At 68.9% G+C, this 57,671-nt stretch carries 46 protein-coding genes and 4 tRNA genes (1 of these 50 running past the window's edge); 16 read left to right on the forward strand and 34 right to left on the reverse strand.

From position 1 onward, the window contains the following. Positions 1-159 precede the first annotated feature (159 nt). The 19 genes from ACWCPQ_RS27285 to ACWCPQ_RS27375 all read right to left on the reverse strand — a co-directional run bounded on the left by ACWCPQ_RS27285 (position 160) and on the right by ACWCPQ_RS27375 (position 23,079). Positions 160-894, reverse strand: a complete 735-nt coding sequence (locus ACWCPQ_RS27285; protein WP_449903998.1) for an SDR family oxidoreductase — start codon at positions 892-894, stop codon at positions 160-162. Between the two features lie 115 nt (positions 895-1,009). Continuing rightward, positions 1,010-1,903, reverse strand: coding sequence for a LysR family transcriptional regulator (locus tag ACWCPQ_RS27290; RefSeq protein ID WP_449904000.1), 894 nt, complete (start codon positions 1,901-1,903; stop codon positions 1,010-1,012). Between the two features lie 104 nt (positions 1,904-2,007). Then, on the reverse strand, positions 2,008-2,928 hold the full coding sequence (pdxS, locus tag ACWCPQ_RS27295; RefSeq protein WP_449904002.1) for a pyridoxal 5'-phosphate synthase lyase subunit PdxS: 921 nt from the start codon (positions 2,926-2,928) through the stop codon (positions 2,008-2,010). Positions 2,929-3,309: 381 nt separating this feature from the next. Beyond that, a complete protein-coding gene (locus ACWCPQ_RS27300; RefSeq protein ID WP_449904172.1) occupies positions 3,310-4,353 on the reverse strand; it encodes an NUDIX hydrolase in 1,044 nt (347 codons plus the stop codon). Then, positions 4,353-5,477 carry a glycosyltransferase family 4 protein gene (locus ACWCPQ_RS27305; RefSeq protein WP_449904005.1) on the reverse strand — a complete coding sequence of 375 codons (1,125 nt, stop codon included), beginning with the start codon at positions 5,475-5,477 and terminating at the stop codon, positions 4,353-4,355. Before ACWCPQ_RS27305 ends, ACWCPQ_RS27300 begins: the two co-directional genes overlap by 1 nt. Then, on the reverse strand, positions 5,474-6,445 hold the full coding sequence (locus ACWCPQ_RS27310) for a phosphatidylinositol mannoside acyltransferase (RefSeq protein ID WP_449904008.1): 972 nt from the start codon (positions 6,443-6,445) through the stop codon (positions 5,474-5,476). The genes ACWCPQ_RS27305 and ACWCPQ_RS27310 overlap by 4 nt, the downstream gene beginning before the upstream one ends. Continuing rightward, positions 6,442-7,110 carry a phosphatidylinositol phosphate synthase gene (pgsA, locus tag ACWCPQ_RS27315; protein WP_449904012.1) on the reverse strand — a complete coding sequence of 223 codons (669 nt, stop codon included), beginning with the start codon at positions 7,108-7,110 and terminating at the stop codon, positions 6,442-6,444. Before pgsA ends, ACWCPQ_RS27310 begins: the two co-directional genes overlap by 4 nt. 72 nt (positions 7,111-7,182) lie before the next feature. Further along, positions 7,183-7,782, reverse strand: coding sequence for an HIT family protein (locus ACWCPQ_RS27320; RefSeq protein WP_449904015.1), 600 nt, complete (start codon positions 7,780-7,782; stop codon positions 7,183-7,185). A gap of 36 nt (positions 7,783-7,818) precedes the next feature. Continuing rightward, entirely contained in the window at positions 7,819-9,891 is a 2,073-nt protein-coding gene (gene thrS, locus ACWCPQ_RS27325) for a threonine--tRNA ligase (RefSeq protein WP_449904018.1), read from the reverse strand. Between the two features lie 244 nt (positions 9,892-10,135). Beyond that, entirely contained in the window at positions 10,136-10,816 is a 681-nt protein-coding gene (locus ACWCPQ_RS27330) for a (2Fe-2S)-binding protein (protein ID WP_449904021.1), read from the reverse strand. Then, positions 10,789-11,283, reverse strand: a complete 495-nt coding sequence (locus tag ACWCPQ_RS27335) for a TIGR02611 family protein (protein WP_449904024.1) — start codon at positions 11,281-11,283, stop codon at positions 10,789-10,791. Before ACWCPQ_RS27335 ends, ACWCPQ_RS27330 begins: the two co-directional genes overlap by 28 nt. A gap of 83 nt (positions 11,284-11,366) precedes the next feature. Beyond that, positions 11,367-13,676: a SulP family inorganic anion transporter gene (locus ACWCPQ_RS27340; RefSeq protein ID WP_449904027.1), complete on the reverse strand. Its 2,310-nt coding sequence runs from the start codon at positions 13,674-13,676 to the stop codon at positions 11,367-11,369. A gap of 307 nt (positions 13,677-13,983) precedes the next feature. Next, the gene (locus tag ACWCPQ_RS27345; RefSeq protein ID WP_449904030.1) at positions 13,984-16,296 is read right to left on the reverse strand and encodes a SulP family inorganic anion transporter; all 2,313 of its coding nucleotides are present in this window, start codon (positions 16,294-16,296) and stop codon (positions 13,984-13,986) included. A gap of 1,321 nt (positions 16,297-17,617) precedes the next feature. Further along, positions 17,618-18,988 (reverse strand): AMP-binding protein, encoded by a 1,371-nt coding sequence (locus tag ACWCPQ_RS27350; RefSeq protein ID WP_449904033.1) that lies wholly within the window; start codon positions 18,986-18,988, stop codon positions 17,618-17,620. After that, entirely contained in the window at positions 18,981-19,583 is a 603-nt protein-coding gene (locus ACWCPQ_RS27355; protein WP_449904036.1) for an energy-coupling factor transporter transmembrane component T family protein, read from the reverse strand. Before ACWCPQ_RS27355 ends, ACWCPQ_RS27350 begins: the two co-directional genes overlap by 8 nt. Beyond that, positions 19,580-20,260, reverse strand: a complete 681-nt coding sequence (locus tag ACWCPQ_RS27360) for an energy-coupling factor ABC transporter ATP-binding protein (protein WP_449904039.1) — start codon at positions 20,258-20,260, stop codon at positions 19,580-19,582. The genes ACWCPQ_RS27355 and ACWCPQ_RS27360 overlap by 4 nt, the downstream gene beginning before the upstream one ends. Further along, complete coding sequence (locus ACWCPQ_RS27365; protein ID WP_449904042.1) at positions 20,257-21,384, reverse strand: thiolase family protein; 1,128 nt, start codon at positions 21,382-21,384, stop codon at positions 20,257-20,259. The genes ACWCPQ_RS27360 and ACWCPQ_RS27365 overlap by 4 nt, the downstream gene beginning before the upstream one ends. Further along, positions 21,381-22,502, reverse strand: coding sequence for an AMP-binding protein (locus ACWCPQ_RS27370; RefSeq protein WP_449904046.1), 1,122 nt, complete (start codon positions 22,500-22,502; stop codon positions 21,381-21,383). The genes ACWCPQ_RS27365 and ACWCPQ_RS27370 overlap by 4 nt, the downstream gene beginning before the upstream one ends. Further along, entirely contained in the window at positions 22,495-23,079 is a 585-nt protein-coding gene (locus ACWCPQ_RS27375) for a biotin transporter BioY (protein ID WP_449904049.1), read from the reverse strand. The genes ACWCPQ_RS27370 and ACWCPQ_RS27375 overlap by 8 nt, the downstream gene beginning before the upstream one ends. A 231-nt stretch (positions 23,080-23,310) precedes the next feature. Between ACWCPQ_RS27375 and ACWCPQ_RS27380 the strand changes: the two genes are divergently transcribed. Further along, the gene (locus ACWCPQ_RS27380; RefSeq protein ID WP_449904052.1) at positions 23,311-25,662 is read left to right on the forward strand and encodes a molybdopterin-dependent oxidoreductase; all 2,352 of its coding nucleotides are present in this window, start codon (positions 23,311-23,313) and stop codon (positions 25,660-25,662) included. A gap of 100 nt (positions 25,663-25,762) precedes the next feature. Here the strand turns inward: ACWCPQ_RS27380 and ACWCPQ_RS27385 are convergent, their stop codons facing one another. Both ACWCPQ_RS27385 and ACWCPQ_RS27390 read right to left on the reverse strand, forming a co-directional pair. Continuing rightward, entirely contained in the window at positions 25,763-26,845 is a 1,083-nt protein-coding gene (locus tag ACWCPQ_RS27385) for an ADP-ribosyltransferase (protein ID WP_449904055.1), read from the reverse strand. Positions 26,846-27,068: 223 nt separating this feature from the next. After that, the gene (locus tag ACWCPQ_RS27390) at positions 27,069-28,250 is read right to left on the reverse strand and encodes an epoxide hydrolase family protein (protein ID WP_449904058.1); all 1,182 of its coding nucleotides are present in this window, start codon (positions 28,248-28,250) and stop codon (positions 27,069-27,071) included. A 42-nt stretch (positions 28,251-28,292) separates the two neighbouring features. Here ACWCPQ_RS27390 and ACWCPQ_RS27395 point away from each other — a divergent pair, with 42 nt between their 5' ends. Further along, entirely contained in the window at positions 28,293-29,264 is a 972-nt protein-coding gene (locus ACWCPQ_RS27395; protein ID WP_449904061.1) for a helix-turn-helix transcriptional regulator, read from the forward strand. Positions 29,265-29,334: 70 nt separating this feature from the next. Here the strand turns inward: ACWCPQ_RS27395 and ACWCPQ_RS27400 are convergent. Next, positions 29,335-29,406, reverse strand: a tRNA-Val gene (locus tag ACWCPQ_RS27400). 326 nt (positions 29,407-29,732) lie between these two features. Between ACWCPQ_RS27400 and ACWCPQ_RS27405 the strand changes: the two genes are divergently transcribed. The 3 genes from ACWCPQ_RS27405 (at position 29,733) to ACWCPQ_RS27415 (ending at position 29,996) form a co-directional block, all read left to right on the forward strand. Further along, positions 29,733-29,805, forward strand: a tRNA-Gly gene (locus ACWCPQ_RS27405). A gap of 44 nt (positions 29,806-29,849) precedes the next feature. Beyond that, positions 29,850-29,920: transfer RNA gene (locus ACWCPQ_RS27410), tRNA-Cys, on the forward strand. Between the two features lies 1 nt (position 29,921). Next, a tRNA-Val gene (locus ACWCPQ_RS27415) sits at positions 29,922-29,996 on the forward strand. A gap of 66 nt (positions 29,997-30,062) precedes the next feature. On the opposite strand, the gene ACWCPQ_RS27420 is transcribed toward ACWCPQ_RS27415, so the two are convergent. Next, positions 30,063-31,169 carry a baeRF11 domain-containing protein gene (locus ACWCPQ_RS27420; RefSeq protein ID WP_449904064.1) on the reverse strand — a complete coding sequence of 369 codons (1,107 nt, stop codon included), beginning with the start codon at positions 31,167-31,169 and terminating at the stop codon, positions 30,063-30,065. A gap of 463 nt (positions 31,170-31,632) precedes the next feature. Here ACWCPQ_RS27420 and ACWCPQ_RS27425 point away from each other — a divergent pair, with 463 nt between their 5' ends. After that, a complete protein-coding gene (locus tag ACWCPQ_RS27425; RefSeq protein ID WP_449904067.1) occupies positions 31,633-32,928 on the forward strand; it encodes a hypothetical protein in 1,296 nt (431 codons plus the stop codon). An 87-nt stretch (positions 32,929-33,015) separates the two neighbouring features. Here the strand turns inward: ACWCPQ_RS27425 and ACWCPQ_RS27430 are convergent, their stop codons facing one another. From ACWCPQ_RS27430 to ACWCPQ_RS27440, 3 genes are all read right to left on the reverse strand, one after another. Next, positions 33,016-33,930 (reverse strand): hypothetical protein, encoded by a 915-nt coding sequence (locus tag ACWCPQ_RS27430; protein ID WP_449904070.1) that lies wholly within the window; start codon positions 33,928-33,930, stop codon positions 33,016-33,018. Between the two features lie 148 nt (positions 33,931-34,078). Next, positions 34,079-35,032 (reverse strand): LysR family transcriptional regulator, encoded by a 954-nt coding sequence (locus tag ACWCPQ_RS27435; protein ID WP_449904073.1) that lies wholly within the window; start codon positions 35,030-35,032, stop codon positions 34,079-34,081. Between the two features lie 7 nt (positions 35,033-35,039). Further along, a complete protein-coding gene (locus ACWCPQ_RS27440) occupies positions 35,040-37,442 on the reverse strand; it encodes an FAD-dependent oxidoreductase (RefSeq protein ID WP_449904076.1) in 2,403 nt (800 codons plus the stop codon). A 175-nt stretch (positions 37,443-37,617) separates the two neighbouring features. On the opposite strand from ACWCPQ_RS27440, the gene ACWCPQ_RS27445 reads away from it, so the two are divergent. Then, entirely contained in the window at positions 37,618-38,151 is a 534-nt protein-coding gene (locus ACWCPQ_RS27445) for a GNAT family N-acetyltransferase (protein WP_449904079.1), read from the forward strand. 9 nt (positions 38,152-38,160) lie between these two features. Here ACWCPQ_RS27445 and ACWCPQ_RS27450 read toward each other — a convergent pair whose 3' ends face one another. Together ACWCPQ_RS27450 and zapE are read right to left on the reverse strand one after the other, a co-directional pair. Further along, positions 38,161-38,970, reverse strand: coding sequence for a tyrosine-protein phosphatase (locus ACWCPQ_RS27450; protein WP_449904082.1), 810 nt, complete (start codon positions 38,968-38,970; stop codon positions 38,161-38,163). 211 nt (positions 38,971-39,181) lie between these two features. Beyond that, complete coding sequence (gene zapE, locus ACWCPQ_RS27455; protein WP_449904085.1) at positions 39,182-40,198, reverse strand: cell division protein ZapE; 1,017 nt, start codon at positions 40,196-40,198, stop codon at positions 39,182-39,184. Between the two features lie 35 nt (positions 40,199-40,233). On the opposite strand from zapE, the gene ACWCPQ_RS27460 reads away from it, so the two are divergent. The 4 genes from ACWCPQ_RS27460 (at position 40,234) to msrB (ending at position 44,567) form a co-directional block, all read left to right on the forward strand. Next, entirely contained in the window at positions 40,234-40,998 is a 765-nt protein-coding gene (locus ACWCPQ_RS27460) for a pyrimidine reductase family protein (protein WP_449904088.1), read from the forward strand. Between the two features lie 86 nt (positions 40,999-41,084). Further along, positions 41,085-42,635: an alpha/beta hydrolase gene (locus ACWCPQ_RS27465; protein ID WP_449904091.1), complete on the forward strand. Its 1,551-nt coding sequence runs from the start codon at positions 41,085-41,087 to the stop codon at positions 42,633-42,635. Between the two features lie 82 nt (positions 42,636-42,717). Continuing rightward, positions 42,718-44,079: a glycosyltransferase family 87 protein gene (locus ACWCPQ_RS27470; RefSeq protein ID WP_449904093.1), complete on the forward strand. Its 1,362-nt coding sequence runs from the start codon at positions 42,718-42,720 to the stop codon at positions 44,077-44,079. A 35-nt stretch (positions 44,080-44,114) separates the two neighbouring features. Continuing rightward, the gene (gene msrB, locus ACWCPQ_RS27475) at positions 44,115-44,567 is read left to right on the forward strand and encodes a peptide-methionine (R)-S-oxide reductase MsrB (protein ID WP_449904096.1); all 453 of its coding nucleotides are present in this window, start codon (positions 44,115-44,117) and stop codon (positions 44,565-44,567) included. A gap of 85 nt (positions 44,568-44,652) precedes the next feature. Here msrB and hemQ read toward each other — a convergent pair whose 3' ends face one another. The 3 genes from hemQ to hemE all read right to left on the reverse strand — a co-directional run bounded on the left by hemQ (position 44,653) and on the right by hemE (position 48,070). Beyond that, positions 44,653-45,348 carry a hydrogen peroxide-dependent heme synthase gene (gene hemQ, locus ACWCPQ_RS27480; protein ID WP_449904099.1) on the reverse strand — a complete coding sequence of 232 codons (696 nt, stop codon included), beginning with the start codon at positions 45,346-45,348 and terminating at the stop codon, positions 44,653-44,655. Between the two features lie 94 nt (positions 45,349-45,442). Further along, positions 45,443-46,801 (reverse strand): protoporphyrinogen oxidase, encoded by a 1,359-nt coding sequence (locus ACWCPQ_RS27485; RefSeq protein WP_449904102.1) that lies wholly within the window; start codon positions 46,799-46,801, stop codon positions 45,443-45,445. Positions 46,802-47,014: 213 nt separating this feature from the next. Then, entirely contained in the window at positions 47,015-48,070 is a 1,056-nt protein-coding gene (gene hemE / locus ACWCPQ_RS27490; protein ID WP_449904104.1) for a uroporphyrinogen decarboxylase, read from the reverse strand. 306 nt (positions 48,071-48,376) lie between these two features. Here hemE and ACWCPQ_RS27495 point away from each other — a divergent pair, with 306 nt between their 5' ends. Together ACWCPQ_RS27495 and ACWCPQ_RS27500 are read left to right on the forward strand one after the other, a co-directional pair. Beyond that, positions 48,377-48,928, forward strand: a complete 552-nt coding sequence (locus tag ACWCPQ_RS27495) for a DUF3000 domain-containing protein (RefSeq protein ID WP_449904174.1) — start codon at positions 48,377-48,379, stop codon at positions 48,926-48,928. A gap of 38 nt (positions 48,929-48,966) precedes the next feature. Continuing rightward, a complete protein-coding gene (locus ACWCPQ_RS27500) occupies positions 48,967-50,337 on the forward strand; it encodes an HRDC domain-containing protein (protein WP_449904107.1) in 1,371 nt (456 codons plus the stop codon). Between the two features lie 51 nt (positions 50,338-50,388). Here ACWCPQ_RS27500 and dxs read toward each other — a convergent pair whose 3' ends face one another. Continuing rightward, entirely contained in the window at positions 50,389-52,287 is a 1,899-nt protein-coding gene (gene dxs, locus ACWCPQ_RS27505) for a 1-deoxy-D-xylulose-5-phosphate synthase (RefSeq protein WP_449904110.1), read from the reverse strand. A 231-nt stretch (positions 52,288-52,518) separates the two neighbouring features. Here dxs and ACWCPQ_RS27510 point away from each other — a divergent pair, with 231 nt between their 5' ends. Then, on the forward strand, positions 52,519-53,184 hold the full coding sequence (locus ACWCPQ_RS27510) for an SIMPL domain-containing protein (protein WP_449904113.1): 666 nt from the start codon (positions 52,519-52,521) through the stop codon (positions 53,182-53,184). A gap of 36 nt (positions 53,185-53,220) precedes the next feature. Here ACWCPQ_RS27510 and ACWCPQ_RS27515 read toward each other — a convergent pair whose 3' ends face one another. Together ACWCPQ_RS27515 and ACWCPQ_RS27520 are read right to left on the reverse strand one after the other, a co-directional pair. Further along, on the reverse strand, positions 53,221-54,612 hold the full coding sequence (locus tag ACWCPQ_RS27515) for a class I SAM-dependent RNA methyltransferase (protein ID WP_449904116.1): 1,392 nt from the start codon (positions 54,610-54,612) through the stop codon (positions 53,221-53,223). 7 nt (positions 54,613-54,619) lie between these two features. Beyond that, positions 54,620-56,608, reverse strand: a complete 1,989-nt coding sequence (locus ACWCPQ_RS27520; protein ID WP_449904120.1) for an APC family permease — start codon at positions 56,606-56,608, stop codon at positions 54,620-54,622. A gap of 185 nt (positions 56,609-56,793) precedes the next feature. Between ACWCPQ_RS27520 and ACWCPQ_RS27525 the strand changes: the two genes are divergently transcribed. After that, positions 56,794-57,459 carry a potassium channel family protein gene (locus ACWCPQ_RS27525; RefSeq protein WP_449904123.1) on the forward strand — a complete coding sequence of 222 codons (666 nt, stop codon included), beginning with the start codon at positions 56,794-56,796 and terminating at the stop codon, positions 57,457-57,459. A gap of 1 nt (position 57,460) precedes the next feature. After that, positions 57,461-57,671, forward strand: partial view of a potassium channel family protein gene (locus ACWCPQ_RS27530; RefSeq protein WP_449904126.1) — the 5' end (the start) only. It continues 509 nt past the right edge of the window; only the first 211 of its 720 coding nucleotides appear in the window; the start codon lies at positions 57,461-57,463; the stop codon falls past the right edge of the window.

Raw genomic sequence — 57,671 nt, forward strand, 5'->3', positions numbered from 1 at the left:
CGATGTACGCGGTAGTCAGTGGTGTACAGAGGGGTGATCTGCCTATCCGTTGCGCCCTCGAAAGCGCATGAGCCGAGGGCGCGAGTCTCGAGGGCGCAACGGCGGGACTTCCGGGGGCCTCGACCCGCGGCGCCGCAGGCGCCGCAAAATGAACACAGCTCAGACCAGGCGGTGGCCACCGTCGGCGTGCAGGACGGTTCCGGTGATGAACGGGTTGTGCAGGAGGGTGAGAACGGCGGCCGCGATATCGTCGGGCCGTCCGATACGGCCCACCGGTAGTTTCGCGGCCATATCCCGCTGTCGCTGCACCGGATCGCCGCCACCGATGTGTTGCCAGATGGGGGTGTCCACCCAACCCGGGGAGATGACGTTGACGCGGGTCGGCGCGAGTTCGATGGCGAGCGCGTAGGCCAGCGAGGCCACACTTCCGTTGACCGCCGCGACCATCGCCGAGCCCGGTCCCGGCCGGTAGGCGGCGATACCCGAGGTCAGCACGAGCGAGCCGCCGGGAGCGATATCGGCGTATTTGGCGACCAGCGCCGGACCGAAGAGTTTTGTGTCGACGAGGGATCGGGTCACGGCAGGGTCGAAGGACCGGATCGGCGCATACATTCCACGTACATCGGCGGCGGTGACGACCGCGTGGTCGATCCGGCCGAGGTCGGTGAACAGCGCCTCGACTTCGGTTTCCCGGGTGATGTCGACCTGGCGGGTGTGGACTTTTCCGGGGCCTCCGGCGAGGGTGGCCGATGCTGTCGCGAGCCGGGCGGCGGACCGGCCCGCGATGATCACTTCGGCCCCGGCGCCCATGAGGTTCCGGGCGAGCGCGAGCCCCATTCCGGAGCTGCCACCGATGATGACGACCCGTTCGGCCGCTGTCGTTTCTGCTGTCATGGCGCCAGTCGACCACCGGTGCGGCCCCCGGTCCATGTGGTAGTCGCACACCGTCGTTAGGCTCCGGCCAACACCGCTGGCAGTGTCGCTGCGGCTCGGCGGGCGGGGTGCCGATTCAGGAGTCGCGGGGTCCGATGAGCCCATCGGCCGGCAGCGTGTCCAGCACTGTCCGAACCACCGGATGACGACTGTCGCGCGCCCAGGCCGCGATATAGGTGACGATCAGCGGATCACCCGGAAGTGCCCGCCAGACCAGGCCCGGGCGGCGGGCCCGGGCCGAGCTCAGCCCGACCGCGTCGTCTCGGGACGGCAGTACCGACACCATCTGGGCATGCCCGAGCACACTGTCGCTGAGTCGCATCCGCAGGCCCCGGTCGTGTAGTTCGCCGAGCAGCCTGTCGTGGAGGCCGGGAGCCACCTCTCGGGGGAACAGGATCAGTTCGTGGTCTCCGAGATCACCGGCGGCCAGGGCCGGGCGCGCGGCGAGCGGATGGGTGGCGGCCATCAGGATCCCGAGTTCTTCGGCGGCTGCCGGTCGCTGGGCGAAGGCGGCGGGTAGCCGGACCGGGGCACGCAGTAACGCCAGATCGACCGTGCCCGCGACCAGCGCCTGCGCCTGGTCGGCAGTGGTACCGCTGATGAGCACGGTACGTGCGCCGGGAACGGCGGTCTCCGCGAGCTCGCCGAGCCGGGTGGGCAGCCAGGGTGGTGCGCCGTTGACCAGCCCGAGACGCAGACGCGGGGCATCGACGCCACCCGCCCGCCGGGCCGAGCGCACCGCCTCGTCGGCAGCCCGCAACACCTCGCGGCCCGATACCAGCAGTGCCGCCCCCGCCGGAGTCAGCTCGGTCCGGCGGCCACGCCGTACCAGCGGCGTACCGAGCTCACGTTCCAGCACCTTCAGCTGCTGGCTCAGTGTCGGCGTGGTGATGAACAACCGATCGGCCGCGCGACCGAAATGCAGTTCCTCGGCGAGTACCACGAAGTACCGCAACTGCCGCAGTTCCATCCGCGCGGACTATCGGATACATCCGGGTCCGGTACCGCGGCGCGATACCGGACCGGGATCACCGGCTCGCGCCGCCACGATGCCGCCGCAGTTCTGCGGGCGGATCACCAACCGCGTTCGGCGAGCCGGTGCGGCTGCGGGATCTCGTCGACATTGATGCCGACCATCGCCTCACCGAGGCCACGCGACACCTTGGCCAGCACGTCCGGGTCGTCGTAGAAGGTCGTCGCTTTGACGATCGCGTTTGCGCGCTCGGCCGGATTACCGGATTTGAAGATGCCCGAACCGACGAAAACGCCCTCGGCGCCGAGCTGCATCATCATGGCCGCGTCCGCCGGAGTGGCGATACCACCGGCGGTGAACAGCACGACCGGCAGTTTCCCGGTTTCGGCGATCTCCTTGACGAGTTCGTAGGGCGCCTGCAGTTCCTTGGCGGCGACGAAGAGCTCGTCGGCGGGCAGCGAGGCCAGCCGGGTGATCTCCTGCCGGAGTTTGCGCATATGGGTGGTGGCGTTGGACACGTCACCGGTGCCGGCCTCACCCTTGGAACGGATCATGGCCGCGCCCTCGGTGATCCGGCGCAGCGCCTCACCGAGATTGGTGGCACCACAGACGAACGGAACCGTGAAATTCCATTTGTCGATGTGGTTGGCGTAGTCGGCGGGGGTCAGCACCTCGGATTCGTCGATGTAGTCGACGCCGAGGCTCTGCAGCACCTGCGCCTCCACGAAATGCCCGATCCGGGCCTTGGCCATCACCGGGATGGACACCGCTTCGATGATCCCGTCGATCATGTCGGGATCGCTCATCCGGGATACACCGCCCTGGGCGCGGATATCGGCGGGCACCCGCTCGAGCGCCATCACCGCGACCGCACCGGCATCCTCGGCGATCTTGGCCTGCTCGGGGGTGACGACATCCATGATCACCCCGCCCTTGAGCATCTCGGCCATGCCGCGCTTCACGCGGGCGGTACCGGCCTCGCGGGTCGCATCGGGGGTCTGGGTGGTCTCGGGCGTGGTCACGGCAGCTCCTGTGTCTGTTGCCAGGTGTGGATCGTCGATGAACACCACGATTCTAGGTGGGGCGGCAAAGCGACTTCATAGCCAGTTGGAGCCCACTGGACTGACACCCACCTGCGGTTATTACCCGACTTCACGTATCCGGACCGGAAAAGAGCACCGCCGGACCGGTGTGGACACCGGCCCGGCGGGCACTGGAAACCGAATCAGATCGGGTTGACGACCAGCAGCTTCGCCCAGTATTCGGCGGCGCCGGGACCCAGAATCGGCAACAGGTAATCGAACAGGATGTAGGACACGTACTCACCTCCACACACCGAATCGACACATCCTCGGTGTGTCAAACCGTCCGCGACACTATCACGCCAGTGAGCCCGGTCACAGTCACCGGATGGAGCGGACCTCCGGATCACCGGCGGCGTCGGCCGCCTTCGCCGCTTCCGCGAGCAGTTCGTCCAACTGATACGGATAGACCATCTCACCCGCCGCGACCTGCGCCCGGATCTCCGCCGGCCCGCACCACCGATCACCGGTGATGGACCGCTGCTCCACATAGGTCAGATCCGTCGCGACCGGCTCGAACCCCGGTACGCGCAGCGCGAAGAACAGCTCCTCGGAACGGATCAGATCGCCGTTGAACGGGAACACCGCGACCCGCCGCCAGATCGGGCCGCGCAGGGCGGCCGGATCGGCAGTGAGACCGGTCTCCTCGTACAGTTCACGCACCGCGGCCTCGCGCAGGCTCTCCCCCGGCTCCACCCCACCGCCGACGGTGAACCAGAACGACACTTCCGGAACCAGCGGGTCGTGGCCGCGCATGAGCAGGATCCGGCCTTGTTCGTCCAGCAGCGCCACCCGCGCCGACACCCGCGTGGTATCGACCTCCAGACCGGTCGATGCCGCGGGCGTGGCCCGTTCGGCGATTTCGAAATAGGTGGGCACGGGCGCGGTACCGCCCAGGTGCAGCCAGCGCACGGGGCGGCGGGTACGCAGCGCGAGCGTGTCGCGCACGGCGTCGTTGTGGAAACGCCGCGCGATCAGCACCCGGGCCTCGGCATCGGCCAGTTCGGCGACCTGCTGCGTCGGCAGCCGGGCGATATCGACGGCCGACAATGCCGCCGCCAACTGGTTCTCCACCGTCTCCCGGTCCGCGCGACCGGTACGTTCGGCGCGATCGGCGAGCGCGGTGAGCCGCCGGGCGGCCTCGCCGGAATCGCTGTCCGCTCCGGCGCCGGACAGCGACACCGCGACCGCGCGGGCCACCACGGCCCGGCGGGCCAGTGCGGCCTCGAGCGCGTGCCAGGCCAGGTCGGTGCGCACATGCAGCCGGTCCAGCCGGTTGGCGGTGGAGTAGGCCCATACGCCCAGCGCCACCACGAGCGCGGCGATCAGCGCGAGGACGAGAACCGTGGTCGCCGAGAAAGTGATCATCCGGCCACCCGGACCCGCAGATCGCCGACCACCACGGTTTCGTAGACCCGCAGGATCTGCTCGGCCACCACCGGCCAGTCATAGGTACCGACCACCTGGGTCGCGGTGCGGACCAGGTCGGTGCGGCGCGTCTCGTCGGTGAGCACGGTGTCCAGTGCTTCGGCCAGCGCCGTCGAGTCGCCGATGGGGACCAGCAGACCGGCGGCACCGTCGCGCAGCACCCGCCGGAAGGCATCGAGTTCGCTGGCCACCACCGCGGTGCCGGCGGCCATGGCCTCGATCAGGATGATCCCGAAACTTTCCCCGCCCAGGTTCGGCGCCACGTACACATCGGCGCTGCGCATGGCCGAGGCCTTCTCCGCGTCGGAGACCTGTCCCAGGAAGCGCAGGTGCCCGGCCAGCGGACCGGCTTCCCGGCGCAACCGGTCCTCGTCACCGCGCCCGACCACCAGGACCTCCACCTCGGGGTGGCGGGCGGCCAGCGCCGGCAGCGCCCCCAGCAGCACCTGCATACCTTTGCGCGGCTCGTCGTAGCGCCCGAGGAACAGTACGGTGCCGCCCGGCCGCGGATAGCCGGGCAGCCGGGGTGCGCGGGCGAAAGCCTGCACATCCACGCCGTTCGGAATCTCCACCGCATCGGATCCGAGGGCCTCGACCTGCCAGCGGCGGGCCAGCTCCGATACCGCGATCCGGCCGCTGATCTTCTCGTGATAGGGCCGGAGCACGCCTTGAAAGGTCGCCAGCACCAGGGATTTGGTGGTGGAGGTGTGGAAGGTGGCGACGATCGGACCCTCGGCGATCTTCAGGGCCAGCATGGACAGACTGGGCGCGTTGGGTTCGTGGATGTGCAGGACATCGAACTCGTTGCTCTCGATCCACCGGCGGATCCGGGTGTAGGCGGTCGGCCCGAAGGAGAGCCGGGCCACCGAACCGTTGTAGGGGATGGCCACCGCACGGCCGGCCGAGACCACGAAATCGGGGAGTTCGGTCGTTTCCGCGGCGGGCGCCAGCACACTCACCCGGTGCCCGCGCTCCCGGAAGACCTGGGCCAGTTCCACCACATGCGCCTGCACGCCGCCCGGTACGTCGAACGAGTAGGGACAGACCATGCCGATTCTCATGGGGTGCGGTCTCCGCCGCCATCGATCGAATAGGTATCGCGCCGCGCCTGTTCGGCGTGGATCCGGTCCAGCCGGGCCTCGGACAGATCCGTTTCCCACAGCGGCTGCAACATATGCCAATCGGCCGGGTGTTCGGCGATACCGGCGGCGAAACAGTCGGCGAGCGCCTGGGTGGCGGCGACGACTCCGCCGGTGACGTCCAGCGGCTCCTGGGTGCGGACCATCCAGCTTTCGCGGCCCTGGTCGTCGACGGTGAACCAGACATGGACCGGCATCAGCGCGGCACCGGTCTCCACCGCGAGCGCGGCCGCGCCGGCCGGCATCCAGGTGCGTTCGCCGAAGAAGGTGACCGGAACACCGCGCCCGGTGAGATCGCGTTCACCCATCAGGCAGACGATCTTGTTGTCGCGCAGCCGCTGCGCCAGCGCCGTGAACGGCGGCTGCTCACCCCCGGTCAACGGGAAGACCTCGAATCCGAGGCTCTCCCGGTAGGCGACGAACCGCTCGAACAGCGATTCGGGTTTCAACCGCTCGGCCACCGTGGTGAAGGTGCCGTAGTTCTGGACGAGCCAGGTACCGGCCATATCCCAGTTGCCCGAATGCGGCAGGACGAACACCACTCCCCGGCCGCGACTCAACGCGGCGTCCAGATGTTCCCGGCCGATCACCGTGATGCGGCCGGACCGCACCAGTTCGGCGTGATCCATCGTGGGCAGCCGGAACGCTTCGCGCCAGTACCGGGCATAGGAACGCATACTCGCCCGGACCAGCTCGTCGGACACGGCCTCCGCCGGCATTCCGACCACCCGGGCCAGATTGCGCCGCAACTGGAGCGGCCCCCCTTTGCGGGCCGCGAAATCGGCGCCCCGGTCGAACAGGGTGCGCGCCACCCGGTCCGGGAGGGCGCGCACCATCCGCCAGCCTGCGGCGTATCCGCGATCGGTCGCGTTCGCCCGCCAACCCGTCACGAAGGCTGCTCCGTTCCCTTGTTCGCGGCACCGAGGATGTCCCGGGCGCCGGGCGAATTACGCACCGCCAGTACCCGCTGACCCACCGTCACGATGCTCAGTACCGCCAGAATCCACATCGCCACATGCACGGCCCAGGTGAGCCATTCGATACCCCAGTAGCCGCCGATACCTGTCAATCCGGCCCCCACCAGCACGATCACCAGCCGGTCCGGCCGTTCGATCAGGCCACCGTCGGCGGACAGGCCGCTGGCCTCGGCGCGTGCCTTGGCATAGGAGATGACCTGTGAGGTCACCAGTACCACCAGGGTGGCGACGAACAGCGGCCTGCTCTGTTCGTGATAGACCGCCCACCAGGCCAGCGAGCCGAAGATGGCACCATCGGCGACGCGATCGCAGGTGGCATCCAGCACCGCACCGTAGCGCGTCCCACCGCCCCGGGCCCGGGCCATGGCACCGTCCAGCATGTCGAACATGACGAACAGCCAGATGAGCATGGTTCCCCAGAACAGATGACCGGTGGGGAACAAGGTGACCGCGGCGGCGATCGAAGCGGCGGTACCGATCAGGGTGACGGCGTCGGGCGTGAGGCCGGTACCGACCAGCGCCCTACCCAGCGGAGCGGTGGCCTTGGCGAAGGTCGCCCGGCCGAAAATGCTCAGCACCTACCCCTCCTCTGCCTGATATCCGCGTACCGGGTCGGCGCCGGCGAACGAGCAGAAGCGGGTGTCACCCATCTACGCCTCCTCCCAGGCCGACGCGAGCAGCGCCCGGGTCTCGCGCAGCAGCTGCGGCATAATTTTGGCGCCGCCGATCACGGTGATGAAGTTGGCGTCGCCACCCCAGCGCGGCACGATGTGCTGATGCAGGTGGTCGGCCAGCGAACCGCCCGCGACCCCGCCGAGGTTGAGCCCCACATTGAAACCGTGTGGCCGCGACACCTTCTTCATCGTCCGGATGGCGCGCTGCGTGAACTCCATCAGTTCGGCGGATTCGGCAGCGGTGAGATCCTCGAGGTTCGCGACCCGGCGATACGGCACCACCATCATGTGCCCCGGGTTGTACGGGTACAGGTTCAGCACCGCGTACACCTGCTCGCCCCGGGCGACGACCAGGCCTTCCTCATCGGACATGGTGGGGATATCGGTGAACGGATGCCCGGTCGCACCCTTCGGGGCGGTGGTAGCGGCCTCCGCGATATAGGACATCCGATACGGCGTCCACAACCGCTGCAGCCGATCCGGTTCGCCCGCACCGCGATCCACGATCTCGCCGGCCGACCGGTCGGTCGTACCGGATTCCTCGGTCAGACCGTCCGGCACCGTGCGTTCACTCATGTTCCATACCCTTTCCCCACCCGGGCCGACCCGGTATCACTCGGGCGCACCGCCTTCGCCGTTCACCAGGGGGCGAACCGTTTCCGCGGTGGGCGAGGAATTGTCGCGCCGCTGGACCCAGTCCACGACCACGCGCACCGCCTCACCCACCGGCACCCCGTTGACCTGGGTGCCGTCCCGGAACCGGAAACTCACCGCGCCCGCCTCCACATCGCGCGCACCGGCCAGCAACATGAACGGCACCTTCTGTGCGGTGTGGTTGAAGATCTTCTTCTGCATCCGGTCGTCGCTGCGATCGACGTCGGCCCGCACACCGGCCGCGCGCAGCCGGTTCACCACCTCGTCCAGGTGCCCGACGAAAGTGTCGGCGACCGGGATACCGACGACCTGCACCGGCGCCAGCCAGGCCGGGAAAGCACCCGCGTAATGCTCGGTGAGCACCCCGAAGAAGCGTTCGATCGAACCGAACAGGGCTCGGTGGATCATCACCGGGCGCTTCTTGGTGCCGTCGGAGGCGGTGTACTCGAGTTCGAACAGATCCGGTTCGAAGAAATCGAGCTGGATGGTCGACATCTGCCAGTTCCGGCCGAGCGCGTCCCGGGTCTGCACCGAGATCTTCGGGCCGTAGAAGGCGGCGCCGCCCGGATCGGGGACCAGTTCCAGCCCGGATGCCTCCCCCACCTGGCGCAGGGTTTCGGTGGCCTCGTCCCAGAGTGCGTCGGAGCCGACGTACTTGTCCGGGTCCTTGGTGGACAGTTCCAGGTAGAAATCGTCCAGACCGTAGGCTTTCAGCAGGTCGAGCACGAACCGCAGCGTGCCGGTCAGCTCCTCGACCACCTGCTCCTGGGTGCAGTAGAGATGCGCGTCGTCCTGGGTGAAACCGCGGGCGCGGGTCAGCCCGTGCACCACGCCCGACTTCTCGTACCGGTACACCGAACCGAACTCGAACAGCCGCAGCGGCAGTTCCCGGTACGACCGGCCGCGGGACCGGTAGATCAGGTTGTGCATCGGGCAGTTCATCGGTTTGAGGTAGTAGTCCTGCCCCGGTTTGCGCACGGTGCCGTCGGCGTCGAGTTCGGCGTCGAGGTGCATGGGCGGGTACATGCCGTCGGCGTACCACTCGAGATGTTTGGAGGTCTCGAACAGGTGCGCCTTGGTGATGTGCGGAGTGTTGACGAACTCGTAGCCCGCCGCCACATGCTGCTGACGGGAGTAGTCCTCCATCTCCTTGCGGATGATGCCGCCCTTGGGATGGAAGACCGGCAGGCCCGAACCCAGCTCGTCGGGGAAGGAGAACAGGTCGAGTTCCAGGCCGAGTTTGCGGTGATCGCGCTTCTCGGCCTCCGCGAGCATGTGCAGGTACTCGTCCTGCGCTTCGGGGGACTCCCAGGCGGTGCCGTAGATCCGCTGCAGACCTTCCCGGTTCTGGTCACCGCGCCAGTACGCGGCCGAACTCCGGGTCAATTTGAAGGCGGGGATGAATTTGGTGGTGGGGATGTGCGGGCCCCGGCACAGATCGCCCCACACCCGTTCGCCGGTGCGCGGGTCGAGATTGTCGTAGATGGTCAGCTCGTTACCGCCGACCTCCATGATCTCCGGATCGTCGATTCCGGATTTGTCACCGATCAACTCGAGTTTGAACGGTTCCTTCGCCAGTTCGATTCGCGCCTGATCCACCTCGACCACCCGGCGCGAGAACCGCTGCGCGCCCTTGACGATCTTCTTCATCCGGGTTTCCAGCTTGGCCAGATCTTCGGGGGTGAAGGGCCGATCGACCCGGAAATCGTAGTAGAAACCGTCCCTGATCGGCGGGCCGATCCCCAACACCGCCTCGGGGAACTCCTGCTGGACGGCCTGGGCCAGGACGTGCGCGGCCGAATGGCGGATCACACTGCGGCCGTCCTCGGTGTTCGCGGCGACCGATTCGACCTCGGTATCGAGTTCCGGGGTCCAGGAGAGATCGCGCAACTGTCCGGCCGCATCGCGGACGACCACGACGGTATCGGGGCCCTTGGTGGGCAGGCCCGCCTCACGCACCGCGGCACCCGCCGTCGTCCCGGCAGGCACCCGGACGAGGGTGGCTGGGCTGCGGGGGGCTGTGGTGGTCACGGTGGGGCTCTCCTCGGGTTGCGCGGCCGGATCCGTTCCGGCTCGCTCGGGCTTCGGACCGCCCGCCCCATACCGGTTCACTCCGGTTCGGTGACGGCTCGTCCGTCTTCGGTGACCGGGCACAGCCCGGCCGCGACCATGCTATCGGCACGGCCGCACACGCGTGTCGATGGACCGGGCGAGGTCGTGCCCGGCGTCCGCCGGATCGGCCGGTCACCGGCCGACGCGGCGCGGAACCGGCCCGTCACCCCCGCCGCGCGTAGTCCGCGAGCAGTGCTTCGCGCTCCGCGGGGCGGCGTTTCGGGCAGCTCACACACTTCTCGCAGCCCGGCGCCTCGTACACCAGGCAGCAGGAGGCACGGCGGACGAAGGTTCGCCCGGCGACTTCGACGAAACGCGGTTCGGGCAGGGCGGCACCGATCGCGTCGGCGAGCCGGCGGCCGACCGCCGGCCGGGCGGCGTCGACGGCCCAGCTGGCCACCACATCGGTGACCACCGCCCACAGCGCCGGTTCCCGGACCCCCGAAACCACGGTGAGGTGATCGATGACAGCGGTGAGGGTCGCCCGCAGCGCCCTCGCGATGTCGGACTCGGCGATCCTGCCGTCCGGGGCCGGCTCCGCGGCGAGCGGCCCTTCCGGCCCCGCGGCGCCGATCTCGACCCGTTCCACCGACCCGTCGGCGCGCAGTGTCAACGCGAGCCGATCCAGCGTGGGCGCCGGTATCGGACGCTCCCGCGCCAGCGCCCGCACCACCGGTTCCACCAGCGCCGAGGCCGTCATACACCACCACAGCGTCGCGCCCACCCGCATCGAATCGGTACGCCATGACGCGTTGAGGTCCGCGATACGGGCGGCGAGCCACGATTCGTCCGTGAGCGACCGGCCGCATACCGGGGTCACGACATCAAGGGGCTGTGCAACCACTGCCAATCGACTCCGATCAAGTCACCGACGAATCCGAACGTCCCGAGTATCCAGAGGGTGGCCACGACGAGCGCGCAGGTCGCCAGGAAGGCGATCACCTGCACGAGCGGCCCACGCGAGATGTACCACGCCATCCCGCGCCGATATCTGTCCCGCAACCACACCAGCGCACGCCGCGCCACCGCGAACTCGGTGGCGAGAATGCCGATACCGGCGAATACCAGGGCCCATCCGGGCCCGGGGAACGGGATGGTGATCACCCCGACGACGAATACCACGGTGCCGACGACCGCCACCCCGACCCGGTAGATCAGCTCGAGCGTAGGGCGTCGCGCGATCCGGTCCCGATAGGCGCGCCAGAGGCCGGAGCCGGGCCGTCCGGGCTGCTCGGGTTCGGTGGCGGTATCCGCCGCCGCACTGTTTTCGGCTCCGGAACGATCCGTGACGGGATCGGAACGACTTTCCACGGAAACCAGCCTACGAGAGGTCGGTCCGGGGACAGACGAAAGTGACCCGCCCGGTTGTTCGGGACGGGTCACCTCCGGCGAGCTCACCGGGAGCTCTGCGCCGGTTCTCTCTGTAACTCCGCCAGTAACCCGTCGTTGTCCGCGATGGGCGCGATACCGTCTGTCCGCACCTCGATGACCAGGGCGCTGGCGATATCGAAGAACAGGCCGGAGACGGTGAGCCCGCGTTCGGCGACGGCCCGGCGGACCGAGGGATGCCGGCGCAGATTCTCCAGCTGGACCGCGATGTTCACCATGCTCAGCTGTTCGACCGGACCGAATCCCGCGGCTTCGGCGGCGCGGCCGACCACGTGCCCGGCCCGGTACCGCTCCAGGCTGGGCTGCCCGTGGACGAGCCACTGATCGATACCCGGGCCCGCGGACTCGCCGGAATGCAGCGCGCCCATGGCTCCGCAGGACGAGTGGCCGCAGACGACCACCGACCGGACATTGAGCTTCTCCAGCGCGAAGACCAGTGCCGCCTCCACCGAGGCATCACCCTGTTCGGGCACCAGATTGCCGACATTGCGAACGGTGAACAGGTCCCCCGGACCACTGTTGGTGATCACATTCGGCACGATTCGCGAATCCGAGCAGGTCAGGAAGAAGGAATCGGGATCCTGCCCGTCGCGCAGCTCGTCCAGATGCGGGCGGACCAGATGCGCGTGGCTGCGGTGATATGCGGCGATACCGCTGACCAGCGGGTCGGCGCTGTCACCCGATTTGTCCGACGAGCCGTTGCGATCCACCTGCCACGGACCCAGGACACCGTCGAGGGCGACCCGGCCCATACTGCGCGACGGCGGCGCCGCCTCCACATTGGCCATCCGGGCGGCACCGATCTCCACGAAATCGACCGTGCCGCCGTTGCTCTCGTGCTGCCTCGCCCATTCGGTGATGGCGTCGTACGCCGCGTGATCGAGGAAGTCGACCGTCATCTCCACGGTCACCGGCGCCCCCTGCGGAACCTTCGCGAAGGTCGACGACAGCGTGGGCAGCGACAGGAAGGTGCACGATCCGTCGATCTGGATCAGCCAGCGGTCGGTGCCGCCGAGCGGTTCGGCGGTGATCGTCACCCGGACTACCCGCCAGAGCAGCAGCGCGAACGCCAGCGCCAGGCCGATGATCACGCCTTCCAGCAGGTTGAGGAACACCACGGCGGCCAGGGTCACCGCGTAGACGAGCAGATCGCCGGTGCGGTGGGCGAGCCGGATATGCGCCAGCTTGACCAGCTGTACGCCGATGACGATCAGCAGGCCGGCCAGGGCGGCGAGCGGGATCTGCTCGACCAGCGAGACCAGGGCCACCGAGAACACCAGCAGCCAGACACCGTGCAGTACGGCCGAGGCGCGGCTGCGGGCACCGGCCGCGACGTTGGTGGAGCTGCGCACGATGACGCCGGTGACGGGCAGGCCGCCGAGCAGGCCGGACAGGACGTTCGCCGAACCCTGGCCGATCATCTCGCGGTCGAAGTCGGCCCGCGGCCCGGTGTGCATCTTGTCGATCGCGACGGCCGAGAGCAGGCTTTCCACACTGGCGATGAGGGCGAAGGTGAGGATCATCACCGCGACCCCGGCCCAGTCGCTGCGGGGCAGTTCGGGCAGTCCGATCGCATCGAACAGCGAACCGTCGATGGTGACCCGCTTGACGTCGAGCGAGAGCACCAGCGACAGCACGGTGGCCACCACGATCGCGGCCAGCGCGCCGGGGACGACCTTGACCCGTTCGGGCAGGTACTTCCAGCCGAGCATGATGGCGATGACGACGACGCCGAGGAAGACGGCCGGCCCGTGCAACTCGGCCAGCTGGGCGGGCAGTTCGGTGATGTTGGTCCACGCCGTGCTGTTGGATTCGCCACCCAGCAGGACGTGCAACTGTTGCAGTGCGATGGTGATACCGATTCCGGCGAGCATGGCGTGCACCACCACCGGCGCCACTGCCAGGGCCGCCCGCGCGATCCGGCTCAGGCCGAACAGGATCTGCAGGATGCCGGCCGCCACGACGATGAACCCGGTTACCCGCCAGCCGAATTGGGTTATCGATTCGGCGACGATCACGGTGAGACCCGCCGCCGGCCCGCTCACCTGGAGGACGGACCCGCCGAGTGCGCCGGCGACGATACCGCCGATCACCGCGGCGATGAGCCCGGCTGCCACCGGGGCACCGGAGGCGATCGCGATACCGATGGACAGGGGTAGCGCGACGAGGAAGACCACGATCGAGGCAGGTACATCGTGCCGCAGGATCGAGGTCAGCCAGGCCGGGGCGGGTCTGCGTCCGGACCCGGTGGGCTCACGCCCGTCCGGGCCCGAACCAGGTGCTGACTCGGGGGTATTCGTGCTCTGGGTGCCCATCGTTCTCCTTCGCGAACCCGGCCGGAGCCGAGGTCGGTGACGATCAACGTGTCCGCTCGGACACAGACCGCGAACCGGCAACTCGCGGTGAAGTAGGTACTCGGCACGACAACGGACCGAGGTGTAAACCGTTCCTATAGTAAGGGTAATGACTTATCAAAAACTGAGAAGGCACCCCACCACTGGCGATACTGCGCGCAACCGCGTCGCTCAACCTCTCTATGACCCACATCACTGCCGAAACGGCCTGTGGAGCAACAGATCACGAGTCGACCGGCGGCACCGGAAACGATAGCGGTAATCATCCTCACACAGTTCCCATCGATGCCGGTCGGCGCTGCAATTGCGCCAGCAGCCCGTCGGAGTCCTCGATGGATGCGATCCCCTCCTCACTCACCTCGATCAGCCGGGCACTGGCGATATCGAAGAACAGACCGGAGACTGTGAGCCCACGCTCCTCGATCGCGCGCCGGACCGACGGATGACGGCGCAGATTCTCCAGCTGAACGGCGATGTTCACCATGCTCAGCTGCTCGACCGGCCCGAAACCGGCCGATTCCGCCGCGGCGCCCACCACATGTCCGGCCCGGTAGCGGGCCAGGCTCGGCTGCCCGTATTCCAGCCACCGATCGATACCCGGCCCCGCGGACTCACCCGAATGCAGCGCGCCCATCGCCCCGCAGGACGAATGACCGCAGACCACCACCGTGCGGACATTGAGTTTCTCGAGCGCGAAGACCAGCGCGGCATCCACCGAGGCGTCACCGCCCTGCTCGGGCACCAGATTGCCCACATTCCGCACCGTGAACAGATCACCCGGACCGCTGTGGGTGATCACATTCGGCACGATCCGCGAATCCGAGCAGGTCAGGAAGAAGGAATCCGGATCCTGCCCGTCCCGCAGCTCGTCCAGGTGCGACCGCACCAGATGCGCCCGGCTGCGGTGATAGGCGGCGATTCCGCTGGCCAGCGGATCACCGTTGTCACCGGATCCGTTCGATGAACCGTTGCGATCGGCCCGCCACGGCCCGAGGACATCATCCAGCGCGACCCGACCCATTCCCCGCGACGGCGGAGCGTCCTGCACCCTCGCCATCCGGGAAGCGCCGATCTCCACGAAATCGACCGTGCCACCGTTGCTCTCGTGCTGCCGCGCCCAATCGGTGATCGCGTCGTAGGCAGCGTGGTCGAGGAAGTCCACGGTGAGTTCCACCGTCACCGCGACGCCCGGTGGGACCTCGGCGAAGGTGGTGGACAGCTTCGGCAGGGAAAGGAAGGTGCAGGAGCCGTCGATGCGCACGAGCCAGCGGTCGGTGCCACCGATCTGTTCGGCCGTCACCGCGACCCGTACGATCCGCCAGACCAGCAGCGCGAAGGCCAGCGCCAGACCGATCAGCACCCCTTCGAGCAGGTTCAGGAACACCACGGTCGCCAGGGTGACCACGTAGACGAGCAGATCGCCGGTGCGATGCGCGAGCCGGATATGCGCCAGCTTGACCAGCTGCATACCGATGACGATCAACAGGCCGGCCAGCGCCGCGAGCGGAATCTGCTCGACCAGTGACACCAGCGCCACCGAGAACACCAGGACCCACACCCCGTGCAGGATCGCCGAAGCCCGAGTGCGGGCCCCCGCCGCGACATTGGTGGAACTGCGCACGATGACACCGGCGACGGGCAGACCGCCGAGCATGCCGGTCAGGACGTTCGCCGATCCCAGGCCGATCATCTCGCGATCGAGGTCGGTCCGGGGTCCGGTGTGCATCTTGTCGACCGCGACAGCCGACAGCAGACTCTGCACACTGGTGATCAGCGCCACGGTGAGCACCATCATGACGACGGCGGCCCAATTCCCGTGCGGCAGTTCGGGCAACATGATCGCGTCGAACAACGAGCCGTCCAGTGCGACCCGCTGCACATCGAGCGAGAACACCATGGCGGCCCCGGTCGCCACCACGATGGCCACCAGCGCCCCGGGCACCACCTTGACGCGTTCGGGCAGCCGGTTCCAGCCCAGCATGATCGCGATGACGCCCACTCCGAGGAACGCCGCGGGCAGGTTCGCCGACCCGAGCCGAGCCGCCAATCCGGTGATGTTCTCCCAGGCGCCGCTGCTGGATGCACCGCCGAGCAGCACATGCACCTGCTGGAGCGCGATGGTGATCCCGATACCGGCGAGCATGGCGTGCACCACCACCGGCGCCACCGCGAGCGCCGCGCGCGCGACCCTGCTCAGACCGAACAAGATCTGCAGCACACCGGCGGCGGCGACAATGAAACATGTTGCCCGCCAGCCGAATTGATGAATCGATTCGGCGACGACCACGGTCAGCCCGGCCGCGGGACCGCTCACCTGCAGCGCGGAGCCGCCCAGCGCACCGCCGACGATACCGCCGATCACCGCGGCGATGAGCCCGGCCGCCACCGGGGCACCGGAGGCGATCGCGATACCGATGGACAGTGGTAACGCGACCAGGAACACCACGATCGAGGCCGGGACATCGTGGCGCAGGATCGAGGTCGGGTCCAGGGAGGGTAGGCGGAATCCGGACTCGGCCGTGGCTACGGACGAGCCCGATTCGGGCAGTGACACAGAGGAATTCGGGCCAGTGGTTGCCATTGGTCTCCTTCGCCGACTCGGCACGGGCCGAGGTCGGTTGACGATCAACATGTCCAGTCGGGCACAGACCGCGAACCGGCATCTCGCGGTGAAGCAGCTCCTCGGCACGGCAACGAGCCGAGTTTCAAACCATCGCTATGGTATTGGTAAAGGCTTAGCAAAGCTTAAGAATGAATCCGACGGCCGGTGAGCGCGCCACGACGAAGACCGAGCCGCAGCGATCTCACCATCGGAACCACCTCGAACCAACGAGCTCGACCACCAGAATACTGTTGAAAACCCATGCAGGACAGCTGATCGAAGCTCGACGAACAACGAGCGGACGAACCCTTCCGATGCACCGTCACAACCGTGTCCATGACGTCCCCATAGTGAGGGATGCCACAGTCCGGCTCCACATATAGTAAAGAACTACCCAAACTTGACAATAGGGGTAGTGAGACGAAAACGACAATCGCTACCCAATCGATACGTGTCATTGAGACTCGGTGAACCACGTCGCCCCGAGGTCACCCCCATGTGACCGGGCCGTCGCGACACAGTGCCCTTCGCGCCGGACAAACCCGATCCTATCCGAGAAAAACCAGCTCCGAACAGCGGAAACACAATGTTTACGGTGCGTGCGCAACCGGTATCCGAGTCCATCGCACACCGCGGGCCCAGGTCCGGGACGACCACGAGGTCCGGTTCGCCGGACATCTTCGCGACAGCCACCGGCAACCTCCCGGGGGTATCGTCCGCGGCGTGTCGGACCGGGGTATCGATTTCCAGCCGGACAGCGGCGATCCGAAACCGGTGACGCTGACTTCCTTACTGCCGGAAGGAATTTCGCGAGCTGAGATCTCCTGTCGCACCGCGGGCGGCCGGTGGGGCAGCCGTCCGGTGTGCGCCGCTCGGGCGCCGAGTTCGCCCACCTGCACACCGTCGGCGGCGGCCGGAACGCTGCCGAACAACTGACGCTCGGCCACGCAGAGCGCTACATCGAACGGGCGCGTGCGCGAATACGATAGCAGGACAACGAGTTCCGTCGAATCCGTGCATCGGTCGACCGCCGCTGCCCCTGGGGTGCGCGGGGACAGACCTACCTCGGCGTGCTCGGCTTCACGACCGGTGTCGCAGGCATCCTCACCGACCGCCCGGCCGAATGGGGCCAGGATTGATCCACCAGCATGCCCAACGCTGCGATCGTGCGGTTCGATGCGGTACTTCGCCGACGGGAACCCGGCCCACCCTCTTCCCACCGGACCGGAATCGGATCAGGACCGGCCCCGGGGCCTGACCGGGCACCGTGTCCGCCGCGGGCCGCACAACCGGCCGGATATCAGCCGAACAGCGTGGCCAGCGCCGTACGGTCCACCTTGCCCCGGGGCGTGCGCGGGAGCCGCTCCACCACCTGGATCCGGTCGGGCATGCTCGGGCTCGGGAGAAGCGCGCGCAACCGCTTCCGGATCTCCTCGACGCCGGGTCCGTCGTGGGCCACCACCACCGCGGCCACCGGCACCTGGCCCCAGCGCTCGTCCGCGATCCCGATACACGCGGCCTCGGTGACACCCGCAACGGCGGCCAGGGCGGCTTCCACCGCCGCCGGTTCCACATTCAGACCGCCCCGGATCAGCATCTCGCCGTCGCGTCCGAACAGTCGTAGCCTGTTGCCCGACAACGCTCCCCGGTCCCCGACGGAGAACCAGCCGTCGACCGGGCCGTCCATCACGCCCGCCTCGGTCAGATAACCGGTGAAGACCATATCGCTGCGCACCTGGACGCGGCCGTCGCGGATCCGCACCTCGACACCGTCGAACAGTTCCCCGGCCGAGCTCTCGTCGGGATCGCCGAGGCCGCGGTCGAACGAGACGAAACTCAGCTCCGAAGCCCCGTAGAAATGAGTGAGGGTGGCCGCGGGCAGCACCTCCTGCAGGGCCGCGCGTCCCGGCCGTGGCCAGCGCGCCGCCGAGGACAGCACCTCACGCACACCGGCGATCGGACCGGACGCCGAACGCACCACGTCCCAAGCGATGGCGGGCACCGAGTACAGATGAGTCGGGCGGTCGGTCAATGCCGTGGTGACCGGGCGCAGATCGACCGCCGCGCCCCGGGTCAACGCGTGCAGCGCACCGTAGAGGAAATGCGTGTGGTCGAGCACGCCGGGCGTGGACACCCGATCGCCCGCGCCGATATCGAAGGTCGAGTCGGACCGGTCGAGGGTCGCCGCCCAGGACCGCTGATCACGGACGAACAGCTTCGGCTCACCAGTGGTGCCGGAGGTGATCCCGACCAGGAGCTCACTGCCGGGAAGCGCCCGGCCGGCCGCGCCGTCGGATTCCAGATCCGCGGCGATACGGATCGGCCCCGCCCAGCCCAGCCGGCGCAGCAACCGCAGATGCCCCCCGGCGGCGCATACATACGCGGGTCGGGCCAGTCGCAGTACCCGGTCCAGCTGCCGCGGCAGCAGATGCCGATGCAGCAGCACCACCCCGACCCCGGCGTACATCGCCGCCACGACCGTGACCAGCGAGTCGATATCGGAGGTGGGTAGCACCGCGACCCGCTCCACGCCGTCCAGTCCGGCCGCCGTACGACCCACCCGGTCCCAGAACTCGCCGTAGCCGATCTGTTCCCCGGTAGCGACCACGGCCGTGGCCGACGGGTCCGCGGCCGCCTGCCGCTCGATCCGGTCGGCGAGCAGTTCAGTCATCGTCCACTCCGCGGGCGGCCAGCGCGTCACCCATCGCGTCGGCGGTGCGCAGCGCCCGGACCAGTACGGGAGTCGCCAACGCGGTGACCGACCACTGCAACCCCCGGGCCCGCCGTGCGTCGGCGACCTCCCGCACGATCCCGGCGAGCAACGGCACGCAGCGGATGGCCAGCGCCAGCAACAGGCCGATACGCTCCGGGTCGACACCGATATGCCGCAGCGGGCCCAGCGCACGGGTGACAGCGTCCAACATATCGGTGACCCGGGTGGTCAGGGTGACCAGTGCCGCCAGTGCGACCGAGATCAGCAGCAGTCCGCACACCACCGTCGCACGCGCGGGCGAGGTCGTCAGCACCTGCACCACCGCGATGAGCGCCAGCATCCAGACCACCGGCCGCAATTGCGCCAGCGCCACCCGCCACGGGATCCGGGCGAGCACGAACAGGACCGCGGCGAGCACCGCGAGCAGCCCGGTCTGCGCGGGTGTCCGCACGAGAACGGTGGCCGCCACGATGATCACGACGAGCGACAGGAGTTTCACACCGGCGGGAGTGCGGTGCAGCAGCGATCGGCCGGGTAGGTACAGCCCGATCACTCGATCAGCTCCCGATAGGCCGGTACGGCCGCCGCGGGGGTGCCGTCGAAGGCCACCGCGCCGTCGTCGACGACGATCACGCGTTCGAAGCTGTCGAGCAGCCCGAGCTGATGAGTCACCACGATCACCTGCTGGTCCACCGAGTCCAGCGCGGCGGCGACAGCACGGGCATTGCGCAGATCCAGCAGGGTGGTCGGTTCGTCGGCGACGATCACCTCGGGGCGCCGGATCAGCACAGCGCCCAATGCCAGCAGTTGCTTCTGCCCGCCCGACAGCAGATGTGACGGATGTTCGGCATGGGCGGCCAAGCCGAAGCGGTCCAGCGTCGCGGCCACCCGCTCGGCGATCTCGGTCCTGCTCAGACCGGTGCGCCGCAGCGAGAACGCCAGATCCTCGGCGACGGTGGGCATCACGATCTGGGAATCCGGATCGGTGAAGACGAAGCCCACCTTGCGCCGGACCTTCGCGCCCTTGCGCGCCGCATCGATACCGTCCACCGTCACGGTTCCCGAGGTCGGTGCCAGCAGTCCGTTGATCATCCGGGCCAGCGTCGACTTCCCCGACCCGTTGGCGCCGATGATGCCGACCCGGCGTTCGGTGATACGCAGATCCACCTCGTGCAGCACCCGGCGTTCGCCGTACCGGTGGCTCACTCCGTCGAAAACGATCTCGCTCATCCCACCCGCTCCACGAGTACGGCGATTCCCTGCCCGCCACCGATGGCGCAGGCCGCCAGGCCGAGCGCCGGGCCGTCCGGCCGCAGCATCTGGCTCGCCAGCCGGACCAGCAGTACCGCACCCGAAGCACCCCAGGGGTGTCCCATGGCGATCGCACCACCTTCCGGGCAGAGCATCGATTCGTCCAGGCCCAGTTCGTCGGACACCGCCAGCACCACCGATGCGAAAGCCTCGGTGATCTCGACGATTCCGAGATCGGCGACCGAGTATCCGGTACGCCGCAGTACCTTCCGGATCGCGGGCACCGGCCCCAGCCCGGGCAGCGCCGGATCCGACCCGCTCACCGCCGACCCGAGGATCCGCAGCGCCGGCAGTCCGGCCGCCCGCGTCTCGCTCGTCACCGCCAGCACCGCCGCACCGTCGGAGATACCGCACGAGTTACCCGCGGTCGCGGTTCCCGCCGCGCCGAAGCTGGGCCGGAGCCGGGCCAGCCGCTGCGCGGTCATTCCCGGGCGGATGCGCTGGTCGCGGCTCACTCCGGCCACCGGAACGATCTCCGGGCCGAAATCGGTGGCCGCGGCCCGGCTGTGGGATCGCGCCGCGTAGGCGTCCTGGCGTTCCCGGCCGATACCGCGGATACGGGCGAGGTCGTCGGCGGCGGCACCCATATCCGGGTCCGGGAACCCGTCGGGGGCGAAGGGGGCACGGGTGTAGCGCACGGGTTCGCACCCGGGCTCCGGCGGCCAGAACCGCCACGGGGCGGTACTCGCGGATTCGACTCCACCGGCCAGGATCAGTTCGTCCCCGCCGCTGCGTACCCGCAGCGCCGCCTGCATCACCGCGTCGAGCCCGGAACCGCACTGCCGGTCCACGGTGACCCCGGGCACGTGCTCGCCGAGCCCGGCCCGCAGCGCCGCGACCCGGGCCGGGTCACCACCGGGACCGAGGCAGTTGCCGAGCACCACATCGTCGATCTCGTCGTCGACCCCGTTCGCGCGCAACGAGCCCGCCACGGCGGCCAGCACCGGCGCCGCCAGATCGGTCACCGTCGACCCGGCGAACCCGTGACCGGCCGTGCCGATCGGGGTGCGCCGCGCGGCGACGAGAACAGGAACAGCACTCACGCCAGCAACTCTTTCAAGCGGCCGCGGGCCACCTTCCCGGCGGTCGTCGTGGGAAGCTCACCGACCCGGACCCAGCGGCGCGGAACCGCCTCCCTGCTCAGCAGCCCACGAGCCCGGCGCCGCACATCGCCCATCTCGACGCCGTCCAGTTGTACTGCCGCCGTGATCGTTTCACCGAACACCGCGTGCGCGGACCCGATCACCGCGACCGCCACCACGCCGTCGATACCGCCGAGGACCCGTTCCACGTCCTCGGCGACGACCGTGGTTCCCCCGACATTGATCACCGCTTCACCCCGCCCACGCACCTCGAGGGCGCGGTCGTCTCCGAGCACTGCCAGATCGCCGACACAGAACCATTCGGGCGCCCCGAGCACCGTGTAGGGCGACCGGACGTGGAGCAGACCGTCCCGGATCTCGGCATCCACCTCGTCGAACAACCGCAACGGTCCGGGCACGCGGCGGGCCGCGACCAGGGAGACCTCGGAGGAACCGTAGTACTCGACCACACGCAGATGGCCGGCAGCGGCCAGCGCGCCGGGGTCCGGCGCTATCCCCGCCACGATCGCCGTACGCAGTGCGGGTGCGGTACGGACCACCTCCCGCAGGACCGCCGGGACGGCGTGCACGACGGTGGCGTGCCGTGGATCGTCGGTCACGCACGCCCCGCACCAGAGTGCGTGCAGCGCCCCGAACAGATGCATGGTCGCGTGCAGCGGGCCGGTGAGCAGCACCCGGTCGGCGGCCGTGACACCGGTGACCGCGGTGAACGCCGGGAAGCTGTCGTACCAGGAGGCGGCCGTCCGGGCGAGCGGGCGGGGCCGCCCGGTCGACCCCGAGGTGGCGACGAGCAGATAGGCCGAATCCGGTACTGCGGTCCGGGCCGGGCGCGCGGCGGTGTCTTCGACAGCGACCGGAACCCCACGGCGGGCGGCCGCGCAGACGCAGACGAGGGCCTCGGCCGGGGGGAGGGTGGACGCGTCGTATCCGGCCGGGCCCGGTTCGTACCGGTCGATCCAGCGGTCGACGGCGCGATCGAGGCCGGCGTAGGTCAGGATCCGGCCGTCGACATCGAGGGCGGGGGCCCCGCCGGCCCCGCCGAGCGCGCGGCTAGGCACGGATCAGTCCGGGATAGGCGCGGTGCACGCCCTTGGCCACTATGGTCGCGACGACCACCTTGAGCAGATCGCCGGGCAGGAACACACCGTTGGAGGTGATCGCCGGCCACAACCCGATATCGGTGCGCAGCAGCAGACCGACCGTGCCGAAGAAGTAGATCACCACGATGCCCCCAGTCGCATTGACGAGCAGCGCGGGTACCACCGGATATTTCGGCACCATCCGGACCGTGCACAGGCCGATGAACAGCGCCGCCGGGATCCAGCCCACCAGATATCCGGCGCTCGGGCCGGCCAGCGCCGTCAGTCCGGTGCGGCCGCCCGACAGCAGCGGCAACCCGATGATCGTGAGCGCGATGAACACCGCGACAGCGGCCGTCCCCTTTCGCGGTCCCAGGATCGCCCCGGCCAGCACGACGCCCAGGGTCTGCACGGTGATCGGTACACCGCTGAACCCGACCGTGATGGCGCCCGGTAACCCGAGTGCCGCGATCAACGCGGCGAACACCGCGATCTGTGCCATATCGCGCGCGGTGATACCGGCCCGCGGCATCCGCTCGTTTTCGACACCGCTCACCGCGATACCTCCGCCACACCAAGACTTGAACGACGTTCAAGATAGCAATCCCCGAGATCGCGGGCCTCGGCCGCCCCCGGTCCCCCTCGTCCGGCGCCCCCTCGCAGCCACGGGACACCCCTGCGACCGCCGCACGATTCCGGTCCGGACCCACCCCCGTCCACCCCGCACGACCCGGTCGTACGGTGATCGATGACCTGGATCGCCGCAGGACCGCCCGGAGGGACGACGATGACGCAGCCGATACCGACCGCGACGCACTGGGGAAACTTCCGAATCGGCCGCGATGACGGCGGCGGCCTCCGCGTCACCCCCGCCGAGCACGACCCCGATCCCTCGCCCATCGGCCGCTCGCTCACCGCACTGCACGACCCCGACCACCGCATCGGACGGCCCGCCGTCCGGCTCGGCTACTACCGGGACCGCGAGAACAGTGACACCTCGATGCGCGGCCGGGAAGCCTTCGTCGAGGTCGACTGGGACGAAGCGCTCGATATCACCGCCGCTGCGCTGCGGTCGGCCCGGAAGCGGGCGGGGAACCGGGCCATCTACGGCGGCTCCTACGGCTGGGCCAGCGCCGGCCGGTTCCACCACACGCAGGGACAGATCCATCGCTTCCTGCGCATGTTCGGCGGCTACACCGCCTCGGTCGATACCTATTCCTTCGCCGCGGCGGAGGTGACCATCCCCCACGTGCTCGGGATGAACGCCTATTTCGCGGCGCGGCAGTCACCCACGACCGACGAGATCGCCCGGCACTGTGCCCGGATCGTCTTCTTCGGGGGCGCACCGGTACGCAACGCACAGGTCAATCCGGGTGGCTACGGCGCCCACCGCTACCGCGACCATTTCGCGACACTGCGCGCCGCGGGAGTCGACATCATCAATATCGGCCCCGTCCGCGACGACCTCGATCCGGCTCTGGCCGCCCGCTGGATCCCGTGCCGACCGGGCACCGATACCGCGATCATGCTGGCCATGGTGCACACCCTGGTGGTGGAGGATCTGCACGACCGCGCCTATCTCGACCGCTACACCACCGGTTTCGACCGATTCGCCGACTACGTGACGGGCCGCTCGGACGGCGAGCCGAAAACCCCGGAGTGGGCAGCGAAGCTGTCGGAGGTACCCGCGCACGAGATTCGGGAGCTGGCCCGGCTGCTGGCCCGCGAACGCTGCATGATCGGGCTGCCCTACGCCCTGCAACGCGCCGAACACGGCGAGCAGACCTATTGGGCCGCGTGGGCACTGGCCGCCGCACTCGGCCATATCGGCCTGCCCGGCGGCGGGGTGCTGATGGGCACCGGCGTCGGCATGACCAACACCATGCAACGGCGCCATCTGCCCTTCGAGATCGCTGCCCTGGCCCAGCCCGCGAATCCGGTCTCCGACGTGATTCCCGTGGCGCGCCTCACCGAAATGCTGGAGCGACCCGGCGAAACCGTCGACTACAACGGCCGGGTCCTCACCTACCCCGCGATCGACCTCATCTATTGGGCCGGCGGCAATCCGTTCCATCACCACCAGGACCTCAACCGGTTACGTCGTGCGTGGACCCGCCCCCACACCGTGGTCGTCAACGAGATCAGCTGGACCTCGACTGCCCGCCTGGCCGATATCGTGCTGCCCAGCACAGCCGCCCAGGAGCGCGAGGATTTCGCTGCCTCCCGCACCGACCACTGGCTCTCCCCCATGCCACCGGCGCTGCCGCCCTACATGCAGGCGCGCGACGACTACGCCATCTTCGCCGCCCTCGCCGACCGGCTCGGCTTCGGGCACCGATTCACCGAAGGACGCACCGCGCGGCAGTGGGTGGAACACCTGTGGCAGGTCACCGCCGGCAATGCCGCGGCGGCCGGCATCCCGCTGCCCGGCTACGCCGAGTTCCGTTCCGGGCAACCGATCGATCTGTATCCGGTACTTCCGGAGAGCCGCCATGTCCTCGAGCGGTTCCGCGACGATCCGGACCGGCACCCGCTCGCCACCCCGTCGGGCCGGATCGAAATCTTTTCCGATACCGTCGCCGGCTTCGGCTACCCTGACACCCCGGGCCACCCCGCCTGGTCCGCTCCCCGCGAATGGCTCGGTAGTCCACGTGCACACCGTTTTCCGCTGCACCTGCTGTCCCACCAGCCGCGAACCCGCCTGCACAGTCAGCTCGACTACGGCATCACCAGCCGGGAATCCAAGATCCGCGACCGCGAACCCCTGCGCATGCACCCCTCCGACGCCGCCGACCGCGATCTGAGCGACGGCGATATCGTCCGCGTCTTCAACGACCGCGGCGCCCTCTTGGCGGGCCTCCGGCTCACCGACGCGGTCCGGCCCGGAGTCGTGCACATGGCGACCGGCGCCTGGTACGACCCACTGGACCCCGCAGACCCGGATCCACTGGACGTGCACGGCAACCCGAACACCGTGACCAACGACATCGGCACCAGCTCCCTGGCGCAGGGACCGTCGGTCAACAGCTGCCTGGTCCAGATCGAACGCTACGAGGGCGAACTCCCTCCCCTGCGGATCCGCCGGCCTCCGGAGACGGTTACCGCCGAGCTGCTCGGGCCCCGCCCGGACCACCGGTGACCCGGCCCGGGGCGGTCGAATCCACGAACAGAGCGGGCGGGCGCCGCAACCGGACTTCGCGACCGCTTCCGACGGCCGCATCCACCGAGGCGTTCGGCGATCACCTGGGAGACACCTGCGCGTCGAAGATGACCTCGTCCAGATCGCCCCGTACCTCATGGATTCGGAATTCGGTATCGCGGGCGAGAATCAGCTCCCGCTGATCGGGTATCAGCGCCCGCTCCCCCATCCACAGCCCGTGGCTGCCGGCCGGAATATCTTGCTCGATCACATGTGGATACGGCGGGCGGCCCGGTATCCGGGCCGGCGTCGCCCCCAGCGAGTAGGACCCGTAGCCTCGGTCCAGCTGTGTCGCGCCGACCACCAGTTCTCGCAGCTCACCTATCGTTGCGTAACGGCCTTCTATCCGCCTTCCCTCCGTATCGACCAGGTGATCGAACGTATGCAGGCCACGTTGTGCGTGTATCGAATCGGGAAGCGGAGTGGCGAGCCCCCGGTCCAACGTCTCCATGGCCTGCATCGCCCGCTGGAGATCGGGTGGTCCCCCGAGATTGTTGGCTGCGCGTTGATACAGGAAGTCCTTGCGCCATATCTCGTCCGGCCCGCCGTAGACTTCGCCCGGTGCGCGCGACTCCACCCGCGCCACTATTCGCGAGATCAACTCGCGCTGCTCTACCGTGATGTCCGGACGCGTGCTGATCGATACCAGCCGACGCACAGTCGGAACCGGATTCTCCCCCACGAGCTCTCGAAGCGCCTCGAATTCTCTTCTTGCTCGGGCGAGTCCGTCGAACCACGAGTTCGGATCGGCGTCGCGCAGCCTGTTGTACGGCGCAGAGTACTCGGTGTAGTAGAACACAGCCCGGAAGGTGTCCTGGTCGAGACCGTCTCGAAGCGGACCGAGAACCCGCTCTCCGTAGGCAGTCCCGGAATCATCGGTCGGAAAATGTATGAATCCGTTGCGAGTCGGCAGAGCGAGGTCCCCGTCCGGTATCGCGGCGAGGCGCGCCGTCGGTAGCGGATCACCGGTGCCCCAACGGATCTTCGGGCGGGCACGGACCAGCTCTTCGGTCGCCCTGCGTAATTCGTCGCCGAAACCTTCGGCTCGTCGGCGGTCGGCAACGAGCCGGAAATCCCGTGCGAGGCGAGCGGCTATCGCGCGAAATTCCGCTCCGAGTCTCATCGTTGTGGTAGTCGCACGGCCGAGTTCGGCAACGGACGGCAAGCGCGCGGCCCACCCCGGGTCGGCGACCACTCACCTGGATCGAGATCGGACGACCCACCAGACACCGGAACAGTGTAGGGCGGATCACGAACGCTCGCCCGGAAAAGCAGCGGCCCCCGGCCTCCCGCCGAAGACTCGGAAGGCAGCCCCGTCCCGCCGGATCGACCCGCTTACCGGCGCCTCAGCTCCGTGTCCGTGACTTGATCAGCGAGAAGAACGCGCGGATATCGGCGACATGTTGTTCCGGCACCTCCATCGCCAGGAAATGATTGCCGGTGTTGCCCTGCGGCCAGTGCACGATGTCGTTGTCGCGTCTCGCCAGTCGCAACATGAGGGTGGAACCGCCGCTGTAGACGCCGGTGGGCACCAGTTTCTGGCCGGTGGGCCAGACGAACCCTTCGGTGCCGAGCCCGTTGTACATAGGCCAGGACGAGCTGCCCGCGGATCCGGTGAACCAGTACAGGCTGATATTGGTCAGCAGCTGGTCGCGATCGATGACATCCTCGGCCCGGTCGGCCAGCGGCGTGAACTCGTCGAACTTGTGGATCAGCCAGGCCAGTAGGCCGACGGGCGAATCGGTCCAGGCATGGGCGAAGGTCTGCGGGGCGACGCGCAGCAGGGCGTGATGGTCGACGACGCCGGTCGTCCAGGTCTGCATCAGCTCCCATTCGGCGCGTTCCTCGGCATTCATGGTCGGCACGTCCGAAGCGCTCGGCATGCCGATACCGCCGTCGATATGGACACCGATAACCCGGTCCGGCGCGGCGATCGCGGTTTCCGGCGCGATATAGGCGCCGAGGTCACCGCCCTGCACCCCGTAGCGCTCGTACCCCAGTCGCGCCATCAGTTCGACCCACATGCCGGCCACCTTCGCGGTGGTCATCCCGACTTCGCGAGGCGCGCCGGAAAAGGCGAATCCGGGCACCGAAGGGATGACCACGTCGAAAGCGAGCGCGGGATCGAGACCATGGGCGCGGGGATCGGTGAGCGGCCCGATTGTTCGGCTGAACTCGACGAACGAATTGGGCCAGCCGTGCGTGAGCAGCAGCGGCGTCGCGTCCGGTTCCGGGGACCGGACGTGCAGGAAATGCACATCGGACCCGTCGATCTCGGTCATGAACTGGGGAAACTCGTTGAGCGCGGCTTCCTGGGCGCGCCAGTCGAACCCGGTGCGCCAATACTCGGCGAGCTCACGCAGATAATCCACGCGGACACCGCGGTCCCTGCCGTCGCCGGGGAGTTGTGCCGACCATCTGGTGTGGGCGAGGCGGCCGTTGAGGTCATCTATATCGGCCTGCGGGATGTCGATGCGGAAAGGTCGGATGGCGTTCTGGTTCGTCACGACCGCGACGATATTGCCCATGTAGGACAAGCTAAGTCCTAGATGTTCGGGAGAATAAAAATCGTGAACGACACCCCGGCCCGCTTGCTGAAGCTTCTCTCACTGCTGCAGACACCCCGGGAATGGCCGGGCAGCGAACTGGCAGAACGGCTCGGAGTCACCGACCGGACCGTCCGCCGCGATATCGATCGGCTCCGGGAACTGGGCTATCCGGTGGAAGCCTCGATGGGTGCGGCGGGCGGTTATCGGCTCATCGCGGGCACGGCCATGCCGCCACTACTCGTCGACGACGAAGAGGCCGTCGCGATAGCGGTGGGTCTGCGCGCCGCGGCGAGTTCGGCGATCGCGGGAATCGAAGAAGCGTCGGTTCGGGCGCTCACCAAACTGGAACAGGTGCTGCCCGCTCCGCTGCGCCGCCGGGTGCGCGTGCTCGGCGCGGCCACCGTGCCGGCCGCCGGTGCCGGACCGGTCGTCGACCCCGAGGTCCTGACTGCGCTCGCGGCCACAGTGACCAACCGGGAGTGCGTACGCTTCGTGTATCACGGCGGAAACGGCGCCGAGACCCGGCGGTTCGTGGAACCGGTCGGCCTGGTGAACGAGCGCCGCCGGTGGTATCTGGTCGCCCATGATCGGGAACGCGACGGCTGGCGCGTTTTCCGGGTCGACCGCGTCGAGCACCCCCTCGGCACCGCGGTCCGCTTCACCCCGCGCCCGCTGCCCGCCGCCACACCCGCCGAATACGTGGCCGGACGCCGAACCGATTGGGGGACACCGGTGTACCGCGTCTCGGTGACGATCGAGGCACCCACCGCAGTGATCGCGGGCCGACTCGGCGAGGGGCCCGGCGAACTGACCGCACGCGATACCGACACCTGCCGTTTGACGGGGGTCCGCGATGACTCACCGGATTGGCTGGCACAGCGACTGGTCGGGCTCGGGGTCGATTTCCGGGTGCACGATTCACCGGAACTATCGGCGCGGCTCCTGGCCCTCGCGGCCCGTGCGAGCGCCGGGGCCGGCAGCCCGCACCGATGATCCCGAGGCGTCCGCACCTACCACCTGAATACGAAAATCCCCCCGACCTGCGAAGATCAGGGGATTTCGGTGGTCCCAGCTGGGATCGAACCAGCGACCTTCCGCGTGTGAGGCGGACGCTCTCCCGCTGAGCTATGAGACCGGGATCAACCGTTCGGGGAGCTTTTCGAAGCCCTCCGAACGAGTAGGAACTTTAACACGCACCACCCGTTCGCCACCAAATCACCCGGTTGTCATTCCTCTACGAGACCCTCTACGAGACCTTTCTCCCGACCGACCCATCCCTTACGGAGGGCCCGAGCGGACTCGCAGACGATTCACGCGGCCGCCGACCGGCCCGGCACGCCCACAAAATGACATGCCTGTGATTTACCGGCCTCTACCAGGCGATTTGTAGGTTCCGCCGAACGTGGGCTAATGTTCTGTCTCGCACCACGGAGGACCGAACGGCCGCCGGGGATGCGAAATGCGGATGTAGCGCAGCTGGTAGCGCATCACCTTGCCAAGGTGAGGGTCGCGGGTTCGAATCCCGTCATCCGCTCGAGAGGTAGGGCCAGGCGCAATGAATGCCTTCCCCCTTTGCGCGGTGGAGTGGCCGAGTGGTGAGGCAACGGCCTGCAAAGCCGTGCACACGGGTTCGATTCCCGTCTCCACCTCGCGCGATTAGCTCAGCGGGAGAGCGCTTCCCTGACACGGAAGAGGTCACTGGTTCAATCCCAGTATCGCGCACCAGTTCAGAACAGCTCGAGAGGCACTCTCCGATCATTCGGAAAGTGCCTCTTCTGCGTTTCCCGGTGACTACGCCGCGTAGCGGAGAATCCCGGCGATCTGCATATCTTCGGGCAGATCACCGGTGCGGACCGCCAACACCCGGCCGCCGGTGCGCAGGACCCGGCGGCTGATCTCGTCCAGGATGCCGGGTGCGTCGGTCGTGTCCGGATCGCCGAATGTGACCGCGCCGTCGTCGGATACGGTGCCCGGGACCGAAGCGTCGATATCGACGAGCAAGGTGTCGACGGCCCCCGCGACGGCGGCCCGGGCGAGGTCGGAGATATCGGTGGCAGCCCGTCCCTCGCTGCGCCGCCGGTCGAGCAGTTCGACGAGTTCGGCCAGTTGCGCCGCGTAGTGGCGGTCCAGGATCGCACGTGAACTCTCGGCCAGCTCTTGATCCGAGGCATGCTCGGGATTGCCGGAAATACTCTCGTCGAGCAGGTTGTCGTAGCTGTTCACCGAACGGAAGAGGGAATCGGTCGGTTCGGTGGCGGCGAGGATCAGCGGGACAGTGCGGCCGGACAGGAAGTCGCGGAGTTCGGTATCGATGGCGCGGGCGTATTGGCGGACCCGCATCTTGCGGCCCTCCTCACCCTGCACCCGGCGTTTCGGGGCCCGATCACCGAGGCTGGCCTTCCCGGCGTGATCGGCCGCGCTGGTCGGCAGGCCGGGGACCCGCACCGTGTACGCGGGTTTGTCGGCGGTGACCTCCACCAGCCGGACACTGCCTTCGGCCAGTGCCAGCACGAACGCCGACTGCGGGAAGGTCACCGCGCGGAGCAGGCGCTTGAGGTAGAAGCGATCCCCCACCGTTTCGGAGGCGTTCAGTTCGTTGGGCAGCCGGTAGGTGCGGATCCGCGTCGGGGTGGCCAGCACGACGAGGGTGCGCGACTGATAGCGCCAGAACTCGGCATCGTCGATGTGGACGTCGAACTCCTCTTCCAGGGCGGCGCGGGCCCGGGGATCGGTGACCTGGTCGAGGGCGCGCCGGACCTGGTCCCAGAACGCGATCCGGTTACGGTCCGGGTTGGCCGAATCGGATTCGGTCGGGGTGTAGATCGAGACGCACCAGTCGTCGGTCAGGGCCGCGAGCGCTTCGATTTCGCCGCGGGTCGGGATATCGGTGTGCAGCACGAAATCCTCCACATCTGTCGGTCGGATCAGCGCGCCGATATCGGGTGGAACCGTGTCCGAACTCTCGGCGGCCGGTCGTGGCGGGCTCGTCTCCGGAGGTGCTTCGCGAACGTCGGCCGGTGGATCGATACTGCTTCGGCAATTACTCGGCAAATATCATTAGATCACAGGTCCGCGCGCTCCGATCCGGTCCAGCCGGTTCCACGGCGCACCGGCAGGGCGGGACCGGATCGATCGATGAACGGCCCCGGAACCGGAACAGTGACCGAGCCCCGGACGGCACGGGAGAAGGACGGCCGACACTCGGCGACCGGCCGGAGCGAGCGCCCGGGCGGGCCGGCCGGACAGCCCGGCACACCCGGCCACGGCTCCGGCGGCCACCGGGATTGTCGGCGGACGCGGTTAAGCTGGCCCGCACGAACTCGAGCCGGCCGGTACGCCGGAATCCCGACAGGGGGTGTGTGTGCAGACGGAACCAGCCCGCGGCATATGGCCGGACGATCCGGCAGCCACGGATACCGGGGATTCCTTCCCCGACGATCTGCGCGATCACCTGTCCTTCGAATTCGAGGAATGCGTCGACGAATTGGCCGGATTGATCGACGACTACGCCGTCGATCGTGAACGGGCCGGTACGATCCTGCGACTGCGGCTCGGGATCTCCGGGGATCGTCCCGAAACGCTGACCCGGATCGGTGCGCGGCTGGACTTCTCCCGCGACCGTGCGCGCCAACTGCACACGAAGGCCGTCGGTGAACTGCTCCGGCACACCGTGCGCGCCGGACGGCTTCCGGTTCCGGAGTACGCCCGGCGATACCCTGTCGACGCCCGGGATTCGGTACTGACGCGGGCGCTGCTGGCCGAAACCTACGCCACCGACACCGATATCGCCGTGAACGATCTGTGCTACCTGAAATTGCGTCTGGCCGGGCATACCGCCGCCGACGCGAAACGGGTCGCCGGATTCGTCACCCAGCGCATCGTGGGCTGGCGTAAGAAGACCAACCATCTGCTGTCCCGGCTGCGTGCCGACGGGGCGCCCGCCGGACCGCCCACGCCGTGGACCGAGCGGATCGACTGGCCCACCGGATCCCGTTCGCCCGCGCCACTGCCCACCACCCCGGCCCGCACCTTCGATCTGGACGACGACGGTCGTGGCCGTTTCTATCTGCACAAGGCCGGCCGCGATATCGGCTTCGATTCCGGACTGGAAGCCCGCCTGCTGCGTCTGTTGGATGCCGACGACCGGATACACACTTTTCAGGAGTACCCCGACGCGGTCGGGTACTCGGTCGACGGTGAGGACCGGCTGCACTTCCCGACCGTGGCCGCCGAACTGACCGACGGCCGCCGGGTCCTGATCGACGAACAGCCACTGGGATTCGTCGGTTTCCACGGGAACCGGGCGAAATCGGCGGCCGCGCGCGCCTGGGCGCACGACAACGGCTGGGGCTGGCTGCTGTGGACCGGAAGCACCCTGGGCGAAGCCGAACTCGGCGCGCGCCCGGTGCCCGGCGAGATCGAGGGACGGCTCACCGAACTGCTGGCGGCGGGGCCGGTCCGGCTCCCGGCGCTGCGACAGCTGCGGGCCGATACGGGATCGGAATTCCTCGACCTGCTCACCCTGGCGCTCCGGCACGAATGGCGCTGGGACCGTGCCCCTTTCCGCCTCACCGCGAGTCCTCGGGAATCGGCAGCGGCCGGCGCACCGGCGACTGCGAGCACCACCGCCCGCGCCGCGGCCACCGAGACCGGGTAACCGCGCTCCGGCATCGCGCCCGGCGACCCGCGCCGCCGCACTCCCGTCCCCGCAGCCCGTACCGGTTCCGGCTCTGCGCCGGAGCTTTCAGGGTTTGACCAGCATGGTCGCCGCGATGAACGTCGCCAGTAACAGCATCACGAACACGACGATCAACTGCCAGTTGTCGATGGTCTTGTGCAGGCGCCGGATCGTATCCTCCAGCGCACGGTGCACCCGCTCCTGATCGGCGATCCGGCGCTCCACCGCCGCCACCGCTTCGGCCTGCTCCCGGGCCCGCTGCGCAGTGCGCTCCATCCGGGCGACGGTTCGGGCGAGCTGCTGTTTCTTCGCCCGCGTCGCCTGGCGTGCCACGGCCAGCGTGGTGCGCTGTGTCATCAGTTCCAGGCGTTGCTGTTCGAGCATCTGTGCCTGGGTCCGGGTGTGCTTCTCCCAGTCGGTCACAGCCGCCCAGCCTTTCCTCACATGGTCGCGGTATCCGAACGCGACCTCACCTGCCACCCACTGCCGGAGGAATTCCCGTAACTCGTAAGGCTGTTCGCCCGGTGCGACCAGGCCGGTGGGACCGGTTTCCAGCATGCCGCTGACCGCACGGTACTCACACGAGACGGGAGCGAGGTCGGCGATACCGAGGGCGGGCAGCTGAGACACCCAGAAACCGGGAGCGCACAACCACAGCACGCCCGCGTAGCCCAGCGCGCGCAACCGGTCCGTGTGTTCCTGCGCGAGTTCCTGAGTCAGTGGGCCGGTGCGCACCTCGATCGCGAACTGCTCGGCGCCGCGCCGCCACCAGACATCGACGGTGATCGGGCCGCAGCGCCGATCCACCACCGCTTCGTCCGCGCCGAAGGCGAGCAGCCTGCTCGCCAGCCAGTACTTGAGCCGCTGGGCATCCCATTGCGCCTCCACACAACGAGCACAGCCGCAACCGTAACCCGATGTGGCCTTCTCCGCCGTATCCGTACCCACCGGACCGTCGGATATACCCAGGTCGGACAACATCGTCCGGCGTCCACACCGTATTTCAGTCCGCCGCTTCGTCTGCATGCGACCACCCATCTAACCCGTCCCACCATGTCGGCCCGACACCACGCCGACATATCCAGGGTGCTCCACAGATGCCGGTCACCGCCAGGTTTCTGCCCAGCAGTTACCCAGATGGGACCCGCGCAATCTTCGCACCCGCGGGTGTCCCGGTCACCGGATCGGACATCGCCAGGACCGTACGCACCAGGGTGCGCAACCACGCGTGCGCGGGATCGGGGGTGTTGCGCGGATGCCAGGCCAGCGAGATCGTCACTTCCGGCAGCGGTAACGGGATCTCGAACGAGCACAGCCCCAGCGCGGGCAGCGCGGTGGCCGCGACGACAGCCGGGGCCGGACACACGACCGCGCCGGAACGCACCGCCAGCAACGCTGTTGTCAGATCGGGGACAGTGGCAACGACACGGCGGGTGCGACCGTGCAGGGCGAGCCGATCGTCGATGGGCCCGCGGGCGATACCACGCGCCGAGATACTGATATGGGCGGCGGCGGCATACGCCGCGACGGTGGCTCGTTCGGTGACCAGTGGATGCCCGGGAGCGGCCACACCGATCAGACGGTCCCCGCGCACCCGCTCCACCCGGGTCTGCGGATCGGCCTGGGCGATCACCCCGACCTGCACATCGATCCGGCCGTCGCGCAGCGCGCTCACCGAAGCGGCCGTATCCCCGGGTACGAAACGCAGCGTCACCCCGGGTGCCTGGGCCCGGACCTCGGTGAGCAGCCGGGCGGCGAGTTCCGGTAGCACCGCGTCGTCGACGTGCAGCGCGAACCCGCGTACCAGGGCGGTCGGGTCGACGGTATCGGGTTTCACCAACAGCGCCCGGCCCTGTTCGACGAGTGCGCTGACCTCGAATCGCAATTCCAGCGCCCGCGGCGTCGGCACCAGCTGGCGCCCCGCCCGTACCAGCAGTGGATCGCCGTACACCCGGCGCAACCGGCCCAGGGTACGGCTCATCGCCGGCGGCGAGGTGTTGAGCCGCTCGGCCGCCTGGGTGACGCTGTTCGTCTCCAGGAGAGCGTGCAACGCCACCAGCAGATTCAGATCCAGATCCGGCACGGCCGGATCAGGTTCGCGAGGACGCGCCGGTGGTGGACTGCGTTTCGGGTTCGGCGGGCGCCGACCGTGCTTCGGTGGTCGCCGGTTCCGCGGACCCGGAGGGACCGGTCTCGGGCCCGGCAGTCTCCGATTCGGCGGTGTCGGTCACCGCCTGGGCGGCCTCGATTTCGGGGGCGGCCGCGGGCTCGTGCTCCGGTGCCGCTTCGACCGGCTCCGCGGCCCCGGCGGCCGCGGGCGCGGTATCCGATCCGGACAGCCCGGCCGACGGTTCGGCCGTCGGCGGTTCGGCGGCTGCCGCTTCCGCGCCCGGTGGCGCATCCCCCGGCGGTACCGGATCGGCGGACTGCGGTTCGGGCACCGGGTAGGCCGCCGCCGCGGCCTGGGCCGCACGCATATCGAGCCGGACCGTCGGGCTGTTGGACCGCGCGGCGATTCCCGCCGCCCGCTTCTCGGCCGCCGCGCGGCGGGCCGCGTCCGCGGCCCGCGCGGCTTCCGCCGGCGACTGCGGCGCGACAGCCGGTGGCGCGGTGTCCGCCGGGTGGCCGTTGGGAGCGAGCGGTGGCGTGTTCTGCGGGCGCGGCGAATTCGGCGGCTGCGGCGCGTTCACCGGCCACCGGGTGTTCACCGGCTCGCGCGCGTTCGTCGGCCGGGGCTCGTTCAACGGTGGCGGTGTTCCGGGCGCCGACTGCGTCCCTGGATTCTCGACCGGACGGCTCGGGTGGCTGCCGGGCACTTCGAGGATCCGTGTCCGCTCCTCGGACCCGGGCAGTGCCGATTCCGGCAGCTGCACGGTCGGGGAATCGGATGCGACCGGCTGTCCGCCCGACGTTCCGGACCGGGCGGCGCCGGTGTGGATCGGCTCCGTGGCACCGGTCTGCGGTGGCGGCGACGGCACCGCAGGAGCGCTGTGCGGCGTAGCGCCGGGGTCTTTCGCGACCGGTCCCCGTTTCCGGCGCGACACCGCCTTGTAGTCACCGGGCCGGGCCGGGCGCATCCACTGCGCGATGCGGGCGCCGAACGGCAGGGTGACTCCGAGATCGCCCAGCAATTCGTCGATATCGCGAAGGGCGTACGGAGTGACCGAGGCGCCGTGCGCGTGGTGACCGCCGGTGTGCTCCTGCATCCAGCGCAGCCGGGCTTCGATCCGCTCGCTCATGGTCTCCGTGGGCGGCAGCGGCAGGCTCCGGCTGAGCAGGGCCGAGGTCCAGTGCGCGCCCACTTCCGCGCCCACCGCGCTCAGCAGCGACGAGTTGTAACCGGCGAAGGTCAGATGCGGCACCTGCAACGGCAGGATCTGCCGGTACAGCCGGAAATTGCCGTTGTCGTCGGTGAGCTGACGCTGCACGTACGGGGTCAGGAAGGGCACCCGCTGCTGGAAACCGGTGGCGCAGACGACGATATCCGCGCGGACCAGCCGGCCGTCGGACAGTTCGGCGTACGGTCCGGCCTGGCCACCACCCAGCGCGGCCACATCCGTTTCGCCGCAGACGGTGATCCGGCCGGCCGCCACCTGTTCGGCGAAACCGTCCGCGGCCAGCCCGAACGCGGCCTCGTGAGCTTGTTCGAAACGCACCGGTGGGACCAGTCCCAGTTCCGCGGCACCGGAGCGCCGCGCCACGAGCGCTTCGACGAGATCGAGATTGCTCTCCCGGAAGGAACGGCCCGGACCGTGCAGCAGCCGTTCGAACCGGCCGGGCTCGGGACTCCGGAAATGGGCCGCACCGGTCCGGGTGAGCAACACCCGCTCGGCATCCAGTCCGGGGGCCAGACGGCGCGGCATCTTCCACAGCAGCCGGCGGGCCACCACCGTGGTCTCGGCGGCGACCCGGCTGATCTCGGTGGCGAGATCACAGGCCGCTGCGCCGTAGCCGACCACCACGACCGACCGGTCGCGCACCGCGTCCACATCCAGGAACTGGGTGCTGTGACCCAATTGGCCACCGGCACGCCCGAATTCGGTCGCACCGGCGAAATCGGGCACCGCGGGTTCGCTGAACACACCGTTGGCGATGACGAGGTGATCGCAGGACGTGCGATGCACACCGTCGATATCGCGGATCTCGAGCAGCCAGCCACCGTCGACCGGGTCGGCCGCGACCACTTCGGTGCGCAACCGGAGCCGATCGGTCAGGCCGAAGGCCCGCACGTAGCTGGCCAGATACTCCTGCATCCGCGCTCCGTCGAGCACCCGCGGATAGTCGGCGGGCATGGGATGGTCGGAGAAGTGGTATGTGTTCTTGCTGCTCTGCGCGCGTAAGCCCGGGTAACGGCGAGTCTCGCTCCACACGCCGCCGATATCGGGGGCTCGGTCGAAAACCTCGACCGCGAACCCATCCTCACTCAGGACCTTCGCGCAGACCAGACCCGCGATACCCGCACCGACGATTGCGATGCGGTTCCCGCTCCTCATGGGCGAGAGATTACGTCGGATGTGTCCGGCAGCAAAGCTGAAGGCTCCATTACGCCTGTCTTCGCAGGTCGCGAACGAACGGGTGCCGACCCGGAGGAGCGCTCCGGCGCCGGCTGGGGACCCGCCGGACCTGCGGACATGCCGGTGCCCGAACAGGCTGTGGTCTCATTGGGTTATGACCACTGTCACCGTGGACCGGGCCGGACTGTGGGACGCCGAAGCGCTCAGTGATGTCGCCGCCGCGACGTTTCCGCTGGCCTGCCCGCCGGGTTCGGATATGGACGATATCGCGGTGTTCCTGGCGGAGGTCCTGTCCGGTGAGCGGTTCGGCGAATACCTGTCCGATCCGGCGCGCACGGTCCTCAAGGCGGTCGCCGACGACGAGATCGTCGGCTACGCCATCCTGCACAGCGGCCCGCCTGCCGACCCCGCGGTCGCGGCGGCGGTAGCACTGGATCCCGTGCTGGAGATCAGCAAGATGTATGTGCTGCCGGGCCATCACGGCACCGGTGTGTCCAGCGCGCTCATGCACGCGGCGCTGGATCAGGCTCGCGGTGCCGGCTATACCGGTATCTGGCTCGGCGTGAACCAGCAGAACCTGCGGGCCCAGCGCTTCTACGCCAAATACGGTTTCCGGCAGGTGGGTACGCGAACGTTCACCGTCGGACGCCAGGTGCACAACGACTACCTGCTGCGCCTCGAATTCTGACGGGCGGCCTCAGCCCAGCATGCGCTGCTTCAACGTATCGACCTCCGCGGGGCTCAGGCCCAGGCCCTCGCCCACATAACGGTCGAAACTGCCGTAGCTGCGCGTCACCTGGTCGAAGGCCGAATCGAGCCATTCCTGCCGCACTCCACCCATCGGATCACCGGCCGCCGCGGCACGGTAGTGGTTGGACAGCAGGTAGTCCTCGGTGACGGTGGCCCGGTCCACCCCGAGCACGGTGAGCAGAACCGCGGCGGTCCAGCCGGTCCGGTCCTTACCCGCGGTGCAGTGGAACAGCACCGCCCCGGGCTCGGCGCCGGTGCCGGACCCGGCGATATCGCGCAGCACTCCGGCCACCGCCTGATTCGCTCCCGGGGCGGTGATGAACGCCCGGTACAGATCGTTGCCGCCGGCCAGGGTCGACACGAGTTCGGGCAGCGGGGCCGCGCCGATCATGTCGTACCAGTTGGCGCGGGCGCCGGCGGGTATCCGGTCCGGTCCCAGCGCACGCTCGTAGACGGTGCGCAGATCGTCGACCCGGCGGACTCCGAGCCGGGTCAGTTCGGCCAGATCCGCGGGGGTGAGGTTGTTCAGCTGATCGGTACGGAAGGCAACTCCGGTACGCACGGTGCGGCCGTCGGCGGTGCGATATCCGCCGAGGTCCCGGGCATTGGGCGCCCCGGCCAGTCGCAGGGAGCGATCTGCGGCGAGCACATCACCGGCCGCCGGCGGCGCCGCGACACTCGCCGATACGGCCGGACCGAACGCCACCAGGGCGCCCATCAGAACAGCGGCCGGTACCCGCGCCGAACGATGAACCATGGCGGAACTCCCATCGTGCTCGCCGGCACCCCCGCGCGGTGTGCCCGACTCAGCAAACCAATCCCGGAGTCCCGGGTCAACCCGAAAACGGCGCGTCGCCGCATGCCCGGGGCGGCGTGGCCCGGCGGTGGCGAGGTCCCGGCTACCACCGGGCTGCGCCGGATCCGGCCGCCGCCGGGCAGTACCGGATCCCGGCCGTACCGGGCAGCGCTCAGGCCGCGACCTCGAACCGCGACAGTGCCAGCAACCGGGAGATCGCGCGCAGGTACTTCTTGCGGTACCCGCCGTCCAGCATCTCCTGGGAGAAGATCTCGTCGAGTTTCGCTCCGGCGACAGTCACCGGGGTGCCCGCGTCGTAGAGCCGGTCGGCCAGTACGACCAGGCGCAGCGCCACCGCCTGATCGTTCACCGGATGCACTCCCGAGACGAACACCGCGGACACACCGTCGATCAGCGCACCGAACTTGGAGGGATGCAGCGTGCTCAGATGACGCAGCAGGGCGTCGAACTCGTCGAGTGTCGCACCGGGTGTCACCGCGGCCCGCTCGGTCAATTGCGCTTCGCTGCTGGGTTCCGGCGCGGGCGGGAGATCCCGGTGGCGGTAGTCCGGCCCGTCGACCCGCACGGTATCGAAGATGGACCCGAGCTTCTTGATCTCACGCAGGAAGTCCTGTGCGGCGAACCGGCCCTCCCCCAGCTGGCCGGGCAGGGTGTTGGAAGTGGCCGCCACCGATACTCCGCTCGCGGAGAGCTCGGTGAGCAACCGGGAGACCAGCATGGTGTCGCCCGGATCGTCGAGTTCGAATTCGTCGATGCACAGCACGCTGTTCGCCGACAACCGCTCCACCGCGTTGGCGAACCCCAGCGCACCGACCAGATTGGTGAGTTCGCCGAAGGTCCCGAAAGATCTGGGCGCGGGAGCGCTGTGGAAGATCGAGGCCAGCAGGTGGGTCTTACCGACACCGAAACCACCGTCGAGGTACAGGCCCGCGCCCTGGACCTGTTTCTTCTTCCCGAACAACGATTTCTTGTTCGCGGCCTTGTTGATGGCGGTGACCTTTTCCGCGAAGGCGCGGGCCGAGGCGACCGCCGCGGCCTGGCTGGGCTCGTTCGGGTCCGGGATGTAGGTGTCGAAACCGACCTCGTCGAACATGGGCGGCGGTACCATCTGGGCGACCAGCTGGTCGGCGGGGACCTCCGGACGGCGGTCGACGAGGCGCATCGGCATGGACGTAGCCTAATGACGTGGTATGAGCTGTCGGTATGCAGCGTATCCCCGATGCGATCCAGCTCACAGACCTCGACAACGACGCGCTCGCCGATCTGTACGCCTACCCGGGCGAACAGGAACAGAGTTGGCTGCGGGTCAATTTCGTCTCCAGTATCGACGGCGCGGTAACCGGCGCCGGCGGCGTCTCGGGTGCCCTGGGCACACCGGCGGACAAACGGGTGTTCCACCTGCTACGCGACCTGTGCGACGTGGTACTCGTCGGCGCCGGCACAGTACGCGCCGAGAACTACGGCGGCGCGCAGACCGACCCCGGACTGCGTCGGGAACTCTTCGCCCGCGGCATCGGCGGTCACGCCGACGGCACCCCGCCTCCCATCGCGATCGTGACCGCTTCCGCCGCGCTGGACCCCGGCCACCGCGTACTCACCACGGCGGGCACCCCGACTCTGATCCTCACCACGGCCGCGGCTCCCGCCGAGCGGGTCCGCGCCCTCACCGACGCGGGCGCGGAGGTGATCGTGATCGGTGACGAGGTCATCGATCCACCGGCGGTCCCGGCGGCGCTGGCCGCGCGCGGGTTGCACCGGATGCTGTGCGAGGGTGGCCCGCAACTGTTCGGATCCCTGGCGGCCGACGGCGCCGTCGACGAACTCTGCCTGACCACCGCACCCCTGCTCGTCGGCGGTCCGGCCCGGCGGATCTCGGTGTCCCATCGGGAATTCGGCCTGCGTATGACCCCAGCGCATCTACTCTTCGATACGGACGGAACGGTGCTCACCCGCTGGGTGCGTGCCTGAACCCCCGGAGGCGGGAACGGGCGGCCGCGCGGGTGCCGGACGTCCCGCTGGGGCGAATCCGATCCGGACCTGGCAGGGTGTAGCGCATGCGCTGGACTCGGGCAGTGGTGCCGGCCTCGGCACTTTTGATCATGATCGCCGGATGCGGTGCCGGTCCGTCGGACCGCCCGCACGTCGCCGTCGAACGTCCGCCTGTACCAGGCGATTCCACCACGTCGGCACAGGTCCCGCCGCCGCCCGCCGCCGAGGTGCCGAAAAAGGATCTGCCCTGGCGCGAGTGCAGCCGCGAGACGTTCGACCAGGCCGGTATGGGCCCGGGCCCGGCCGGCCTGGTCCTGGAATGCGCCGACTTCTCCACACCGATCGACAGCGCGGGCTCGGTACTGGGCAACTTCCGCGCCGGGGCGATACGGGCCCGGCTCCCGCAGACCCCGCCCGACGCCACGCCGGTCGTCCTGACCTCGGGCGTGGACCGCTCTTCCGGCGCCACTCTCGCCGGTCTGGCGACCGGCCCGGCGAACGCACTGCTCACCACACATCCGGTGGTCGCGGTGGACCGGCGCGGTATCGGCACCTCCCAGGCCATCGATTGCCTGCCCGCCGATATCCGCACCGGCCTACAGGACAACGCCCAGTTCAGCCCGGGCGGTGATCCGGTGGCGGGCATGTCCGATCTGTCCCGTAACGGGACCATCTCCTGCCGGGATTTCCTGCAGCCCTACGACGGTACCTTCGACGCCGCGCACGCCGCCGACGATATCGAGCAGTTGCGGCGGGAATGGGATGTCGACCATATCGCCGTTCTGGGAACCGGCAGCGGCGCACTGGTCGGAATGGAATACGCCCGCAAATACGGTGACCGGCTGGCCCGGCTCGTCCTCGACTCCCCCACCCCGGTCGGTGTGGACACGATCACCCGTACCGAGACAGCGGTTCAGGGCGCCGAGGCCGCACTGACGGCCTTCGCGCAGCAGTGCGCCGGAATCTCCTGCTCGCTCGGGCCGGACCCGCGCGCGGCGGTGACCGCGCTGATGCAGAAGGCCACCGACGGACAGCTGGGCGACATATCGGCAAACGCGGTACGCACGGCCGTCACCGGATTCCTCGGTAGCCCGCGGGCGGATCAGAGCGGCCGGGTCGGCGCCTTCGCCGACGCACTGTCGGCGGCCGGCCGGGGTGATCTGGGGCCACTGAAGGCGAACATCGGTGAACAGGAAGCCGCCACCGCGACCGACGGCCAATTCGTCAACGGCTGCACCGACATGCCGCAGAGTCCGCCCGCGGCCCAGGTCACCGATCTGACCGGAATCTGGGCGCAGAAGTATCCGGCGTTCGGGCGCGCCACCGCCCTGTCGATGCTGGCCTGCTCGGCATGGCCGGTCACCGAGGCGTCGCCCGCACTGGAAAAGTTCGAACTGCCGGTACTGGTGCTCACCGGCGTCGGCGACCCGGTCGCCGGAGCCGCCCAGGCCTCGGTGACCGGCGCGCTCGGCGCCGCGGGCGCCCGGACCTCGACGATGACCTGGCAGGGTTGGGGTCATCCGGTGAGCACCCATTCCGGATGCGCGCAGACCGCACTCGTGGACTACCTGAAGGACGGTCGGCTGCCCGGTGACGGCACCGCCTGCCCGGCCTGACCGCGGGCGGTCCGAACAGGGCCCGAGGCACCCCTGACCGGCGCGTCGAGGGTGGGTCCCGGCAACACCACGGCACCGCCCGGTGTACCGTGCCGTGGTGTTCCTTCGACAGCTCGAGCCCCGCACTGCTCGAACAACCGCCGACGTGATCCGGTTCGCGCTCTGGCCGCTGGCGGTCATGACCGTGCTGAACCGGGTGTTCATCAAGGCTGTCAACGGTTTCGTCACCGATGACTACAAGCCGGTCTACCAGGCCTCGCTGGACTTCCTGAACGGGCGTGAGGTCTACACGGCGAACTTCGATTCGGTGGATCCGCACTATCTGTATCCACCCAGCGGGACCTTGTTGATCGCGCCGATCGGGGTGATCGATTACGAGAAGTCGCGCTGGCTGTTCATCCTGCTCAACGCCGTCGCCATCCTGATCGCCTGGTATCTGCTGCTGCGGTTGTTCAACTACACGCTGCGCTCGATCGCCGCGCCGGTACTCCTACTGGCGATGTTCTCGTCCGAGACGGTGATCAACACTCTGGTGTTCACCAATGTCAACGGATGCCTGCTGCTGGCGGAGATGCTGTTCCTCATCCTGTTGTTGCGACGACGCGATGTATGGGCAGGTGTGGTCCTCGGTTTGAGTATGGCCGTCAAACCGACACTTGCGCCGCTGCTGCTCATCGCGGTGGTCCGTAAACAGTGGACGCTGGTCGCGACGGCGGTGACCGTGCCGGTCGTGCTCACCGCCGTCGCCTGGCCGCTCTCCCGGGACCCGGAACGTTTCTTCACGCGCACCGCGCCGTATCTGTTCGAAACCCGGGACTACTTCAACAGCGCCATACCCGGTAACGCGGAGTACTACGGGCTGCCGCCCTGGCTCACCTGGACCATCCGGATCACCATGGCAGTCCTGGTCCTGATCTCGCTGTGGATCCTGTACCGCTACTACCGCGAAGACGAGCTCTTCTTCGTCACCACCGCCTCCGGGGTGCTGCTCACCGCGTCGTGGCTGCTCGCGTCGCTGGGCCAGATGTACTACTCGATGATGCTGTTCCCGTTCCTCATGTCGGTGGTCCTGCGCAATTCCGTCCTGCGCAACTGGCCGGCCTGGCTGGCGGTGTTCGGCTTCCTGTCCTACGACAAATGGTTGTCGGACCGCTGGCCCGATATCGGCCGCAACCTGGAATACCTGCGTATCACCTTCGGGTGGGGCCTGCTGCTGGTCGTGGTGTTCTGTGTGCTCGGCGACCGCTACCTGGCGGCTCGCCGGGAAGGCCGGCTGCCGAACCTGGACCCGGCGTGGCTGGCCGCGGCACCCGATTCCCGGGACGGCGGTACGGACGACTTCGCCGCACCGACACCACCGGATCCCGCCCCGGTTCCCGCCGTATCGGTGGCCCCGGCACCGGACAGGGCACCGATAGCCGAGACCGAGCGCGTACACGGCTGATCCGGTACCTCGATCGGACCGCGTAGCGTGGACCCATGAGCTCCGAAACGGACGCGACCGATACCTCCCTGCCCACCCCGAAGATTCAGCTGAGCCCCCAGGAATGGCGGGCGAAGCTGGATCCCGCGGAGTACGCGGTACTCCGCGAAGCCGGCACCGAGCGGCCGTTCACCGGCGAATACACCGATACGAAGACCGAAGGGGTCTACAGCTGCCGGGCCTGCGGCGCCGAACTCTTCCGCAGCACGGAGAAGTTCGAATCGCACTGCGGATGGCCGTCCTTCTTCGATCCGGCCGCCTCGGACGCGGTACTGCTGCGCGAGGACGTTTCGCTGGGGATGCGCCGCGTCGAAGTGCTCTGCGCCAACTGCCACAGCCACCTCGGACACGTTTTCGAGGGCGAGGGGTACCCCACCCCCACGGACAAGCGGTACTGCATCAACTCGATATCCCTGCGCCTGCACCCCGCCACCGGCGCCACGGAGTGAAGCCGCCGCTTGCGCGGCAGTAGCGTCCGTGACGACCGCCCGGCCGACCTCCCGTAACGGGAGCACGCCGGCCGGGCGGCCGGGATCAGGGCAGCGCGGCGACGAGCTGTTCGAGTTCGACCCGCGGACCGGTGTAGAACGGGGTCTCCTCCCGGACATGCATCCGGGCCTCGGTGGCGCGCAGGTCACGCATCAGATCGACGATCCGGTGCAGCTCCGGCGCCTCGAACGCCAGAATCCACTCGTAGTCGCCGAGCGCGAACGAGGACACGGTGTTGGCTCGCACATCGGGATAGCCGCGAGCTTCCTTGCCGTGATCGGCGAGCATCTTGCGGCGCTCGTCGTCGGGCAGCAGATACCACTCGTAGGACCGGACGAACGGGTAGACGCAGATGTAGTTACCGGCCTCCTCGCCGGCCAGGAACGCCGGAATATGGCTCTTGTTGAACTCAGCGGGCCGATGCAGCGCCACATTGCTCCACACCGGGGTGCTGGCCCGGCCGAGATCGGTGGTGCGCCGGAAATCGGCGTAGGCGGCCTGCAGGTCCTCGACCCGTTCGGCATGTGTCCACACCATGAAATCGGCGTCGGCCCGCATCCCGGCCACGTCGTAGAACCCGCGTACCACGACCCCGCGGTCGGCCAGGCCGTCGAAGAATTCGCGGGCCTCCTTCAGCGCCGCCGCGCGGTCGTCTCCCAGGACTCCGGGCCGCACCTGGTACACGGAGAACATGAGATAGCGGATGGTGGAGTTGAGAGACTGGTAATCGAGTCGCGCCATGATCCCATCGTGCCACTCGCCGGATCGGGTACACGGCGGGGCCGGAGGTTCGGATATGCGCCCGCACCACATCCGGCGCGCCGTAGGACAGGCCTCAGGCCCGTGCAGCCGTCCCGGCGGCGGCGATCCGCGTCGCGGCGCGCGTCGCCGCCGCGACACAGGCCGGTACACCGACACCGTGCAGATAGGCCCCGGTCACCGAGAGATCGTCGAAACCCGCCAGCGCGGATTCGATTTCGGCGACCCGTTCGGTGTGGCCGGGCGCGTACTGGGCCAGGCCACCGGGCCAGCGCTGCACGACAGCCGACCGCGGAGTGATGGGCACCCCCGTCACGGTCGCCAGATCGACGGTGGCGGCATCGATCAGTTCGGCGTCGGACAGACCCAATACCGCGTCGTCCCCGAAACGGCCGAAAGAGGCCCGCACCAGTGCGGTGCCCCGGGCGGCAAGATGCGCCCATTTCCGGCTGGACAGGGTGAACGCCTTGGCCCGCAGCGGTTCCCCGGTGGCCACCAGTACCCCCGAATTCGCCGGCAACGCCGTATCCTTCGGCAACTCCAGTGCGACCAGCGCCGACGAGGACAGCTCGATACCGGCGGCCGCGCTCGCCGCCGCCGGCGCGATATCGGCCAGCAGCCGAGCTGTCACCGGCGCCGGTGCCGCCAGGACGACCGCATCGAATTCTCCGAGCGGATCCACTGCCCAGCCACCGGATATCCGCCGGAGGCCGGTGACCGCGGTATCGCCGACGGTCGCCGCCGCCGTACGCGCCGCCAGCGCGTCCAACAGTGCGCCGTATCCGTCGCGCAGGGCCCCGAAGACCGGTGCGTCCGAGGGCGGGGGCAGCGCCGCCGCCACCGCATCGGTGAGGCAGGCGGCGCCGCGGTCCAGCGCGACGGCCAGCGTCGGCAGCGCCGCGCGCACACCGACAGAACGAGCGGTGCCCGCATACACCCCGCCGAGCAACGGATCGACGCTGCGCGCCACGGTCTGCTCGCCGAAACGCTCGGCCACCAGGGAATGGACATCGATATCGGCACCGGGCCGCCAGGTGAACGGGCGATCGGGTTCGGTGGCGATCCACTCCAGCGTCGCCGCGTCGACCAGCCCTTCGACGGACGCGGCCGTCGCCGGGATCCCCATCAGCGTTCGGTCGGGCAGCGGGTGCACCCGCCCGCCCGACCAGATCAGCGGCCGCAGACCGGCCGGATGCACCAGCTGATCGGCGATACCCAGTTCGCTCAGCAGTTCCGGCACCTCCGGGCGCCGCCCGACGAACGCCTCGGCTCCCAGGTCCACCGGCTCACCCGCGATCTCGCTGGTCCGCAGCACACCGCCGAACCGGTCCCGGGAATCGGCCACGGTGATCACGGCCGAATCGCCCAGCAGCACACGTAACCGGTATGCCGCGACGAGCCCGCTGATCCCCCCACCGACTACCGCGATTCTCATGGTGCGACCGTATCGCGGCGAGCGCGCCGGCGAATTCCGCCCTCCGCCTACGATCCGGCCGGATCGTCGGGGCCACTCACCTCACCCGGCGCCGCGAGGCGATCCCGGATACCCGTCGCGCCGACGCTGCAGGGTCCGGAGGTGGACGGCACCGGATGGGATCCGCCGGGCGTACCGCTCCGCATCACGCACGGTATGCCCCGGCGGCTCGGCTCAGAGTTCGTGGACCAGTTCGACCAGCGCGGTCAGTACGCCGGGGTCGGTCTCGGGGAGTACCCCGTGGCCGAGATTGAAGATATGGCCGGAGGCGCCCATGGCCAGGGCAGCGTCCGCCTCCTCGGCGATCCGGCGGGCCTCGGACTCCACCACCGGCCAGCCCGCGAAGAGCACCGCGGGATCGAGGTTGCCCTGGAGTGCTTTGCCCGCGCCCACCCGGCGCACCGCCTCGGTCAGCGGCAACCGCCAATCGACACCGACCACATCGGCACCGGCTTCACCCATCGCGCCGAGCAGCTCCCCGGTGCCGACGCCGAAGTGGATCCGAGGCACCCCGGCCTCGGCGAGTTCGGCGAACACCCGCTCGGAATGCGGCAGCACGAAGCGGCGGTAGTCGGCCAGCGAGAGCGCCCCCGCCCACGAATCGAACAGCTGCACCGCGTCCACCCCGGCCGCGAGCTGAGCGCGCAGGAATACGAGGGTGATATCGGTGAGGGCGCCGAGCAACGCGTGCCAGGCGGTGGGATCGCCGTACATCATGGCTTTGGTGCGCTCGTGATGTTTGCTGGGGCCGCCTTCCACCAGATACGACGCGAGGGTGAACGGCGCGCCGGCGAATCCGATGAGCGGCGTCTGCCCGAGTTCGTCCACCAGCAATCCGACTCCGTCCGCGACCGCACCCACTTCCTCGGGTCGCAGCCGCGGCAGCGCCTGCACATCGGCGGCCGTGCGCACCGGTGCGGCGACCACCGGACCGACGCCGGGCACGATATCGAGATCGATTCCGGCCGCCTTGAGCGGAACGACGATATCGGAGAACAAAATGGCCGCGTCGACCCCGTGCCGCCGGACCGGCTGCATGGTGATCTCGCAGACGAGTTCCGGGTCGAAACACGACTGCAGCATCCCGACACCCGTCCGGACCTCGCGATATTCCGGTAGCGACCGGCCCGCCTGACGCATGAACCACACCGGGCGCCGGCCCGGTGCGGCGCCGGTGGCGGCGGCCAGGAACGGGGCATCGGACAACCGGCGGCGCGTATATGTGCTCATCACACGCCATCGTATGCGGCCCCGGACAAGTCGGCGCGCACGCCCGCACACCACAGCCGGCGGTCACCGATCGCCGCCGATCCGCTCTCCTGGGCGGCGGCTGGGCGCACCCCGGGGGTGGTTGCGCGCTGTTTACCACGATCGGGCCCGCACACGCAGCAACAACGGTCGCCCGGCGCGCCTCCGCACGCCCCGGGTGCTACGGGTCTACCGTCATTCCCCGTGACACCGCTCGATATCCGCGACGGCGCACCCGACGATGGGCCCGGCGACGAACCCGCATCGTTTCGCGCTGCCGTCTCGGCGATGGGCGCCGCATCCGTACATCCGCGGATCGAGCTGTCCCCGATCCGTCCGCCGCAGCGTCTCGCCCCCTACTCCTACGCGCTCGGCGCCGAGGTGATCCACGAGGACTCGCCGGTCGTCCCGATCGATTCCGACGACGACGCCTTCGGGCGCCTCATCCTGCTCCACGACCCCCACGGCGACGAAGCCTGGCACGGCGTGTTCCGCCTGGTCGCGTATATCCAGGCCGATATCGACGGCGCCCTGGCCGCCGACCCGCTACTACCCGAGGTCGCGTGGAGCTGGCTCGTGGACGCCCTGGAATCCAGGGAGGGACCGTTCACCGCACTCGGCGGAACGGTGACCTCCACCAGTTCGGTGCGGTACGGCGATATCGCCGGTCCACCGCGCGCGCACCAACTGGAGTTACGGGCGTCGTGGACCGCCCGCAGCACCGAGATGCGACCTCATGTGGAAGCGTTCGGCGAAGTCCTGGCGTACGCGGCGGGTCTGCCACCGGCCGGGATCACCGATCTGCGTCCCTCCCCGGCCGGCGATATCGACCGTGGTTGAATATCGGACGTGGCTCCGGCCACGTAGAGTGGCCCTTTATGCCGGTAGTAGAGGAGCCCGAACACCTGTCCGGTGACCACCCGGATGGTGGCACCGGCCTGTCTCCGGCGTCCGATCCGGCGCCACGGCAGGATGCTGCCGCCCCGGCGGCCGATTCCGAATCCGCCGAGCCCACTGCCGTTCCACTGCTGGTTCCCGCCGAGGGAATCCCGCCGGTCTGCCGGACCGCCGAGGCCGTGGCGGCCGCCGCCGAGCGTCTGGCGGGCGGCACCGGGCCGCTGGCCGTGGACGCCGAACGCGCCTCCGGTTTCCGGTACTCGTCGCGGGCTTATCTGATCCAGTTGCGCCGGGCGGGCGCGGGCACCGTCCTCATCGATCCGATACCGGTCGCCGACGCGCTGGCGCCGCTGGCCGAGGTGATCAACGGCCTGGAATGGATTCTGCACTCGGCCGACCAGGACCTGCCGGGCCTGGCCGAGCTGGGTTTACGCCCGGCGGCGCTGTTCGATACCGAATTGGGTGGACGGCTGGCGGGATTCCCCCGGGTCGGCCTGGCGGCCATGGTCGAACAGTTGCTCGGCCGGGAACTGCGCAAGGGTCACGGCGCCGCGGACTGGTCCACCCGGCCGCTCCCGGAGGCCTGGCTCAACTATGCCGCCCTGGACGTGGAGCTACTGGTAGAGCTTCGGGAGGCCGTGGCCGCGTCACTGACCGACCAGGGTAAGACCGATTGGGCCGCACAGGAATTCGAACACATCCGGTTGCTCGAACCCGCCGCGCCGAAACCGGACCGCTGGCGGCGCACCTCCGGTATCCATACGCTGCGCCGCGCCCGGCAGCTGGCGATCGTGCGCGAACTGTGGACCACCCGCGACACCCTGGCGCGCGGCCGGGATATCGCACCGTCGCGGATCCTGCCGGATTCGGCGATCGTCGCGGCCGCGAAGGCCGACCCCACCTCCATCGGGCAGCTGCGGGAACTTCCGGTCTTCGGTGGCCCGCGGCAACGCCGCTACTCGCGGGAATGGCTGGGGGCGGTGGAACGCGCCCGCCTACTACCCGACGAGGAGCTGCCCCGGATGAGTCAGCCCTACGACGGCCCGCCACCGGTGAACCGGTGGGAACGTCGTGACCCGGTGGCCGCGGCGCGGCTGGCCCGGGCCCGCACGGTGATGACCCGGATCTCCGAGCGGGTCGCGGTACCGGTGGAGAACCTGCTCTCCCCCGATCTGGTACGCCGGTTGTGCTGGGACGGCCTGGCCGACTACCGCGGTGGACCGGGGACGGCTGCCGACGAGATCTCCGCGGCCGTCGACGGCTTCCTGAAAACTCACGGGGCTCGGCCCTGGCAGCGGGAACTCGCCGCCGAGCCGCTCGCGGCCGCGTTGATCGACCGGTCCGAAGACTGACCGGCGTACCGGACAGGTAGCGAGTGCGCTACCCATCCGGTCCGGTAACTGTCAGGGCACGTCCAGCCAGCCGGCGACACGGCGGGCGATATCGGGGGCGGTGAGACCGAGTTCCTGCCGTACCTGGGTGATACTGCCGTGGTCCAGGAATTCCTGTGGGATACCGATATCGCGCGCGGGCACGTCCAGCCCCGCGGCCCGCAGCCGGGCCGATACGCTCGCGCCGATTCCGCCGTGCAGACCACTGTCCTCCAAGGTCACCACCAGGCGGTAGTTCTCGGCCAGTTTGACGATCGTGTCGGAGACCGGCAGCACCCAGCGCGGATCGATGACCGTGGCGGTGATCCCGTCGGCCTCCAGCAACTCCGCGGCCTGCAACGTGGCCGGCACCAGAGCACCGACGGCGACGAACAGCACATCGCCACGCTGGGCCTGCGCCGACGGGCCCTCCCGATCCGGCAGCCACAGCACATCCACACCGTCGAGGCGTTCCATCGCCCGGATCTCGGCGCCCACACTGTCCTTCGGGAACCGCAACGCGGTGGGACCGTCGCTCACCGCCAGCGCCTCGGCCAGTTCCTCGGCCAGGGTCGCCGCGTCGCGCGGTGCGGCGACCCGCATACCGGGCACGATGCCGAGCAGCGACAGATCCCACATACCGTTGTGGCTGGCGCCGTCCGCTCCGGTGATGCCGGCGCGGTCCAGGACCAGAGTGACGGGCTGTTTCAGCAGTGCCACGTCCATCAGCAGCTGATCGAAGGCCCGGTTGAGAAAGGTCGAATAGATGGCCACCACCGGATGCAGCCCGCCCAGCGCGAGCCCCGACGCCGAGGCCAGCGCATGCTGTTCGGCGATACCGACATCGAAGAGCCGGTCCGGGAAACGGTCACCGAAGGCGGACAATCCGGTGGGCCCGGGCATGGCCGCGGTGATCGCGACGATGTCCTCCCGGTGCTCGGCGTGGGCGATGAGTTCCTTGGCGAACACCGAGGTCCAGCTGACCGAGGTCCCGGTGCTCACCGATTCGCCGGTGAGCGGGTCGATCGGGCCGCAGGCGTGCATCTGATCGGCCTCGTGGTTCTCGGCCGGTTCGTAGCCGTGGCCCTTCTGGGTGACCGCGTGAACCACCACCGGACCGCCGAAATCCTTGGCGTGGCGCAACGCCGATTCGAGGGCGAGGAGATCGTGGCCGTCGACCGGGCCGACGTATTTGAGACCGAGATCGCTGAACAGCTCCTGCGGGCTCACCGCGTCCTTTATCCCGGCCTTGACGGCGTGCACCATCGAATACGCGGAATCACCCACGCCCGGAATACTTTTCAGTAAACGGCGGCCGGTGTCGAGCATATGCTCGTACACCGGCTGGGTGCGCAGCGCCGTGAGCCGGTCGGCCAGCCCGCCGATGGTCGGCGCATAGGAGCGGCCGTTGTCGTTGACCACGATGACCACCGGGCGGTCCTTCGCGGCCGCGATATTGTTCAGTGCCTCCCAGCACATACCGCCGGTGAGCGCACCGTCCCCGACCACCGCCACCACATGGCGGTCCTGTCCGGTGAGGGCGAACGCCTTGGCCAGACCGTCGGCATAGGACAGCGACGCCGAGGCGTGTGAAGACTCCACCCAGTCGTGCTCGCTCTCCGAGCGGCTCGGGTATCCGGACAGTCCGTCCTTGCGGCGCAGACTGTCGAATCGGTCCTTGCGACCGGTCACGATCTTGTGCACATAGGCCTGGTGCCCGGTATCGAAGATCAACGGGTCGGCGGGTGAATCGAAAACCCGGTGCAGGGCGAGGGTGAGTTCCACCACCCCGAGATTCGGGCCCAGGTGGCCGCCGGTGACGGCGACCTTGTGCACCAGGAACTCGCGGATCTCGGCCGCCAGCTCCCGCAGTTGCGGTGCCGAGAGCCGACGCACGTCTTCGGGCGTATCGACCCGGGAAAGCACTCCCACCTGATTCGCTCCCTCCGGATAGCGCAGTTGATCCGACCAGTCTAGGAGCCGCGGCCGACTGCACCACCCGGGCGGCGAGCCGTACACACCTCCGTACCGGGCCGGAACCGCGGTCCGGCGTATCGCTCCAGCCTAAGGTGAACGACGGGTGCCGCGCGAACCGTGTCCGGCCGCGGGCCCCGGGACAGCGGCGCGCCGCCGGCCGCCGGAGACCGACCGTGAGGAGACCGGATGACCCAGCCGCAGGCCGCGACGGTGACCGTATTCGGATACGGCAGTGTGCGCGCCACCCCGGACCGGATCGTGCTCACGATCGGCGTCGAATGCCGCGCGAGCACCGTGAACCTGGCCTACGACCGGGCGGGCCGGAGTGTGACGGCCCTGACCGCCGCGCTGCGCGACGACGGCGTACCGGCCGCCGACATCGGTACCGGCATGCTCTCGGTGCGATCGGATACCGCCTGGCAGGACGGCACGTCACGAGTGATCGGCTATATCGCGACCAGCACCCTCACGGTGGTCCTCGCCGCCGCGGTCGATCCCACCCGGTCGACCCCGTCGGAGATCGTCGCCCATGCCGTCGCGGCGGGTGGGGACGATGCGCGGCTGGGCGGCCTCCAGCACACCTTCGCCGACCGGGAACGGTTGCTGGAGCGGGCACGGGACGCCGCCTGGGACAACGCACTGGACAAGGCACGGCAGTACGCACGCCGGGCCGCCCGGGAATTGGGCCCCGTGCTCGAGATCACCGAACACACGACCGCGCCGCCGCCGCAACAACCCGCCGAACCCGGCGGCATCCGGCTGGTCGCCGCGTCGGACCCGGCGGCGGTGCCGATCGAATCGGGTGAGGCCGAGATCACCGCGACGCTGCGGGCCACCTGGCAGCTGAAGTAACGGATGCGCCGGGCGGTCCCGGCGCATCCGGTGGCCTCAGCGTTCCAGAAGCGCAAGACATTCCACGTGATGGGTGGCGGGGAACGCGTCGAAGGCACGCAGCGCGCTCAGCTCGTACCCGGCATCCAGATAGAGGCGCAGATCGCGGGCGAACGACGCCGGATCACATCCGATGTGCACGATCCGGTCCGGTTCGGCGGCAGCGACGGCGTGCACCACCGGTTTGCCCGCCCCCGCCCGCGGTGGATCGAGCACCACGACCCGCGGCCGCGCTCCACGGTGTCCGACCGCCCACTGTTCGACCCGGCCGGCCCGGAGCTGCAGCCACGGCAGATCGCCCAGCGCGGCATTACCGTCGGCGACAGCGGCCGGTGCGGATTCCAGGGCCAGCACCGTGCCGGTGGACCCCACCTGCTCGGCCAGCCGCGCGGCGAACACCCCCGCCCCGCTGTACAGATCCCAGGCGGTCGCGCCGGCTCCCGGATCGGACCACTCGGCGACGATATCCGAATAGCACTGCGCGGCACCGCGATGCGCCTGCCAGAATCCGGCCGCGGAGATCTCCCAGCGGCGGCCGGAGACATACTGCACAGCCCGGCCGCTACCCTCCACCACGAATTCGTCGCGGTCGGCGTGCGCGGCGGCCCGCCGGGCCGCGGTGTGGCGGCGTTGCGCGCCCGGTGTCTGCGGCTGCGCGCCCGCGACCGCGTCGCGGTCGGCCGAACGCGGCCCCCGCGGGCCGCCCGTTCGCCGGTCCGCGCGACCACCGGGTCCGGACCGGCCGCCGTGCCGGCCACCATCCCGGTGGCCGGTCCCCGGCGCCGGTGGGGCGATTTCGACGATATGGCGGGCCCCGGTGTCGTCGACCGCGATCACCAGTTCCGCACCGGGCATCCAGCGACCGCGTTCGATACCGTCCAGGGCGCGCGACACCGGCTGCGGACAGCGCAGATCGGTCAGCACACCGGTGCTGCGATAGCGGTGCACACCGGCCCGGCCATCGGCGTCCACCACCAGCCTGATCCGGGTCCGCCAGCCACCGGTCTCGTCACCCGCTCCGGTGACCGGTTCCACCTCGACCGCGCGCTCGAGCCGGGTGATCCGGCTCAACTGCTCGGATACGACGGCCGCCTTCAGCCGGCGCTGCGCCGCCGCGGTGGCGAAGGAGAAATCACAGCAGCCCGCCCCACCCGGACCGGATACCGGACAGGTGGCCGGTATCCGGTCCGGTGACGCCTCGACGATCTCCACGGCGTCGGCCCGGCAGAACGAGCCGCCCCGATCCTCGGTGACCCTGGCTCGCACCAGCTCGCCGGGCAGCCCGTGCCGGACGAACACCACCCGGCCTTCGTGGCGAGCCACGCAGAACCCCCCGTGCCCCGGTGGTCCGAGCCGTACCGACAGCACCCGTTCACGCCAGGAACTCATGGAAACCTCACCCGTTGTCGCCGTATCCGCGGCGTACCGCGCCCGGCGCCGCGGGTTCGCCCGCCACCCGGGCGCGGGCCGAGGAACTGAGCTGCCACGGCACGCTGGTCACCATCACGCCCGGTTCGAACAGCAACCGGCCCTTCAACCGCAGCGCGCTCTGATTGTGCAGTACCTGCTCCCACCAGTGCCCGACGACGTATTCGGGAATGAAGACCGTCACCACATCACGCGGCGCGTCCTTACGCACCCGCTTGACGTATTCGAGTACCGGTTTGGTGATCTCGCGGTAGGGCGATTCGATCACTTTCAGCGGTACCGGGTTGTCGCTTCTCTCCCAGTCCCGCACGAGCGCGCGGGTGTCGTCCTCGTCGACGTTCACGGTGATCGCCTCCAGCGTGTCCGGGCGCCCGGCCCGGGCGTAGGCCAGTGCCCGCCGGGTCGGCAGATGCAGCTTCGATACGAGGACGATCGAATGGGTGCGACTCGGGAGCACGCCGTCCCATTCGTGTTCTTCCAGTTCCCGGGCCACCGAGTTGTAGTGGTGGTGGATCATCTTCATGATCACGAAGATCACCGCCATGGTCACGATCGCGATCCAGGCGCCGGCGAAGAACTTCGTGATCAGCACGATCACCAGGACGGCACCGGTGGCCACCAGGCCCAGCGCGTTGATGGCCCGGGAGCGCATCATCCGGCGCCGTTCGGCCGGATCGGTCTCCCGGCTCAGCAAGCGGCTCCAATGCCGGAGCATGCCGGTCTGGCTGAGGGTGAACGAGACGAACACCCCGATGATGTAGAGCTGGATCAGCCGGGTCACTTCCGCATCGAACGCGATGACGAACGCGATCGCGCCGATGGCCAGGAACAGGATGCCGTTGCTGAACGCCAGCCGGTCCCCGCGGGTGTGCAGCTGGCGCGGCAGGAACCGCGCCTGCGCCAGCACCGAGCCGAGGACCGGGAACCCGTTGAAAGCCGTATTGGCGGCCAGTACCAAGATGACCGACGTGACCACGGCGACGAAATAGAAGCCCGGGGTGAAACCGCTGAAAACCGCGTGCGCGATCTGCGCGATCAGCGTTTTCTGGTGATAGTCCGCGGGCGCGCCGACGAGTTGCTCGGGATGTTCGGCGAACACCACATGCGCCTGCCGGGCGAGCACGATCATGCCGAGCAGCAACACGATGGCGATCGCGCCCAGCATCAGCAGTGTGGTCGCGGCATTACGCGATTTGGGTTTGCGGAAGGCCGGAACCCCGTTGCTGATCGCCTCGACACCGGTGAGCGCCGCACACCCGGAGGAGAACGCGCGCGCGAGCAGGAAGATCAACGCCAGCCCGGCCAGATGCTCGTCTTCGGCACGCAGTTCGAAGGACGCCGATTCGGCGCGCACGTCGTCGTTCAGCACGAAGATCCGGATCAGCCCCCACACCAGCATGGTGAACATACCGAACAGGAAGGCGTACGACAGCAGCGCGAACAACCGGCCGGACTCGCGCACCCCGCGCAGGTTCATGGCGGTGATCAACGCTATCGCCGCCACCGCGAACAGCACCTTGTGCGTGGCGATGAACGGGATGGCCGAGCCGATCGTCGACGCGGCCGACGAGATCGACACCGCGACCGTCAGGACATAGTCCACCAGCAACGCACTACCGACCGTCAGCCCGGCCGTGGCGCCGAGGTTGGTGGTGACCACCTCGAAATCACCGCCGCCGGACGGGTAGGCGTGCACGTTCTGCCGATAACTGGTGACGACGATGACCAGTACGACCGCAACGGCCAATCCGAGCCACGGGGCGTAGGCGTAACCGGCGAGCCCGGACACCGACAGCACCAGGAAGATCTCCTCGGGCGCATACGCGACCGAGGACATCGCATCCGAGGCGAACACCGGCAGCGCGATTCGCTTCGGCAGCAGGGTGTGGCCCAGGGAGTCACTACGGAATGGCCGCCCCAACACCAGACGCTTGGTAGCGGTCGTCAACTTCGACACTGGACGGAGCATAAGCCCCCGCGCCCCGCTGCGCTGCGAGGCATCACCGGAAGGCGGGGTTTGACGGCCCCCGGAGGGGGGAACGAGGCTGAGGGCGAGAACCAGCGAGTACGGTTCGTTTTCGCAGCAGCCACACGGCTGTTTCACTTGCCGTAGGGCAGACCGAGTCAGGAGCGAGGTTCACCGTGTACGTGGTGATCATGGGATGCGGCCGGGTAGGGGCGTCGCTGGCCCGTGCCCTGGTCCGGATAGGTCACGAGGTCGCCGTGATCGACCGCAACCCGGACGCGTTCCGCCGGTTGGGCGCGGATTTCGCCGGTGAGCAGGTCGTGGGTGTCGGTTTCGACCGCGACGTACTGCGCCGGGCCGGTATCGAACGGGCGGGCGCGTTCGCGGCCGTCTCCTCGGGCGACAACTCCAACATCATCTCCGCCCGGGTGGCGCGGGAGATGTTCGGTATCGAACGGGTGGTCGCCCGCATCTACGACGCCAAACGCGCCGCGGTGTACGAGCGCCTCGGAATCCCGACCATCGCGACGGTGCCCTGGACCACCGACCGTTTCCTGCACACGCTGATCGGCGACGCGGGCACCACCACGTGGCGGGATCCCACGGGCACCGTGGCCGTCGCGCAACTCCTCCTGCACGAGGAGTGGTACGGGCGCACCGTCAGCGAACTCGAGGACGCCACCGGCGCCCGGGTCGCGTTCGTCATCCGATTCGGGCAGGGCATCCTGCCGGACGCGAAAACGGTCGTCCAGGCCGACGACATCGTGTACGTGGCCGCCACCTCCGGCTCCGCCGGTGAGGCCGTCGCGCTCGCCGCGAAACCTCCAGCCAGCAAGGACTGATATGAAAGTGGCCATCGCCGGAGCCGGGGCCGTCGGCCGGTCCATCGCCCGCGAACTACTCCGTTCGGGACACAGCGTGATGCTGCTCGAACGCCAGCTCGACCATATCGACCGTGATTCGGTGCCCGAAGCCGTCTGGGTGCACGCGGACGCCTGCGAACTCGCACTGCTCGAGGACGCCGGCCTGGAGGACTACGAAGTGGTCATCGCCG

This window comes from Nocardia sp. NPDC001965 (assembly GCF_053594175.1).

Coding starts and splice junctions, on each gene's coding strand:
- ACWCPQ_RS27285 (WP_449903998.1), bottom strand. CDS start 894: ATGACAGCAGAAACGACAGCGGCCGAACGGGTCGTCATCATCGGTGGC.
- ACWCPQ_RS27290 (WP_449904000.1), bottom strand. CDS start 1,903: ATGGAACTGCGGCAGTTGCGGTACTTCGTGGTACTCGCCGAGGAACTG.
- ACWCPQ_RS27305 (WP_449904005.1), bottom strand. CDS start 5,477: ATGAGAATCGGCATGGTCTGTCCCTACTCGTTCGACGTACCGGGCGGC.
- ACWCPQ_RS27320 (WP_449904015.1), bottom strand. CDS start 7,782: ATGAGTGAACGCACGGTGCCGGACGGTCTGACCGAGGAATCCGGTACG.
- ACWCPQ_RS27340 (WP_449904027.1), bottom strand. CDS start 13,676: ATGGGCACCCAGAGCACGAATACCCCCGAGTCAGCACCTGGTTCGGGC.
- ACWCPQ_RS27345 (WP_449904030.1), bottom strand. CDS start 16,296: ATGGCAACCACTGGCCCGAATTCCTCTGTGTCACTGCCCGAATCGGGC.
- ACWCPQ_RS27350 (WP_449904033.1), bottom strand. CDS start 18,988: ATGACTGAACTGCTCGCCGACCGGATCGAGCGGCAGGCGGCCGCGGAC.
- ACWCPQ_RS27360 (WP_449904039.1), bottom strand. CDS start 20,260: ATGAGCGAGATCGTTTTCGACGGAGTGAGCCACCGGTACGGCGAACGC.
- ACWCPQ_RS27380 (WP_449904052.1), top strand. CDS start 23,311: ATGACGCAGCCGATACCGACCGCGACGCACTGGGGAAACTTCCGAATC.
- ACWCPQ_RS27385 (WP_449904055.1), bottom strand. CDS start 26,845: ATGAGACTCGGAGCGGAATTTCGCGCGATAGCCGCTCGCCTCGCACGG.
- ACWCPQ_RS27390 (WP_449904058.1), bottom strand. CDS start 28,250: ATGGGCAATATCGTCGCGGTCGTGACGAACCAGAACGCCATCCGACCT.
- ACWCPQ_RS27430 (WP_449904070.1), bottom strand. CDS start 33,930: ATGTTGTCCGACCTGGGTATATCCGACGGTCCGGTGGGTACGGATACG.
- ACWCPQ_RS27440 (WP_449904076.1), bottom strand. CDS start 37,442: ATGAGGAGCGGGAACCGCATCGCAATCGTCGGTGCGGGTATCGCGGGT.
- ACWCPQ_RS27445 (WP_449904079.1), top strand. CDS start 37,618: ATGACCACTGTCACCGTGGACCGGGCCGGACTGTGGGACGCCGAAGCG.
- ACWCPQ_RS27450 (WP_449904082.1), bottom strand. CDS start 38,970: ATGGTTCATCGTTCGGCGCGGGTACCGGCCGCTGTTCTGATGGGCGCC.
- zapE (WP_449904085.1), bottom strand. CDS start 40,198: ATGCCGATGCGCCTCGTCGACCGCCGTCCGGAGGTCCCCGCCGACCAG.
- ACWCPQ_RS27460 (WP_449904088.1), top strand. CDS start 40,234: ATGCAGCGTATCCCCGATGCGATCCAGCTCACAGACCTCGACAACGAC.
- ACWCPQ_RS27465 (WP_449904091.1), top strand. CDS start 41,085: ATGCGCTGGACTCGGGCAGTGGTGCCGGCCTCGGCACTTTTGATCATG.
- msrB (WP_449904096.1), top strand. CDS start 44,115: ATGAGCTCCGAAACGGACGCGACCGATACCTCCCTGCCCACCCCGAAG.
- hemQ (WP_449904099.1), bottom strand. CDS start 45,348: ATGGCGCGACTCGATTACCAGTCTCTCAACTCCACCATCCGCTATCTC.
- ACWCPQ_RS27485 (WP_449904102.1), bottom strand. CDS start 46,801: ATGAGAATCGCGGTAGTCGGTGGGGGGATCAGCGGGCTCGTCGCGGCA.
- hemE (WP_449904104.1), bottom strand. CDS start 48,070: ATGAGCACATATACGCGCCGCCGGTTGTCCGATGCCCCGTTCCTGGCC.
- ACWCPQ_RS27495 (WP_449904174.1), top strand. CDS start 48,377: ATGGGCGCCGCATCCGTACATCCGCGGATCGAGCTGTCCCCGATCCGT.
- ACWCPQ_RS27500 (WP_449904107.1), top strand. CDS start 48,967: ATGCCGGTAGTAGAGGAGCCCGAACACCTGTCCGGTGACCACCCGGAT.
- ACWCPQ_RS27510 (WP_449904113.1), top strand. CDS start 52,519: ATGACCCAGCCGCAGGCCGCGACGGTGACCGTATTCGGATACGGCAGT.
- ACWCPQ_RS27515 (WP_449904116.1), bottom strand. CDS start 54,612: ATGAGTTCCTGGCGTGAACGGGTGCTGTCGGTACGGCTCGGACCACCG.